This is a genomic window from Paenibacillus sp. H1-7, from assembly GCF_022354825.1.
Taxonomy (GTDB): Bacteria; Bacillota; Bacilli; order Paenibacillales; family NBRC-103111; genus Paenibacillus_S.
Map to the genome: position 1 here is coordinate 6,915,932 of NZ_CP031168.1, position 57,671 is coordinate 6,973,602.

The following is a 57,671-nucleotide window of genomic DNA, read 5'->3' on the forward strand; positions in this document are numbered from 1 at the left end:
GTATAATTACTATCTATTGAATCCCTCGAGCTCTTATTTCCGCACGTCTCGATTGGCACAGACAACAGAAATACCCGGGAGGTCACGCCATGCGATTCACACCCAAGAAAGGCTCTTTATACCGCAAATACCTGATAACCGTCTTATTGGCTGCTTGCGTACCGATTCTTTTAATGGGAACTCTCTTATACGCCATATTGACCAATCGAATGGTCAAAGAAATGAATTCTTCCCATAAAAAGCAGCTGAACCAAACGACACAGCGTTTCGATGATTATTTATCCCAGCTGGAGCTGTTTCTAGGTCGGCTGACGTTGGAGCCGGCACTGAATTATTCCCTCGAAAGCACGGACTTCGTTCAAAATTTCGAAAAAACGAAAGAAATCGACCGTTCCCTGTCTCTAATGCAAAACTCCAATCCGCTCATACAGGAAGTCGCCTTATACGTCCGCAGCTCCGGCACGCTGCTGAGCAGTGAAGCAGGCTTCCGTCAAGTCCAGTCGCCACAAGACCGGGAGCCGTTCGAGAAACTGCTGTCTCAAGACAAAGACATTTTCTGGAACGACGCGGTTCGCAGCACAACGGCTTCTCCCCCCAGACAGGCGATGATTGTCAAGCTAAAGCAAAGCATTTACGATGTACATGCCTATGGGGCTGTCATCGTTTATATCAACAACAAATTTTTGAATCAATTTCTGTACAACATGGCTGCCGAGGATGGCTTTGCCGTCTTATTGGACCCGACAGGCTCCGTAGTCGCCAGCTCGTCTATGATTCGCAGCGGTCAGCTTTCTCCGACCCTCATTAAGGAAGCGGTTACATCGAGACAGAAGCAAGTTAGCCAAACGTACAAGCTGAACGATCGCAGCTATTCCGTCTCCTATGGAACCATGTCGCGCTTAGGCAACCAATGGACGTATTTGTCCGCTACACCGGTATCCTCGATCATGAAGCCCGTCGATTTCATTTTTACGATGATTGCGGGAATTAGCTTGGCCGGTCTGATGACGGCGCTGCCTCTCTCTTGGTTCGCCTCGAAAAGCATGTACAAGCCGCTTCGACGGCTTATAGGGCTGTTCCACAAAGATTCGGAGATGGATGCAAGCGATGAGGCCGTCTATATCGAGCGGCAATGGACCATGCTGCTCAAGCAGCAGCAATCGCTGGAGACCAAAGTAAAGGAATCGATCCCTTCGCTTCGGGACAGCTTGCTCATGCAGTTTCTGATGGGGCATCTCTTTTATTTGAACGAGGAAGAGCTGCTGCACAAATTGAAGGTGCTTGATTGGGATGTGGAAAATCGCCGCTTCTCTTTTATCGTATTTCAATTAAGCGGCATGATCGGCAAGGAAAGTGTCTCCGAGGAAGACGAACCTATGATCTCCACCGCCCACCTGAACATTATTCAGGAGCTGTGCTCAGCCAAATTCGACAGGGTCTATGTCCAAAATTATCACGACGTCACCGTCGGAGCTATGATTGCCCTTCCATGGGATGTTACGGACGAGGATGCGCATAAGCAGCTCTTGGAACTGGCAGAGACGGCTTCCGCCACACTCTCCTCCGTCTTGAAGATGCAGGTGACCGTGGTCATCGGTAAAACGGCGGATACCTTGGTGGAGGCTCCGGATTACCTGGAGGAAACGAAGAATGCGTTGAAATACAGAGATTTAAATGTAAGCCATCAAATCCTGCTCGTCCATGAGCTGAACCCGGCAGGCGGAAGCTCCATCACCTATCCGTTTGAGATCGAAAAGAGCATCATCTTCGCCCTGCGAACCGGAAATGAAGAAGAAGCCTCCAACAGTCTGCAGTTGTTCATGAATACGGTCCAGGCTCAATCGGGCTCGCCGCTCCTTATTCAGCAGGCTTCGATGAAGCTGCTGGGCTCCGTTCACGAAGCCGTCTTGAAATCAGGAGTGAATATGATGGAGCTCTATGAGGGAGCCAATCTATATGAGGACATCATGCAGATGACGGAACCGTCCGAGGTCCTTGAGTGGTTCAAAAGCTGCGTGTTCGCCCCGTTCCTGACCGCGGTTCATTCGTCCCAGGAGCTGCAGGTGGCGAATATCGTGCAGCAGGTCATCCAGCACCTGGAGCAGCACTATATGGACGATCTGACGTTCGAAGCCATTGCCGATGCTTACGGGATCGGAATGTCCAAACTGAGCAGAGCGTTCAAGCAAGCTACGGGAGCCACTTATACGGATTATTTGATCCGGCTTCGGCTGGAGCGGTGTAAAGAGCTGCTCGTTACGACCGATTTGAAGATCCATGAGATCGCGGACATGCTGCGCTACCAGCCGGCTTACTTAATCCGCATCTTCAAGAAATTCGAGCAGATGACGCCCGGCCAATACCGGGAGCATCACACGGCTTGAGCCGCGTGCCGCTTGCAGTTCGGCGCGAGGAGCTCCCTGCCATTATGTATCCCAGTGAGCCTATCCGTTGGATGATCCGGTCGAACCGAGGCGCTTGCGGAAGTCGAGCGTTTCTCACCGTTATAATCGAGCACTTCACTCAGGAAGCTTCTAGTTGGTTTCCGAGGTCACAACCTCCATGGCTGCACATCCATATGATGCGGCCCTCTTCTCGCGCACTCAAGGGAATCCATGAATCGAAGCAGTCGCACCTATGAAAATCTGATGCATTTGAGCAAATTCTTGTCAGCTGGTTCATCACCATTCACATCTCCCGGCAAGCTTGGATGTACAACGCGCCATATTCTAAAGTATAAGCCATCTACTGTTTGGCATTTGGAGTAACCTTGCTCAATTTTTATAACATTCTTGCGCATTGCTATTATCCCCACCCTGTCGACCCGCAGGAGCTGCTATCAATTTGCTTTGGAGGCAGCCATGCCGCGACTATTTCGCAATGCCGGGTTGCGACAAGCAGCTGGTGCTGCAGGCAAGAAATGCCGAAGCGGTTCGGTCCATGCTCCGCGAGCTGTTCGACATGGTTCAGAGGCACCGGACGAGAAAAAAGACTGCCCGGTTTCCGGCAGTCCTGAATTGACGCTGCTATTTTTTGACGGCAGGCTCCTGATTCGTCTTGCCGCTTGTGCCGCCCTGAACCGCTCCATTACCGGAGGCGGGGGCTGAGCTGTTAAGCGATGGGATCGATAAATTCGGCGGTGGCGTCGTATTGCCCGTCGGATTCCCTTTTCCATCAAAGTAGTAGGTAGGCACATCGCCGACAACGAGCGCGTACGATATCGGCACCTCCGTCTCCACCACCTCGGGCTCGGAGTCGAAAGGAATGATGACGCTGACTTCCGCGATAATATGAATGTAGACCTCTACAAGAATCATATTGATGCCTGCGTTCTGATATCTGGTATTCAGCTCCACCTTCACATTTCCGGCTGGTACAAGCCTCACCGGGATCATGGGGCCGAAGGAAGCGAGCAAGGAGCTGTGCATCGCCTGCCCTAGCGGGATATGCTCCGGAATGTCCTGCAGGTCGGACAGCTGATTTTGAACGGTGGAGATCGTATCGGCGGTAATTCTCATATGCTCCGAGTAGTTCAGCATAAACCCGGTCGTCTTGCCGTTCTTGTCCGTCCGCCAATCAATGAGCTGGTCGAAGGTGGTGCCGCGCGCGATCCGGTCGGAAATGGCCGTATTGATCGCCTGCGTAGCAATTTGCTTGATCCGGACCTTGGCCAGATTGGTCAGCGGCGGCCACACATTTTTCTCGATGTATATGAACGACTGGATCGTGAACAGAATGACAATAATGAGCAGCAGCGCTATATTGCGTTTGATCTTCCTGACTCCGGTAGGGCTGCTTCTCCATCTTCTTCTTAGCACCCTCATAGAGACCTCCTCAGAGTTTTGCGCTTGTCTTGTCGTACGTGATACCCGGCATGTACTTTACAGCTTATGCTGAGCCATGCCAAAAAAGAAGAGCAAGCCCGTGCCTGGCCCTGTTTCCGCACAAAAAAGACCCGATCCATACCGGATCGAGTCTGCGTATACTCTCATTGAAGCTTGCTTATATATCCAATCGGCGCTGCAGAACAAAGTCGCGGGAGAACTTCATATGCTCGATATCTACGCCTTCCAATGTCATATGTACCATAGGTTTGTACTGCTTCACCAGCTCCATGAACATGCGGTAATCCAGCATGCCTCTGCCGGAGGACACGGTTTCGAGCTTTCCTCTCGCATCTACCTGAATGTCTTTGGCGTGAATGCTGACGACACGGTTTCCGAGTAGACGGAAAGCCTCCTGCATCACTTCGTGCTGACGCTCGTAATTGTTCTGGGTCATCAAATTACATGGATCCAGAACCACCCCGATATTCGACGATGGAAACTCTTCAATAAGCTCGGCCAGCTGTGGAGCAGTGCTTATCAAGTGGCGGTTTGCCGCTTCCAGCCCGATCAATACGCCCCACTTCTCCGCTTCCTCGACCAATTCCCCCACTGCCGATTTCAGACGCTTGGAATAGCGGTCGTGTTGATCCGTATCCGGCACACCGGTCTCTGTAGCTACAATCGCCGTACCGAAGTGACGGGCCATCCGAAGATGCTCCTTGAACCGGTCTACATTATGCCTGAATTTCTCGTCATCAAGCTCGATCAAGCTAACATAGCAGCCCAGTACAGGAATGCCCACGCCGTTTCTGTCGAACGCTTCGGCGATGCTGTTCGCAAGTCCCGGACTCAGCTTGCCCAGACTGCAGTCAACGTCCGATATCGCTTTGGATAATGCAAGCTGAACATAGTTAAACCGATAGGAGGCTACCCTGGCAGCCAATTCTGCATAAGGGAGCGTACCTACATTGTGAGCTAAAATACCGATTGACATCTTTCCACTCATCTCCTCTGGTTACTTCATCGTCTAATGTTCGTTTATCGTAACAGGACCATTATAGCTGTAAAGGGATAAAACGGTCCATCCGCATCTGCCAAGCTCCATCCCTTATTGTACTATCTTCCCTCATTTGGGATTCATGAGAGCATAGGCCTGCTCGTACTGCCTGATCATTTCGTCTCCCCCGGCCTTTCGCCATTTCTGAACCTCGGCCTCCCAGCCCGCATCGTCGATTTTCCCCATAATATACAGCGTCTGCGCATCCATGATCAACGTTTCGAGCTCCTTGCCCTTCTCCGTATAGACGGCGGAATCCAGATTCAATGCAGGGTTCGGGACGGCGGCGGACAAGCTATCATTGGTAATCCGGGTCGCTTTCTCCCCTAACGGCGTGTCCTTCAATGGCGCGACCTGATAGCCTTCTCTGTTAAACAGGCTGTCCCTGTAAGGCTTCACTTCCCTTTGAAAGGCCGTAAAATCTTTCATTTCGGTTTTCCCGTCCTGCGTCTTCACATAATGCTTGTTCTCTATTCCTCTCAGCTGGAGGGTGGACATCGGCTCATCCATCAGTTTATCCGCGAACTCCAGCACCTTCCTCAGCTGGTCTTCGGTTTTTACCGCCGCTTTGGGTATGACATACAGCCCGTTGTTACCGATCTCCCCGGCCACCCTGATTCCCGCAGGTCCCGTAAGCGGCATCACATCGTACTGCCCGGACGGATTGAGTTTGACAAGGCGGTCCTGCATGCTCTTCGCATTGGCGGCTACCGCGATTCGTATGCCCCCTAACCCCAGATCATACGCCTTCTCCGCTTCGCTCTCATCCAATATGGCAAAATCCGGATTGATCAGCTTCTCACTGTATGCCCTCCGGAACAGCTTCAGCATGTCCATAAACGGCTCCGTCATGAATTCCGGCATAAACTTGCCGTTATGAACCCCCCATTTGTTCGGAGCGCCGAAGCTGGTGGCCAGCCGCGTCGTCAAGGCCGACGAGCCGTCATTGTACCGGTTGGATAAAATTATGCCGTACGTATCCGCTTTGCCGTTGTGATCCGGATCTCCCGCGGCGATCGCTTTGAATGCCTGATACCACTCCTCCGGTGTGGTCGGAGGCTTGATACCGAGAGACTGAAGCCAGTCGGTGCGATAGATGACAGCCCCTCGCGCAATATCGCGGAAAATAGGGAGACCGTATAATTTGCCGTCCACCTTGATGTTATCGTAGAACGGAGCATCCTGCGCCGATAAATGCTTGTATTGGTTCAAGTAAGGGCCGAGCTCCCAAAAAACGCCGGATCTCATCGCGCTGATCGCAGTCGGGATATACTTGACCCGGAGCAGCATCGGCATATCGTTGGATGCGATCATGATGTTGACTTTATCGTCGTAGGCGGCATTCTGAATCCATTGGATATCCAGCTTGGTACCGGTATAGCTCTCTATCGCACGCACCACTTCATTGTCTTTCTCCGGTACGTCGCCGACTTGAGAAGTCCCGATCGTGATGGCGAATGACGGCTTCGGCGCTGTCCCCTGTTCAGAGCCTTCCGTAGGGCTGCCGGTACAACCCGAAACGACCGCTATCGCCAAGATCCCGGCTGACCAGCGAAAACCCGTCACGTTGCTTGCCATGTCTGCTGAAGCCCCCTGTCTTGTAGGCTGATATCTATCCCAACGGCCCCAAGTATGCTAGCGGACCCTTTCCCGCCGCTTTTCTTGGCCGGCCTGCGCTTACTGCTTGAGAAACTCATCGCGGTATTGACCGGGAGTCATGCCGACCAGTTTGCGGAACGTACGGATAAATGCCGTCGTATTCGTGTAGTTGAGCTTTTCTGCGATCTCGGATATTTTCAAGCTCGTCGTCTCCAGCCACGTCTTCGCCATGGACATCCGGTAATCCGTCAAATATTCGCTGAAGTTAATGCCCATTTCCTTCTTGAACACCCTGCTCAAATAAACAGGGTGAAAATTGAGGATCGATGCGCATCCTTCCAGTGAAATATCCTGATCGAACCGTTCGTGAACCAGCTTGACCATCTGATCGGCGATATTCACATATTGCGACTCGGCTTGCTCGTTCAAGTAACGGGTGATCGGCTCGAATAACTCGGCCTTGAACCAGCGGACAATGTTCTCGAGCGTGTTCAGCTTCAGGAAATAGTCCATCGTAGCCCGCGGCCCCAGCACTTTTTTGACCATCCCGCCCTGCTCCTGAATGAGTTGAAATGCCTTGGCGATCAGCTGCATCATGAGCACCGGATATTCGTTAACATGAATGCCTTTGTCCACAATAACGGCAATATACTTGTCGAACGACTGATGGACACGATCCATATCCCCGAGCTTGAGCGCCTGGATGAGCTGATCCTCGAGCAGCTTCAGCTGCGTATAGACCGTGATTTCCAGCTCTCTTCTGCCGGCATCGATGTCCTCGTAGTGAACGATAATCTCGTTGCCAAGGCTCATCCTGCTTTTTAAAGCCTCAAGACATTCGCGGTAGGCGCGAACCGCATAGACAGGCCGATCGAACGGACGGCTGATCCCTATGCTGATCGGAAGCTGCAAATAGCTGTGAATCGTCCGCTTGATCGTTTCGGCCATCCGGAAAAAGTACGCTTTACATTCCGTTTCGTCTTCAAAGCGGCATGCCAAGAGCGTAACCTGGGATTGCTCAAGCAGCACCGGACTGAACCGCTCCTGCTGGGATACAAGCTCTCCCACCATATTGTTGATCGCAAACAGCAGAAGCTCCTTGTCGTTCTCCTGAAAACGGCTCTCCTGCAGCGTATCGATCTGAACCGTGATGACGCCTAATTTCGCCCATCCGGCCGGAAAGCCAAACTGCTCCGAGCGATAGGCAAAATCGCTGTCTGATAGCTGTCCTGTAAACGGCTTCAGCATAAAAAATTCCTTAAGCTGCGTAAACTGCCCGACCACCTGCTGCTGCAGCTGCTTCTCGGTGCTGAACAGCGTACGGAACCTCTCCTCGATCCAGACGAATTCGTCGTTGTGCGACTTTCCCTCCACCTCGATGTCTTTGGTGACTTCAAACAGCCTCTTGATAGGTGAATACATGCGCCGGCTTGCATATAAGGCAAAGAGCGCCACGAGGATAAAAATGGCCGAGCACGCTATAAAAGTAACCCAGGCAATCTTCTTCGATTGCTTCGTAATTTCCTCTATCGATGCAGCCGACACATAAATCCATCCGTTATACGGAGACGAGCGGTACGATATGCCCAGCTCCTTGCCGTCAGCATACGCGTTGAAAAAGCCGGAATCCTCCCCGGATGCCCGCAGCTTATCCGTCACCAAGCCGTAAATGGCCTTGTTTCCGCCGGTCTCATGGTTGTCCCCGAGAAAATCGCTGCCTTCACGGTCGAGCACGTACACTTCGCCGAGCTTTTTATTTTTGGACAGCAGGTTGCTGATTTGCCGGTTTTCAATTTCAACGATCAACAGCCCTTTGGGCTGCGTGGTCATCGGGATCACAGGTATTTTGTACACAAGACGTATGACCTCGGGATGGGCTGCCGCCTCTCCGGCACTGTCCTCTGCATCGGATGAATCCCCGTTCGCCCCCCATTGACCGGTCACCCAGAACAAGCTGTTGGGCTGCTTCGCATAGGAGGCAATGATGTCATGGTCTGCAAACGTGCTGAATTTGCTGAACATGGAGAAGCTGACCATCCAGTCTTTATTCAGGTTGATCAGATAAGCCTCGCGGACGCTGGTGAACGTCTGCAGGTTGTACAGACCTTTGGACAAATCGCGCAGCTTGGCAAAATCGTTATAATCCAAATCCTCGTTCAAGGATGAAGCGACGGTCGGCGAATTGACGAACTGCAGCGAGGTCAGCTCCAGTGTCTTCAGCACCTGCTCCACGCCCATTTGGGTTTGCGTCAACACCTGCATATTGCCGTCCTTGACCTTGTCCTCGATATCGCCCGAGGCAATGAAATACGAGATGAGCCCTATAGAAATCACAGGAACCGCCGCGAGAATAAAGCTGTAGCCCAGCAGGCGCAATAAGTATTTCGGCAACAAGCGATTCCCTCCTGTAATCGGTATGGTACGAGGCTTGAACCGCTTTATGCGCAACGCGGGGAAGGAGGCAAGTCCCTTTCTCCCACGCTGCCCTTTGCATATAAACGTCAAAGCAGCCCAGTTTCGGCTACATTATACAGGAACGCTTATGTTCCTGCAAACGTTTTCCCGAGGACCGCGCCGCCTAACGTTATACTTACAGGCTTACTTATTATCTTGAAGTAGGATCCCGTTTCACGCTATAGTCCGAATTTAACTTTATTGCGATTGCGGTGGAAGCTGCGATTATTTGCAGCGAGAAAAATCAGATAGATTGGCATCAAGGCACAGGTGATGACATTGCTCACGTTCCGCTAAAGGATTGAAGCCTTCAGGCTCAGGCGCCCAGCTGTTCGCGGCGGTAAGTCGGAAAATCCGTCTTACAACCGAGGGTTTCACGTTTCTGCAATCTGTTAGAAGGAAAATCCGTCTTACAGATTACCTTCAGGCTCAAGCACCCGGCTGTTCGCAGCTGTAAGTCGGAAAAACCGTCTTAAAAACGGGGGGCTCGCGTTTGCGCATTCTGTAAGACGGAAAATCCGCCTTACAGATTGCTTCAGGCTCAGGCACCCGGCAGTTCACGGTTTTAGCAATTTTAAGACGGAACATCCAGCTTACTGATTACCTCCAGCCGCAGGCACCCGGCAGAAGCCGGCTGGCTCCTGCACTACGCGTTCTAGTGTGCGATCCCTCTAGCACTCCCCACAAAGAATTTGTGCTGCAGTCGAACAGACTCGCAGCACCATCAATCGATCACCCGCTCCCTTATCGGCAATGTCACCGACGCTACGCTGTCGGGCGACGGCTTTCTCCCGTGCATCAGCCGATACTCCCCCGGCGTCATGCCTTGGCGCTTCCGGAACGAGCGGATAAAATTTTGCGAATTGGTGTACTGCAGCTTGTACGCAATCTCTTTTACGGGCATGTCGGTTTCAACAAGCCATTGGCAAGCCATCTTCTGCCGGTGCCGGGCCAAGTATTCGCTGAACGTAATGCGCATCTCCTTATTGAACAAGCCGCTTAAATAGTTGGAGTTGTAATGCAGCCGCGCGGCCACAGACTCAAGAGTCAAAGCAGAATTATATTCATCATGCACGATCGCAATGATTTGGTTCAGTACCTTTCTTCTATACGACTTCGAGTTAGGCTGCCCGTCCTCATAATCCGCGGTAGGCTGCTCATCGAAGAAACAAGCGCGTGCAGCCTCCTCAGAATTGTCCCGGAACGGGGAAGTCTGCATACACTCGCGATAAGCAGTCGGGGTATCCGCGATATCGGAGTACAGACTGCTTACCCCCGTCGACGCCCGCAAGGATAAGCGGGTATAAACGGCAGCCTGAATGCTCATCGTCCATGCGGTTATACTTCTTTTGAAGAGATCTCTGTCCTCGCTTGAACTCGCAACCAAGATCATCAGCTTGCGGTCGATCCACACGGAACCGAGCCGGGAGCCTTTCGGTATCAGCTCTTCCGTCATATTGCAGACAGCGAACTCCAGCAGCTCCTTATCGCCAGCGTCACCTTCCTTCGCCTCAACCCGCAAGGCCATCACGGCGAGAAGCTTTGATTCCTCCAGCAGGTCTTTGCGCTCCGGCCATCGTCTGACGAGCTCGGATTGCGTGCACCCTTCACGGAACAGCCTTTGCAGGAAATAAGATTGAATTACGGTTGTCTGACTGTGCAGCTGATGCTCCAACCGCCATTTCATCACGTTCAAATACTCAAGCTGCGATTCCTTTTGCTGAAGCTGAAGGCTTTCATCTTGTACGGTGCACGAGTCCAAGGAGCCCTCGCCTTTCACAGGCCGCTGAACCTTCTGCACCTTTTGCACCCCGAACAGGACCAGGGACAGCAAGCCTATCGCACCGCACAAGTACACGTATCCTCTCCATGCAGCAGCCAAGCCAAAACCTAATAGGGCAACAACTGCTATACTGATTGCCGCACCTGTTATAACCTGATGCTTACCGGTATGTTTTACTCGCTGCAATGGACCAGCCTCCCGAAGAAATTGATTGTTATGGAAAAGTCCTACAACACCATGTATTGTACCTTTTATTTCCATTGCAAGCATCGTCCTGATTTAACTTGTAAGCATCGACGCTAGTCCTTGTCTCTACCCTGGCTGAACCGCGAGCCTCGTCGTAACGGACCCTAATGCCGCTGCAGCAGGCGTCCCCCTCGATGTTCAAGAAAGTGCAAACCGTTCAAGAAAGTGTAAGCCAACCGGATCGCAGGAACAAGAATATGCAATTGTTTGCCCTTCCCGTATTGGATATGATGTTATCAATGATGGATATGACTGCGCTAAAGCGTGGACAAACTTTAAATAGAACATAAACGGGCTGGAGAGATGAACATGACAAAAAGGTTATACCATGGCGCGGCTTTTTACCCTGAGCTCTGGAGCGAGGAAGTCGTTGAGCAAGATATTCGGATGATGAAGGAAGCAGGCATCAATGTTGCGCGAATCGGAGAATTCGCATGGTCAAGAATGGAGCCCGAGGAAGGGCAGATCGATATGAGCTTTTTTGTAAAAGTCATTGAGAAGCTGCATGATAACGGCATCCAGACGGTAATGTGCACACCGACGCCGACACCCCCGATCTGGTTTACACACGGTCACCCGGAGCGTATGTATGTCGACGAGCACGGAACCGTTATGGGGCACGGGTCGAGGCAGCATGCCTGCACGAACAACTCTTATTTCCGAGAGCGGGCTGCGATTATCACTAAGCATATAGCCGAGGCATTGGGCGGCTTGCCCGGTATCATCGGCTGGCAGCTCGACAATGAATTCAAGGCTCACGTGGCCGAATGCATGTGTGAGACGTGCAAAGGGCTGTGGCATCAATGGCTCGAGGGGCGTTACGGAACCGTTGAAAAGCTGAACGATGCCTGGGGCACCGACATTTGGAGCGAATATTATCACCGCTTCGACCAGGTACCGCAGCCGGGAGCGGCGCCGTTCCTGCACAACTCCTCGCTGCGGACGATGTATCAGCTATTTTCCTATGAGAAAATCGCGGAGTTTGCGGACGAGCAAGCGGCCATCATCCGGGAGTATTCCGATGCTCCGATTACCCATAACAGCAGTATCGCTTTTCACGTCGATAATGAACGCCTGTTCAAGCATTTGGACTTCGCTTCGTTCGATACGTACGCCAATTTCGACAATACTCCGGCTTACTTGATCAATTGCGATTTGTTCCGCAATTTCAAGCAGGGCAAGGATTTCTGGATCATGGAGACGAGCACGTCGTTCAGCGCGTCGCTGGAAAGCTATGCGAAGCCTCATCCGAACGGCTATTTGCGCTCCGAAGCGGTCGCCGCTTACGCATTGGGCGCGGAGGCGTTCTGCTACTGGCTGTGGCGCCAGCAAAGAGCGGGCTGCGAGCAGCCTCACGGCTCCGTGATCAGCGCCTGGGGCAAGCCGACCATCGGCTACCAAAGCGTGCTCGAGGTTGAGCAGGCTCGCCAAGCGATCGAATCGGCCATGGTATCGTCGAGACCGGCGCAAGCTGAAGTGGCCATGACGTATTCGGACCGGTCCAAGGCGTTTTTGAAAACCGAGCCGCACCGCAAGCTGAATCACCGGGGGCTCGTCACTTCGTTCTACGAGCGGATTTTGACTGCGGGCATTCATCGGGATTTGATACCTGAGGAAGCGCAGCTCGACGGGTACAAGCTGTTATTCACCCCGTTCCTTCATTATATATCGGCAGAATATCTGGAACGTGCCAAAGCCTTCGTGAGCAATGGCGGCGTTTGGGTTGTCGGGCCGCTAAGCGGAGGAAGAACCGAGCAGCATACGATTCATACCGATGCTGCGCTTGGTGCGGAGCTGGAGACACTTGCAGGAGTGGAGACGCTGTACACCTGCCCTATGGAAGGCACCGATACTGTAGGACGAGCATTCGGCATGACCGCTCCGCTAAGTCTCTGGAGCGCCGTATTCGAGCCGAAAGAAGCGACGGCGGTAGGCTTGCTCGAAGGCGGGTTGGCTCCCGGTAAAGCCTTCATAACCGAGAAGCAGCACGGAAAAGGCAAGATCGTCATGCTAGGCTCACTACCGGCCGGCGACGAAGGAAACGCCCTGCTGGATAAGCTCATCCGCCACTACGCCGCGGAAGCAGGCGTAACGCTTCAAACGGACGTTACGTCAGGCACTATCGTAGCACCTAGAGAAGCAGACGGCCACCGTCTGTGGGTTATCGTGAACATGGACGGCATCGGCGGCAGCGTCACCCTTCCGCAGGAAGGCACCGATGTATTGACGCAAGCTTCCGTCGCGGCCGGCAAGCTGGACATCGGCGCGTACGAATATCGTGTCATCCAATTTCCCGGAAAATAATCATTCGAGGGCGACACCTCCTCGATAAACAAAAAAAGAACCTCTTCCCACCACAATTTCCTTTGTGGAGATAGAGGTTCTTTTGCTATAAGAGCTTAGTGGCTTTCCTGTTCGTGCGCCGCCTCTCGCCTATTCGATAAGAACAAGTTCAGCAGAATCGCCGTCAACGACCCGGATACGATGCCGTTTTGCAGCAGCATTTTGGCAAAGTCCGGCAGCTGATCGAACATTTGCGGCAATGTGGCGGAGCCTAATCCAACGGCGATGCTGGTTGCTGCGATCAGCAAGTTGCTCTCCTTGCGCAGATCGACCTCGGACAAGATGGAAATGCCGGAGGCAGCGACGGAGCCGAACATAACGATCATCGCTCCGCCAAGCACCGCATTAGGAATAACGGTCGTCAATGCGGCCAGCTTCGGCAGAAGACCGAGAATGATCATAATGCCGCCGGCTGCGAAGATAACGTCGCGGGTTTTGACACGGGTTAACGTGATCAACCCTACGTTTTGCGAAAACGCCGTATAAGGGAATGCGTTAAAAATACCGCCCAGCATGATAGCAAGTCCCTCTGAACGCAAGCCATTGACGATCTGCTTGGACTCGACCTTCTGATCCGTAGCTTTGCCGACGGCAAAATATACGCCTGTGGACTCCACCATACTGACAATGTTCACGATGATCATAGTAATGATTGCCGTGATGCTGATCTGCGGAATACCGAAGTAGAACGGCTGAGCAACGCTGATCCAGGAAGCTTGTCCTACCGAGGAGAAGTTCACGATCCCCATCGCGTAACCGGCAACCGTCCCTGCAACCAAGCCTACTAGAACCGAAATCGAACGCAGAAATCCGGTCGCGAACCGGTTTACTAATAGAATGACAACGAGCGTGCCGATAGCAAGCAGCAGGTTATGACCTTGTCCGAAGTCCGGACTTCCTTGTCCGCCGGCCGCATTGTTCATGGCAACGGGAATGAGGGACAAACCGATAATCGTTACAACCGACCCGGTGACGATCGTAGGGAAAAACTTCAGCATTTTGCCGTACAGCGGCGCTGCCAGAACGACGAACAAGCCGGAAATAATAATGGCTCCGTAGGCGGTAGCCAAATTCGAGGTCGAGGCGATCGCAATAATCGGACCGACCGCAGTAAACGTACAGCCCAAGATAACCGGCAATCGGCTGCCGAAATATTTGGTGCCCATAACCTGCAAAATGGTCGCCAGACCGCAAGTGAACAAATCGGCCGCAATCAAGTAAGCCATTTGGGCAGGGCTCAGCTTAAGCGCACCGCCTACGATCAACGGCACGATAACGGCACCCGCATACATAGCAAGCACGTGCTGAAAGCCTAGCGTTACTACCTTTTGTTTGCTTAACATCCTACACTACACTCTCCTTGATCTTACGAATGGATGCTTCTTCTTCGACAAAGTTGACAACGCCCGGCGCCATGGAGGCAATTCGAGCCAGCGAGTGAACGCGAATTCCCTGCTCCTCCAGCAGGCTGCGCCCTTCCTGAAAGCTTTTCTCAATAACACAGCCGACGCCCACAAGCTCCGCTCCCGACTGCTTCACGATATCGACGAGTCCGACCAGCGCAGCGCCCGTAGCCAGGAAATCATCTACAATCAGCACTTTATCTCCCGGATTCAAGTATTTCTGAGATACGCTGACCTGATACGTCTCTTGACGCGTAAATGAATGAACCGGAGCAGCATATACTTGCTCGGTGAGCGTGACCGCTTTCTTTTTCTTTGCATATACAAAAGGAACTCCGAGAGCAATACCTGCCGCCATCGCAAATTGAATGCCGCTTGCTTCAATCGTAAGTACCTTCGTAACAGGCTGATCGGCAAAAATCCGCGCAAGCTCCCGGCCAATCTCCAACGCCAGCTGCGTGTCCACCTGATGATTCAGGAACGAATCGACCTTCAGCACCGTATCGGATAAAATTAACCCTTCTTGACGAATGCGCTCTTCCAGTAATTTCATGTTTAGTTTTCCGCCCCTTTGTTAACTTATCTGCGTGCCCTCACACGGTTAAAAACCCGCAATGCCCTCACCGTTCAAGCCATTCCATCCGAATGAACCCGCTTGTTAACAGCAATATTCGGCAACAAAAAAAGACAGGTTCCTTGAGCTGTTTCTCAAGTGAAGCCTGTCCCTCTGGGCTTTTATCCCTCATGGTGTAACACGAAAAGTGTCTGCATCGCTCGGACCAGCCTTTCCCCCAATCAGGAGGAAACGGAACCCTAGATGCGCTATCACTCATAGTCAGACAATTGCAATGGTTGTCCGGTAGAAACTTATGGGCCATATTCCCAAAATTATACGAGTCGTTTGAAGTTTTACTTGTCTATAGTACACACTCTTCCCCGCGGTTTCAAGAGGAAATTTTTCAAGGCTCCTCTCTCTTCGCGCGCTTGTCAGGGAAGGCTTTTCCATTGGAAAATATATCCGTAAATTGCGCGGCGTGATCGCGCTTGTTTCCCTACAGAGAATAAAAAAAGTCCGGCACCTGCACCGGACTACGCAGACAGATTTACATCGAGACAGAGCTTTCTTTGCTCCCTCCGGTTCTCAGGCCCGATACGAGCTGCGATTCCAGCGACAGCACCATATCCATGGACGCAATTTTTTCCAACGCGGAAATGACATGTTCCTGCTTTTTAATTTTGAGACTGAAATGCAAATGCATGGAAGGCAGCACCGCCGGACTGCCTCCCGCTTGCTCGTCATCCGGCATCATTTTCAAATTCGCGATCTGTACGTCGTGATCCCCGAATACTGAGGCTATTTTGCCGAGCGAGCCCGGCTTGTCAATAATTTGGATGTCCACCTCGTGGAAACGGCGGTTTCTCATCAGATGCTTCTCCCACTTATTAAGCAAAAACAAACTGACCAGCACAAGCAGCGTACAAACCATCGCTCCCGTATAAAAGCCCGCTCCGACGCTAAGCCCAATGGCTGCGACTACCCATACTGAGGCCGCCGTCGTCAATCCCTTAATCATGTTGCCGTTGCGCAAAATCGCTCCCGCTCCCAAGAAACCGATCCCGCTAATAACCTGGGCCGCCAATCGGGCAGGGTCCATCCGGACGTTGGCCTCATTGACAAATTGGGAAAAGCCGTAGGCGGATAAAAGCATAATCGTCGTCGATCCGAGACAAACGAGAATATGAGTCCGAAACCCCGCCGCATGATTGCTCCACTCCCGTTCGATACCGATCAGCCCGCCCAGAACGACGGCCAAAATCATCCGGAGCACCAGCTCCCAATGCGTTATTTCCCATACACTTGTACTAACCGTATCCACTGCACGATCTCTCCCAGCTTTCGTAAATTGATGAATTCCCATTCTATGCGAAGGTATTCGGTAAGTATGATTTCAGACGCAGTGAAAGCGTCTCCGTTTTGAATATTAAACCCTATTATATCCATGAATACTGCCTGGGGCAATGAGATTTAAGGCCTTTCCATAATTGATTCGCAATACCCTGCATAATCGGTGGAACCAGGGACACCTGCCTTTACATATGATGGAGCAAGGGAGGTTCGCTATGAAAATAAGAAGCGTTCTTAATGCACTCTTTGGCCTATGGTTTCTCTTCACACCCTGGCTTAGCGGTTATACGGATCCGCCGTCCGTCATTTGGATTTATGGAATTGTTGGGGCTGTTCAAGCTATCGCCGCTTCGGCTGCACTCTGCATGAAGAAAGGGGACTCGCCGCCAAACTTGCTTACACTGATCACGGGTATCGCGATGGCTGTCATTCCATTTACCGGATGGAGTTTACCGCTGCCTATTGGCGGGATCAGTATTATTTTGGGTATCGTCACCATGTTATTCAGCTTCGCAAATTTGGGTGCCAGAAAATAGCTTGGGTCTCTCCCTCGACACCATGCATCATTTTCCAGCCGACAGCAAATACTTAACAATAAAAAGAAGAGGTGTAGAGCATGTTCAGCAGCATCCTAGCGCTCCTGAAGGACTACTTTATTCCGAAGCAGAGCGACAATCCTTTCCATTATTATGACGAATACGGGCATTATTCGTACTTCCGGTTAGCGGAGTGGGAGTATGAATCGGTAAGTGACGATCCGGATTATAAGAAGTTCCCTTGAACATAATTTTCGCGACAGCCCATTCCATAATGAAAAAACGGCCCCTTCTATTAAGAAAGGGCCGTTCTATTTGGAGAAACCAATGAAAATTCGAAATATAATTGTATATTCCGGTGGGATATGCCTCTCCAGCCGCTGTTGTAACCTATGAATCTGATTAGAATTAGTGGTATTTTCACAGATTTCAAAGGCGGACGTAAACTCTTCCAAGGCATATCCCCACCTACGTACTACAATATTTCGAAGCAAAAGGTTTCTGGACATAGCGACGGCCCTTCCAAATAAGGAAAAGGCCGTTTTTTCTATGTTAGCTATAGCTTATAAAAGCGTACGCAAGTCGGTTGAGGAAGCGTAACGGAATGTCTGGTCGGTACCAGCTTCCCGCTATCGCGATCAACCTTGAATACATGAACGGAATCGGAATCCTTATTGGCCGCGAGCAAATATTGGCCGCTCGGCGTCAGGCTGAAATGTCTCGGATGCGATCCTCCGGTAGACATATGCTGTACCAGAGTCAGCTTGCCGCTCGCGGAATCGATGGCATATACTACGATGCTATCGTGTCCCCGGTTGGACCCGTACAGGTAAGAACCGTCAGGCGATACCTGCACTTCCGCGCAGCTGCTTGTGCCGTCGAAGTCTTCCGGCAGCGTGGATATCGTCTGAACGGCTTCGAGCTTGCCTGCCTGCTCGTCGAAGGCAAACACCGTCATGGTGGAGTCGAGCTCATTGATCACATAGGCATGCTTGCGGTCCGGATGGAAAGCGAAATGCCGAGGTCCAGCCCCCGGAGCCAGCTTAACTTCGTCGTGCGGCTCAAACTTGCCGTTTGCCCTATCCAAACGGTATACCATCACTTTGTCCATGCCCAGATCCGGAACGATTACGAATTGATCAGACGGATCCGTATAGATCGAGTGCGGATGCGCGCTATCCTGGCGCTTCGCGACAACGCTTGCGCCTTCGTGCCGTACTTTGTCGGCCAAGGCTCCCACTTCTCCGTTCTCCAGAACGGGAAACAGATTGATCGTACCTTCGGAGTAGCTGACCGTCATCGCGAAGCTCTCGCTGCCGTCGAGATTAATATGCGTAGCCGATTTGTCCAAAGAAGGCTGCTGGCCCGCCAGCGCCAGCCTTCCTGTTTCCGCATCGATGCGGAAAGTAAGGATGGCGCCGCTATCTTGCCCCTCATCCGCTTGAGTATATGTATACAGCAACCCTTTATCTTGGCTGATCGTCATGAACGTAGGATTCAGCATACCGGCCACCTGATCGATAAAGCTCAGCTCCCCGGATTGCTCGTCGAACCGGTATACATGAACACCGGGGGATTGCTTGTCCGAATACGATCCGAAATACGTTATATATTGGTTGGATTCCATTGTTCCATCTCCATTCATCTGATCAATAGTGAAGCATTGCCTATATTGTATCCGAATATTCCATGCGACGCCATTGCGTCTTAATCCAGCGCAACCTGGCTGCCGCCGGCGATTTCGACGATATTGCCATCGACGCTGATCCATACGGATTGGGCCGACGGGTTGTATACGAACTCGCTGGAAGCGGAAAATTGGAGCTGACGGAACGCTTTGATGTAATCGACGATTTCAATATTGGTCGCGTACCAGATATCGTCCCGTTTGCCGATATATTCGCAGAACCGTTCGATCAAATCCCAATTGTTGTCGTTATCGAACTCGTAGCTGTGTCCCCAAACGTACATCATGTACAAATATTGCTTTTTATGAAGCTCGACGAAAGCTTCGGCCAAGCCCATCAGGTTTTTGTTATGATGGCACGTAGGCTTCCACTCCATCAAATCGTCCGGCAGCCCGAAGCCTCCGGTAGCTTGCACCACTCTCGCATATTCTAGCCCAAGATGAGGCAGCAGCTCTTTGATTTGGCTGTTGAACGATCCGTTAGGATACGACATACCCCGTACGGTATAACCTACAAGGCGCTCCAATGCTTTGCGGTCTTCAAGCACCTCATGAATCAGCTGCTCCCGGGGTGATCTCGCTATCGTCGGATGGGTTACGGTGTGGGCCGAAACCTCATGTCCTTTGTACAGCTCGGCGATTTCGCCTTCCGCGATGCGGTCGCCCGTACCGAGCAGCCCGGAGTTCAGGTGGAACGCGCCCTTGATGCCGTATGTATTAAAAATGTCGACGAGACGGCGGTCCGCCGCTCTTCCGTCGTCGTAGCTCATGGTGAGCGCTTTAAATTTGCCTTCCGGATAAGTCATCAAAATTTTGCCCATGTGAACAAACGCCTCCTATAAATGGATGATCTAATGAATAGTGTACCATTGATGGGAAAATGTGAAAACAGATGGCGCGGATTCGGCGCGATGAGGGTTGCGGCAGCTCTGTAACGCGGTTTTTCCGCGTTAGGGCTGTTGCTTTTGCGTTATGCCGCACTGTAACGCGGTTTTTCATGCTTACAGCGCGCGGATTCAGCGCTGGGGGGCTTGCGGCAGCTCCGTAACGCGGTTTTTCCGCGTTAGGGCTGTCGCTTTTGCGTTACGCTGCGCTGTAACGCGGTTTTTCATGCTTACAGCGCGCGGATTCGGCGCGCCTGGCTTGCGGAAGCGCCCCCTTCATAGGGGCGCGATGCTCAAGTACCTTAGAGCTGCTAGATATCGCAGCTCTGTATAAGCAAACAAAGCCTTCCGAAATGACAACGGAAGGCTTTGTTGCTTCTATTTATAGCGGCGGATGAACTCGACCGCCTTGCGGATATCTGTCTCGGGCTGATCGCCCACTTCGCGCTCGATCGTCAAATAGCCTGTGTAGCCGATCTCCTGCAGCGCAGCAAAATAAGCGTCGAACGGCACTTTCCCTTCGCCGAGCGGAACCTCCTTGAAAATTTCGCCGGACGAGACCATCTGCGCAATTTTCCCGTGATCCATCGGCTCGAAGCCAAGCGCGCCGTACACTTCGCGAGGATCGACCTCGCGGTAGCGGATACCGTCCTTCACATGCGTGTGAACGATGTAGTCCTTCAGCAGGCGGACGCCCTCGACCGGATCATCGCCGGTTACCATGACCATGTTCGCCGGATCGAAGTTGACCGATACGCCGTTCGTACTGAGCGTATCGAGGAAATGCTTCAAATGAGCGGCACGCTCCGGTCCGGTTTCGATAGCGAAGTAAGCGTTCATGCTCTTCGCATACTGACCGAGCTCCTCACATGCGGACTGCATGCTGTGGAACACTTCGCTCTGCTCATCTTCCGGTACGATGCCGATATGCGTCGTCACGATATTGGTGCCGAGATCCATAGCGAGATCCAGAATGCGCTTGGACTTCTCGACTTTAGCCGCGTTCACGGTCTTATCCTGAAAGCCGTGGCCGCCCAGATCGCCGCACAAGGCGGATATTTCGAGACCGAGCGAGGCGATATACGCTTTGAGTTCCTTACGGGCATCGGCCGACAGCGCAGCCGGATCCATTTCGCCGCTAACCGCGTAAATTTGCACCCCGTCCGCTCCCACATCTTTGGCCTTTCTTAATCCTTCACGGACACCCAGGCCGAAGCTGTCGACGATAACGCCGATGCGGTTCGTCAATTTCATCCTCATTTCCTCCTTTAAACATCACATGTCAGGAACATCATGGTAATAATTCTAGAACGGGCGACCGATTCCTTTTCTCGCCGGATAATTCGTTCAGGAGCAAGCCGCTTACCCTTTTACCGCGCCAGCCGTCATTCCTTTCATAATCTGCTCCTGGAACAGCAGGAACACGGCAATCGTAGGCAGCACCGCAATCGAGAGAGCGGCCATCGTAAGCGCGTAATCCGTCGAATAGCCCGTGGCGAATACGGAGAGGCTGAGCGGCAGCGTTTTTAACGCAGGCTTACTTATAAATACAAGCGCAAACGCAAAGTCATTCCAAAACCGCAAAAAGGCTAGAATCGCTACTGTCGATAGAGCAGGAATGCTTAACGGCAGCATAATCCGGAAGAAAATCCCCCAATAGCCTGTGCCATCGATTAAAGCTGCCTCCTCGATTTCTTTGGGAACCGAAGTCAGATAAGCGGCGGCAACGAATATCGCAAGCGGCAGCTCGAACGCCGTGTATGGCAAGATCAGCGCCCCGTAGGAGTCGAGCAGACCGATTTTTTTCATAATAATGAACAGCGGCACCAAAGTGCTATGAATCGGAATGAGCATTCCGAGCAAAAACAACCCCATCATCAGCGGCTTCAGCTTAAACTCGAACCGAGCCAATACATAGGCGGCCAGCGCCCCCAAAATCAATGTCAGCACCAAAGAAACAATCGTCACAATGCTCGAATTGATAAGCGAAATTCCCATCCCGGATACTTTCCAGGCGCGCACGAAATTATCCCAATGCCATTCGGTAGGCTGAGCAAAAGGCCGCGAGTAAAACTCCTCGTTCGACTTGAACGCACTGATGAACAGCCAAATCAGCGGGTACAGCGTAACCAGGGCATAGAGCGTGAGCAGCACATTGATAAGGCCTCTGCTCCATTTCACCTTCTTTTGTCCCTGCGGGAGAGCGGCCGTCTTCACTTGATACACCTGTTCCATCCTAATCCCCTCCCGTTATTAGCGAACGTCCCGCTTCATTAAATATTGGCTTCCTACGATCAGCACCATGCTGAGAATAATGATTGCGGTCGATACCGCACTTCCGTAGCCGTAGCGGAATACGTTGAACGTATTATTGTACATGTACGAAGCGAGCAGCTCCGTGGAATGCGCGGGTCCGCCGCCGGTCATGACATAGATCAGGTCGAACGCCTTAAGGCTGCCGGAAATACACAGCACAACCGCTACCTTGATCGTATCCCAAATCATCGGCAGCGTAATGACGAACAGCTTGCGCACCGGTCCGACTCCGTCGATTTGCGAGGCGTCGTCGATTTCCGGAGAAATATTTTGCAGCGCCGCGATAAACATAATCATATACGGACCGATATAGTTCCAAATGATAGGCACCATGATCGCATACATCGAGATTTTCGGATCGGACAGCCATGCTTTTTTCCAGGATTCCAAGCCTACCGTCTCCAGCAGGAAGTTGAGGATCCCGATTTGCGGATGATAAATGTAGCCCCAAATAATACCGACAACGACCGAAGACAGCACCATCGGCATGAACACCGAAGCGCGGATCATTCTTTGAAACAGCGTGCTCTTCATAAGCAAAAGCGCGAGCACCAGAGCGATCGGCACTTGTCCGAAGACGGAGGCGGCTACGATCAGCATGTTATTTTTGAACGATTTCCAAAAAAGCGGATCCTTCACGACTTCCACATAGTTGTCGAAGCCGATATATTTGGCGGCGCCGATCCCTTTCCAATCGAAAAAACCGTAGTAAGCGGACCAGAACACCGGAATGATCACAAAAAAGGCGTACAGCAGAAAGGCCGGAAGAAGACCAACCGTTATGAATCCTCTTATACGTGCCGCTGTTGACATGGCTTCCCCTCCTAAGAGTTTCGCGAAGCGAAACTGACTTCGTAAGCAAATACTTAACTTTGCTTTAGCAAAGTTACTTCGTAAACGTAAACTGAGTTCCCCACAGGCTCTTGAAAAAGCAATTCCAGTCTCTTGTTCAAAGACTGGAACCGCTCCAAGCTTTAAGTTCGGTTACTTGACGCCGAGCGATTTGGCTTGCGCGTCCTGAATCTTCTTCGCGATATCCTCCGGCTTGCCGCCCATCAGCAGCTCTTGCAGGCCGTTGTTGACCACATCGCTGGCCGCGGAGCTGAGGACTCCGTCATATACCGGCGTTCTTTTCACTTTGCCGACCATTTCATACACTTGCGCGAACAAGGAAGACACTTTCGTTTTGTCGAGCTCCACTTTATAGCTGACGAGCTGGTTGCTCTCGAGCGTCGCCTTTTGAGCCGCAGGGCCGGACAGCGCATAGATCAGCTCATACGCCGCATCCTTAGCCGCGCCGCTTGTTTTCTTGCTCATGCCGAGACCGGTTCCGACTACGCCGGACAGCGAATTCGGATCGCCTTTGCCGTTAGGCACGGAAGGCAGCACCGTCACGCCGATGTTGTCCAGCACTTCCTTCGACGCATTGGCCGCAAGGTTCGTCAGCGCCCAGCCGCCGTCTATCATCATCGCCGCTTTGCCTTGCGCGAACATTTGCTCCATTTGCGTATTGTCGATGCTGTTGAAGCCCTCCTGGAACGCTCCCGCCTTGCCTAGCTGCTGCAGGTAAGTCAACGCTTGTACGAATTCAGGATCGGTAAACTTCGCTCCTTTTTGGTTCGCCGCGTTCAGGAACCATTCCGTGCCGGTCACACGGTCCGCCAAAGAGCTCAAAATACTCGATTGCGCCAGCCAAGCGGCCTTGTTTCCAAGCGCGATCGGCGTCATTTTGTCCTTCTTGAACGTTTCCACGAGACTCATCATTTCATCCCATGTTTTCGGAGGCTTCACGCCGTATTTATCGAAAATCGTTTTGTTATAATAAAGAATCGAAGTCGGGGACAAGCCCATCGGCGCGCTGTACGTTTTGCCGTCGATGGTGAAATCGTCGAACGAGTTCGGCAGGAAGCCGTTTTTCCAATCCGGTTTGCTGTCGAGCAGCTGGTTAATCGGCTGAAGCAAATCTCCGCCAACGAACTCCTTGGTCATAACGCCCGGCCACATCACGAACAGATCCGGCATTTCATTGGCTGCGGCAACCGTTTTCAAACGAGCTCGATAACCATCGGGCGGGATGCCCTGAATATCCAGCTCCACATTCGGGTGGTCTTTCTTGTACTGCTCCATGACGCTTCTCATCGTTTTGGCGCGAAGGTCGTCGCCTGTATAGTTATGCCATATGGAAAGCTTTACTTTTTGTTGAGCGTTATCTTTACCCCCGCCCTCGCCGGCAGCCTTGCTGTCGGTACTTGCGCCGGTACCGCAGGCGGACAGCAAAGTCGTTGCCATTACCGCGGTGAGCGCTATCGTCGTCGCTTTTTTCATCTTGTAGTACCCTCCTCGTTCATCTCTTCTCTTTACAAGCCTTAGTATAGGGGACAACGGTCGGACGCAAAACGGGAGAGACTTCGGAGGCAGGGGGGAAATTTTTCAGCCTTTTGGCGATTGGCGGAATTCCGACGGCGTTTGCCCGCTGAATTTTTTGAATTGCTGGCTAAAATATTTGATGTCCTCGTAGCCGACGCGATTGGCCACCTCGCTGATTTTGGCCTGTGAGCCCTGCAGCAGCTCGGCCGCTTGCCGCATCCGTTCCTTCGTTACGAACTCGATATAGTTGAGCCCCGTTTCCCGTTTGAACACCTCGCTGAAATGATTCGGGTTCAGATGAACGAACTTCGCTACCTGCTGGAGCGTTAGATTTTGATCCAGATTTTCTTTAATATAGGCAATCGATTTATGAATATACGAGAACTTGGTTTCCGCGATCGATTCATGAAAAACGGACATGACGGAAGACAGCAGCCGGAACAGCTCTTCCTCGGGCTGGCCTGCCAACTCCAGCGTGAACTCCCTCCGCTCGTTATCCGGACCCGTTCCTTCCTGAGAGGCTCCCGTACCGGACCCCGCCCGCTCCAGCCATCGATGCGCGGACAAAACAAGCGACTGCAAATAAGCCTGCAGCGATGCCGGTGTGACCGAAGCGTCCTCCATCTGCGTGCGAACCTTTTGATTCACCCAGTGCCGCAGCTCCGTCAAATTGTTGCTCAACAGGATAGCCGAGAGCTCCGCCTCCTCCTTCTGGGAGCATACGGTTCTTCCCCCTCGGCGGTCCTTTACGTCCTCCATGGCAAAAAGCCCTCTGGCCGCCACCAAGCCGCGGAAAGAAAATACGTGCTCCGCCTCGCGGAAGGAGACTGGAAGCTCGTCCCAGCCTGCGGCAATGGAGCCGAGAGCGGCATAAACGGTACATTTTAGCGTCTGCTCCACCCGGTCCAGGGCCGCCTCCAGCGATGCCTTGTCCGTGACGCCGGGCACGTAGCGGGCGACCAGCACAATCCGGTCCTTCTTCAGCAACGTAACGGCAGGAAGCAGCTCGAACAGCATATTATCGGCTGCGCCTAGCAGGAGACGGGCCAGCGGGTTATCGCCCCAGCCGGAAGCGGAAACCAGCAGCACTTGCATCGGGGAGAGCTCCGCTTCAGCGGCTTGCACCCCGTGCTTGCGAAACCAGATGTGCAGCTGTTCTTTGACCGAGGCAGGCTCCTGATCGAGCCCTTGGGTGACGAGCCGCTCCAGAAGCTGGCTGCGAAAAGCGGCCGTCTGGAAGTTTTCCTGCTTCAATGCCTCCCACTTCTCCAATATGCGCTGCTTCGCTTTCATCGCCGCTTTTATTATTTCGTCGGGACGGCTGGTCTTGAGCAAATAATCGGTCACGCCTTCCCGCAGCGCCTGCTGTGCATACGTAAAATCATCGTATCCCGTTAAAATGACGATCTCCGTGTCCGGCAGCAGCTCCTTCACCTTCTTCGCGAGCTCGATTCCGTCCATGCCGGACATGCGGATATCCGTCAAAATGATATGCGGCTTCTCCTCCGGCACACGCGCCAGCGCTTCTTCAGCCGATGCCGCAGGTGGAAGCAGCTCCATCCCCAGCTCCTTCCAATCGATAACCGTACACAGTCCGGTGCGAATGATCACTTCGTCGTCAACTATCAAAATTCTCATGTCGTTTCCTCCGTTAACGGAATGATGAATGATATCGCCGTTCCTTTGCCCGGCTCGCTCTCAATAACAAGACCGGATTCGTGCCCGTAATGAAGCTGCAGCCTCTGATGCACATTGCGCAGGCCGTAGCTGAACTTCGTTCCTTTGCCGCGAGACACCCCCTCATGCACGGTCAAGCTTCGACGGAGCTCACGCAGTCTGGCCGGCTCGATGCCGATTCCCGTATCCTCCACGATAAACTTCATCCCTGACGTCCCCTCCAATTCACCGTGGACATAGACATTGCCTTTTCCTTGCTTTTTCTGAATGCCGTGAATAATGCTGTTCTCGATCAAGGGCTGCAGCAGGAGCTTCAGCATCGGGAGCTGCATCATCGCCGGATCGATATAAAACTCCACCTCGAATTGTCCCGGGAACCGGATCGCTTGAATGTATACATAATTTTGCGCGTGCGCCACCTCCTGCTGGACAGGGCAAAATTCCTCCCCCTTGTTCAAGCTGAACCGCAAGAAATCGCTGAGCGCCCCCACCATTTCCGCAATCTGCTTATCCTTGTTCATCAAGGCGATCCAGTGTATCGAAGATAACGTGTTATATAAAAAGTGCGGATTGATTTGCGCCTGCAGCGCTTGAATATCGGCTTCCTTTTTCATCGCCTCGTTCTTCTGCACCTGCTCCTTCAGCCGCTGGATCCGGTCGCTCAGCTTATTGTAGCTGCGCAGCAGCAGACCGACCTCGTCCGTGCTCCTCACCTCGAAATGAGGAATCGGCTCGTCGGGATTAATGTCCTTCATGTTTTGCGTCAGCCGGGTCAGCGGCTTCGTCACCCATTGCACGAAATAAAGCACCAAGCCTGCCGCGAGCAGCAGCCCGAGACCTACCGCAAGCGCCGTGACCATCAGCACGTAGCCGCTTTGCGCCGTATAGATTTGCGTCGGAATGAAGCCGACCAGCTTCCATTGCAGACTCGGAACCGTGTGATACAGAATCGTTGTCTGCTCTTTGCCGGTCCCGTAATTCAGCATGCCGCTGTCTCCTTCGAGCTCCCCGAAGCCCGGAAAAATATCGCTCACCGTCTGATTCAGCCATTCCTGCCGGCCGCTGGACAAAACGCGGTTGTTCTGATCCAGCAGCAGGACGAACCCGGTCTTCTCCCAGCCGGCCCCGGTCAAATAACGGGAGATTTCGGCTTCATCGACGCTGATCGATACCATCCCGAGCGGCTTGAAATTGTTAATGCTGCGGACAGGCCGGACAAGCGAAACGACCCGCTTCAGCCCCTCCGTCGTCTGGTTCTCGTAGAGCGGCGACCACCACCTCGTGCTGCTGCGGTATGCCTGCTCGTTTGCCTTCAGCACCTCGGGCAAGCCGGACTTCAATACCGTCGTATTGGAAAGCGGCGGCTTTCCTTTATCATGCGTGATCGTAATGTTGGATATATATTTTTTGGAAAAAGCCAGGTTCGTCAAAAAGCCCACATTAAGCGTAAAGCGGACCACATCCTCCTGTTCGTCATCGAGATACGCCTGAATATCGCGCTGCCCGATTAAAAACAACGACATATTTTCCGCATCCTGAATAATGAATTCCAGCTTGTCAGCAATTTGGCGCAGCGTGTTCATGCCCGATTGCTTGGCCTTTTCCTCCGTTAAGGAAATGGCGATCTGGTAAGAGGCAACGCCGGTCAGCACAAGCGGCAGTAAAATAGCGAACAGCAGCAGCATGGACAGCTTTCGTTTTAACGATTTTCCGAACCAACGCTTCATTCTTAGGCTCCCCTGCATATAAAGTAAACGCTTCACATATACTAACATACTTTTTTTTATTCGAACAAACTTTTTGTTTGACAATCCGTTGGTTTATGTTACTATCGTTCTCATAACGACACCAACTTATCGCGGAAAGGGAGGGCCACTCGAACATGGAGAACATCCGGGACGAATCGGAGTTTCTGAACAGCCTGGTGAAAGGCATTGCCGCCCAGTTCGGCGACAACTGCGAGGTCGTGCTGCACGACTTGACCGGCTCTTACGAAAGCACGATTCGGGCTATCGAGAACGGTCACATTACAGGCAGAAAGGTAGGCGATCCGGGGACGAACCTTGGCTTGGAGCTGCTGCGGGGCAATCATGTGGACGGCAACAAATTCAACTATGTCACGCAAACGAAGGACGGCCGCATTCTCCGCTCTACTTCGATCTATATGAAAAATAGCGAGGGCAAAACGATCGGTGCCTTGTGCATCAACTTCGACATAACGGAGCTGATGGTCGCCGAGAAGACGCTTCACTCGCTTACATCCACGGGACTTCAGACAGAAGTGAAGGAATCGTTCGTCAGCAATGTGAGCGATCTGCTCGATGCGCTTATTCAGGAGGCTCAGGAGCAGGTAGGTAAGCCGGTCGCCGTCATGACCAAGGAGGACAAGATGCGGATGATTCAGCTGCTGGACCGCAAAGGCGCTTTCCTGATCAAGAAGGGCGGCGAGAAAATTTGCGGCTATTTGAATATATCCAAATACACCCTCTATAACTATTTGGAAGAAGGCAAAACATTATCCGAAGCCGAAGGGAATGAAGAGTAGATGAACAACGGTTCAGCACCGCTTTTCGTACCGGAAACTCCTTGTATTATCATCCATGAAGCCATCATGGAGCGCAACATCGAAGCGATGGCGGAAACCGCGCAGCGTAATCAGGTGCAGCTGCGGCCTCACGCCAAGACGCACAAGATGCCTCACGTCGCCAAGCGGCAGCTAGGAGCCGGAGCCTCGGGCATAACCGTGGCCAAAGTATCCGAGGCCGAAGTGATGGCGCAGCACGGCATCTCGAATATTTTCATTGCTTATCCGCTCGTGACTCCATCCAAAATCGAGCGGGCCATCGCGTTAAGCCGGCAGATCGACCTGATTCTCGCGGTCGACAGCGACGAAGGCGCGAGCCGCTTGTCGCAGCTGGCCGGCCAGCACGGCCACACGCTGAATGTGCGGCTCGAAATCGATACCGGGCTGCGGCGTACGGGGGTCCTGTACGACGACGCATTGGCCCTCGCATCGCGCATCCACGCGATGGAGCATCTGCGGCTGACCGGGATCTATACGTTCCGCGGCGCGCTGATGAACAAGAAGCCGACTCTCGATCTAGAGGCGGCGGGCATCGAAGAAGGCCGCATCATGGTGGAGCTGGCCGACCGGATGCGCGCGCTGGGGATTCCCATCGCGGACGTGAGCGTCGGCTCCACCCCAACGGGAGCATACGCCGCGACCGTGAAGGGCGTCACCGAAATCCGGCCGGGAACGTACGTGTTCCAGGACCGGATGCAGGCGAGGTTCGGCGTGTGCGGCCTGGGGGATTGCGCAGGCAGCGTTCTTGTAACCGTTGTCAGCCGCCCTGCGGCGGACTTGGCTGTTGTCGACGGCGGCAGCAAGACGTTCGCCACCGACGTGCAGCCGAACACAGAGCCGCTGCTGCTTCAGGGCTTTGGCCATGTCGTCGGCCTCGAGGACGCCGTGCTGGAGCGGCTGTCCGAGGAGCACGGCATGATGCGCCTCGGCCCTGAAGCGCAAGCCGCCAATTTGAAGGTAGGCGACCGGCTTTATATTATTCCGAATCATATTTGCAGCACGATCAATCTGCATAATCAGGTGCTGTTCCTGCGGGGCGAAGCCTTCGAGCCCGTACCGGTTCTGGGCCGGGGCAAGCTGGAATAAGAGCGGGCCGGAAGGCTGCGCCGTCAGCTTCGGCATCGGTACCGGTTTTGATCACGGTCTTGGCTCTGGCTCCGGCTTCGCCTTCCGTCCTGGTCCTGACTCTGACTCTGGCTTCGATCCTGCTTCAGCTCCGACTCTGACTCTGGCCGTGATCTCATTCTCATTTTTTCATTCTCAGTCACCACTTCGGCATCTTTTTTAACCAAGCCTAATCAACGTGCATTGATACTTAACCTCAAGGAGGGTTCCTACGTCATGCTCGATCTGCTATTGAAAAACGGGCGCATCGTCGACGGTACCGGCAATCCGTGGTTTATCGGCGATGTCGGCGTCAAGGACGGACACATTGCCGCCGTCGGCCAAATTCATCAGGAAGCCCGCGAAACGCTGGACGTCCATCATCAGGTCATTTCCCCCGGCTTTATCGACGGTCATTGTCATTCCGATCTGATGATCTTCGACCATCCGCTGAGCGAGATTAAACTGCGCCAAGGGGTCACCACCGAGGTGGTCGGCAACTGCGGCCTGGCTCCCGCGCCTTTTGTCAAAGAAAAAGCGGAGCTGCTGCAAAGCTACGTCCAGCCGGTGCTGGGCAAAACCTCGTGGGAATGGCCGTGGGAGACGGTGGAGCAGTATATGGACTCGCTCGCCAGCTCCCGCCCTTCAGAGAACATCGCCACTTATGTGGCCCACGGCGCGCTGCGCATCGCGGTCATGGGCTTCGCCAACCGTCCTGCGACGTCTCAGGAGCTGATCCGGATGAAGCATTTGCTCGAGCAAGGGCTCAAAGCCGGAGCGATCGGCTTCTCCATCGGTCTGCTGTACGCTCCGGGGAGCTACACTTCCAAGGAAGAGATCGCCGAGCTGTGCTCCGTGCTGCCCAAGTACAACGGGCTGTTCTCCACCCATATTCGCGGCGAGGGCAACAACCTGATCCCTTCCGTGAAGGAAGTGATCTGGATCGCCGAGAAAGCCGGCGTCTCGCTGCACATCAGCCACTTGAAGGCGGCGGGCAAAATCAACTGGGGCAAAGTGCTCGAGGCGATGGAGCTCATCGAGGAAGCCCGTTCGCGCGGACTCGATGTGACGTGCGACGTCTACCCGTACAACGCCGGGTCGACGACGCTGACAACAGTGCTGCCGCCATGGGCGCTGGAAGGCGGCATCGAAGCCGTGCTGGAGCGGTTCCGGGATGCAGGCTTACGCAAACGGATCCGCGAGGAGCTCGGGCAGGAGCAGAAGGATTGGGACAACCTCGTCTGCTCCACCGGCTGGCAGAGCGTCTACATTTCCGCCGTGCATAATGAAGCGAACCGCCATTTGGAAGGCAAGCATCTCGCCGAGATCAGCGAGGAGCGCGGTCAGCATCCGGCGGACTGCATGATGGACCTGCTTCTGGAGGAGCTGGGACGCATCTCCATCGTCTACTTCCATATGTCCGACGATGACGTGAAGCAGGTTGTCGGCTACGAGCGGTCGCTGATCGCATCCGACAGCCTGACGTGCGAAACCGGCAAGCCGCACCCGCGCTTGTACGGCACCTTCCCCCGCGTCTTCGCCAAATATGTGCGCGAAGACAAGGTGCTCACGCTGGAACAGGCCGTGCGCAAGCTGACCTCGTTCCCCGTGCAGCGGTTCAAGCTCGGCAAGCGCGGCCTGCTTGTGCCGGGGTATGCCGCGGATATTGCCGTGTTCGATCCGGATACGATCCAGGATCACGCCACCTTCGAGAACCCTCGGCAATATCCTTCCGGGATGCTGCATGTATGGGTCGGAGGCAAGTCGACCCTGGCCGGTGAACGCCATACGCAGGCGCGCGAAGGCAGCCTGATCCGCGCGCATCATTGCTGCAGCCACGGATAAGGCGCCAGGCTGGCACCTTGCAATGGTTCCGATCCGGCGGGTTGCCGCCAGCCGGGAATTGATCGATCGCCACGCAGCGTTCGCTTGGGATTCGCTCGCGTAGACGTGTGTAGTCACATCATTCGATCTATGCCTGCCCCTGCCGATGTTATCAAAATCAAGCATTGCCCTGCCATTGGAACGTCTTAACCGCCTGAACATTCGACCGTAAGCTTTTTTCGCAACATATACATTCACAAACCGCACGGCAGATTCGATCCTAACCTTAACCATTACTATAACCTTATCCCTGCTTAATCCTATATGTATACGGAGGTAATAAACCATGAGCAAAATCGAGCAAAGACTGCAGGAGCTGGGCATCGTCCTTCCCCCATCGCCGGAGCCGCGCTTCACTTATATTCCGTGCAACCGTACCGGCAATCTGATTTATTTGTCCGGCCAGGACTGCCGCATTAACGGAGAGCTTATGTACGAAGGCAAAGTAGGCAGCGACCTTACGATCGAGCAGGGACAAGAAGCCGCTCGGCAAGTCATTATTAACTGTCTGGCCGTCATGAAGGGATACTTGGGCGATCTGGACCGCGTGGTCAAAATCGTCAAGCTGCTCGGCTTCGTCAACAGCGCGCCGGGATTCGGCGACCAGCCTTACGTGATGAACGGCGCCTCCGACCTGCTTGTGCAGGTATTCGGCGAGAACGGCAAGCATGCCCGATCCGCCATCGGAACAAGCGACCTGCCGTTCCACACGCCGGTGGAAATCGAAATTATCGCTGAAATCCGCGATTAATCTATCCCCTGCGCCGCTGCATGCCTCAGCATGAGAACCGCCAAAAGGAATAGCTTCGATACGCTTATCTTTTCACTTTACAGATACCGTGGTTTAACTTACCTAATTGGCAAAAAAGCCCGGCCAGCCGTCTATTTAACGGCTAGCCGGGCTCTTCTTTTACTGCCCTTTGCTTATCCAGAACGTAACGCGTGAGCCTCTCTCGGCCGTCGCATTCGGCTGAAGATCCTGCTTGAACACCTTGCCCTGCGCCATCTCGTTCGGCTCCAAAACAAAGCTGTAGCGCAGCCCTGCCGCCAGCGCCGCTTTTTCCGCCTCGGCCTGCGTCATACCGATCAGGTTCGGAACCTGAGTCGGCCCCTGATCGGTGGCCGCTCCGTTATCCGGCTTCGGCGTTTCCTTCGGCTTATCCGGCACAGGCGTAGCACTCGGTGTCGGCTTGGCATCGGCAACTGGCGGACTGGTCTCCGTAGCCGGAGCGCTCGGAACATACCCTTTATCCGGCCTTAGCACCTCGAACAGCCCCATGAGAATGAGCACGGAGCATACCCCGATGACGACGACGGCACCGCCGATCAGCAGCAGCCTTTTCATCATGCCCCCGACCGTAAACCGTCTCGGCTCGTCTTCTTCCTCCTCATCCTCCTCGTCCGGCTCTGGCGGAGGCGGAGGCGCCGCCTGCTTCCTCGGCTGCACCGGTTCCTCCGAAAAGGAAGGAGCGGATTTCGTCATAGCGGAGACAGGCCTTCTCACCGCTTCCGGCTCCTGTGCCCGTACAGGCTCCCTCGTGCCCCGTACGATCACAATGCGTGCGAGCTGTGCGATAAACAATTTGAGCGGCACATCTTCTGCCGCTACTTGACGGATCAGGGAGACGAGCACATCTCTTTGCTCGCCTGGAATTTGCCGCAGCGCTTCCTGCGCGGCCGGATCGTCCATTGTTACTACCGGCCCCGTACTTTTACCGGCGATCAGCTGCAGCAGCAGGCCGACGAGCCCCTTTGTTCCGCGCTGCGCCGCTTGTCCTTGCTCCCAATAATTCATAATGACCGGATGCCCTTCCGGATCGATCCATATGTTGTCCGCGCTGATGGAGAATCCGACGATACCTTCCTCCAACGCCTTCTGCATCCCCAAAGCAAGCTTATAGACGATGGTCAGCTTCTCCTGGAAAGAGAGCATTCCGCCTGCTATGACCTCATATAACAGCGTGCCGTTGCACGGCTTCAACACAGCGACCAGCCGGTTCGACGAATGATTAAACCCCATGTCCAATATATGAATGAAGCTCCGGTCGGTGAACTGGGATGCCTCTCCCAGCATTTCCGTATACGCCTTAGTGAACGCGTCATCCTGGCTATCCACGGCGTACAGAATCACTTTGCGATTCAGCGACAAATCCTTCCCCATATAAACCATTCCGCTTGCCAGCGGCAAAATCGGTTTCTCCGGCAAATATCTCTGCTCCATACGGTCTTCCATCAAGCCTACCCCCTTGTATCTCTATCCCGAATGCTTTGCAATACCGGTCAAATCGAATCCATACCGATCGACACCGCGGCATTCAGGCCAACCCTAACCATTCTTACTCATATAGTTCGGACTTTAGTCCGGATTTTTGCTGATATAGGGTGAAATCATCCAAAAAATAATGCTCCGCCAGCCCGCTCTACCTGAATCACAACAAACCTTTCCAGCTTCGGATGCATCCCGTTAGGGGCTAGACTCAACAGTCGGCGGGGCTCCCGTTATCTCCTTTATTCCCCATTCCCCCCCTTTCAACACGCCCTTGCAAAGAAGGTCATCTTAAATATTTACCCTTATCATTATAATACGAAACGGCAAAAAAGCCGATTTTCGCGAAAAGCGACCATCGGCTTGCACTATTGAACTAATTTTACAGGTTCCAGAAACGGTCAACCATAGGCGCGTATTTCTCATACATTTTGCGCGATACGGCTGCGGCATCCCCTGAAGGGTCCAGGGAGAAATCCTCCGTTCCTTTCATCCAGCTGAACTCCCATTTGCGGATATCGCTGTCAAAATCCTTTTGGCTGAACGTATCCGGATTATCGATAGCGGCCTCCAGCTTGGCGGCGAATTGTCTCCACCGTTCCAGATAGTAGCTGGTCATGATGCCGGACCACTGCTTGTGCGCGTAATCGTCAAAAGTAACCTCCGGCCACCAGGTGGAGATGATCGTACGGGCGTTGAATTCATGCAGCGCCGTCTCCTCCTTATTGGTTCCCCACTTCTTCGCCCGGTTCACCCATGGCCCGGTAAGAAAATGAACGTTCGTCGCGAGCAGCTCCTCCATATCGATCATCAGCGCTTCGAATGCGCTCCAATACTCGTTGAACTGCTCGCGGTCGCCGGCGCGGAACGACTTGATCATGTTCAAGTGCAGCGGCCTCGAGATGTCGGACAGCACCTGACGGCCCACGTTTACCAGGTCGTACTGGTAATTTTTGGATTCTGCCAATTCATCTCCGCCTGCCAACAACCGCTCCCACGCACGAAGCAGCACCCGCACATCGTAAAAAGGGACTACCGTTCCGTTGCACGTCCGCCGGATTTCCAGCTTCGGTCTGGCGCACACAACGGTTTCATAGTTCGAATTTTTGGAGTAGACCGACCGCCGGAGCAGCTGCCACGCTTCCACTGCCGATTCACTGCCGTTTCCATAACGGCGCTGCAAATAGTCCTCCACCCACTCCTCCATGTCAGGTGCTTCCGTCCGCCATACCATTTCGCTCAACAAATCGTAAAATACCGGGTTTTCCTCGATCGCTTCGGGAGCAAATCCGATCCCTGCCATATCGCCCTTCCCCGGATCGTGAAGCGCCTGCGCCGGGCCTTGCGCCACCATCTCCAAATCGCCGAACATCCCGTTGCGGCCGCCGAAATTATGCAGCATGCACCATACCCACGGCTTGTCGTAGAAGGCATGGGTCTGCTTCCACTTGGCGTTATTCTCAGCATATAAGTCCAGCATCAGGAGATGCTCCCTAGGGAGCGAGGTCACAATCGGCTCGGACATCGACCAGCTCTGCATAACCCAGACCCCGTCCGGATCGTGGTTCAGCATCGATTGGCAGACTGCCTTTGCAGACTCCGTCACATATTCCGTCGAAGAGTCGGGAGAGCTGCCCTCATGGAACAGGTCCATCGCATATAAATGATCCGTGCCGTAGAGCTTTTCCTGCTCCTCGTAAAATATTGATGCAGCTTCGTCAAACAACGGATCGCGCGGATCGAGGAAATGGACGCCCCTCATGCCGAACCACGACTTCAGCTGCATAATGTTCGCTTCGGGACGCTTCTGCCGCAAGGCCGCCGGAACATGACCGTAGAACCCGGCGAGCACCGGCGTCATGCCGAATTCCCGCTCGCGTTCAAGAATCTGGAGCTGGAGCTCCTTCTGCCCGTCGATCCAGCTTTGCGGAAGCGGGCCTGCCATACCGTCTACGTTCCCCATATAATGCCAGGCCAAATAAGCAGGTCCTGTCAAATGCTTGAGCATTTCCTCATCCGACAGCCCCAGTCTGTTCCCGGCCGCCATCCAGACCGCTTCCTGTCCGGTTACGGCAAGAGGCATATTGATCCCGTGCAGAGCCAACCAGTCGATCTCGCGCTCCCACCGCTTCCAGTCCCACCAAGTCATCGAGTAATTAAATGTGCAAAAATTGTACATATAGCGGTGGCGGTAAGGCGTCGCTTTCCGAACCGCTTCCGCCTGCGGCAGCCGGTCAGGCAGCGACAACTGATCGCCTGACCACGATATGTGCGCGTTGCAGCTGTATTTCAAATACCAGTGGAGCGCGGAGGCAAGGCTGATGCCGTTAGAACCTCTAAGAACAATCCGCTTGCCCCTGTTCTCGATTTCAAACACATCGCGTCCTTGGTCCTGGCCGATCTCCTCCAAATCGAACTGCTCCCGGTACGCCGGCCCGAGCAGCCGGCTCACCAGTCCGCTTACAACCTCTTTATGGAAAGAATTCTTTGTTACAGCTTCCGTCATGAACGTTTCTCCTCCTGTTGGTTTGCATTAGAGCGATTAGACCGCAATACGATCAATAATCCTTGCTTCGGCTGCAGCGGTATCGCTTGCAGCGATTCAAGCGGCAATGACTCTTGAATATGTTGAATCGCCGGCGCTTCGAACGATACCAGCTCGCGGCTCCAGCCGAGCTGCTCCCAATCGATTTGCAGCGAGCATTCGACGGGCTCCTCCGCCCAGCTCGCCAGCGCGATTAGCATTTGCTCCGGCTTGCGGTATACCGTGGCCGCTACATCGTCCCGATCCGGGTGCACCGGATTGTCCGGATGCCAGTAGCCGAGCATTTGCGCTTCCGCAATCCCTAGCTGATCCCACAGCTTCCAGAGATACTCCGGACTTTGGCCGATCCAGCCGAGCCGGTTCGACATGCCGAATACCATACCGCGCCACGGATTGCCCTGACCGAGCATTTCTCCCATTAAGCCGAATGGAATGCCGCTGATTTCCACGAGCCAGTAATCGGGGCTAACCTCGTTGTATTTGAAGCCCTCTCCGATCCACAGGCTGTCGAGATATGGGAACAGCTCCATATACAAATTGGCGTTGTTGACAAAGCCCGCCCGTTCGTTCATATGGTTCCATGTGTGGAAATCGATAAGCGAGCCGGGCTTCGCCCGATCCAGCACTTTGCGGGCGCGGCGCATGGTGAAGCGGTCGTATGCGGTATCGTCGATGTATATACCGTCGATTCCGACATGCTCCGTCAGCCATTTGAGACCTTCCACGTAGTAATTGGCCAGCCGGGAAGTACCGTCCGTAAGAATAGCCGCATCGATGTTTCCGGCATGCTTTCCTACCTTAAATTCGTGCTTCCATGCGGGAATGACATCGTCGCCCAGATGCTTTCGAACCCATTCAGCGGCGTCGCCCTGCCATAAGGAAGTGGTCACATCCGGATTCGGGCGCGGGAACACTTCGTCGCTCAAGCTCCGGAGAGCCTTTAATTCGATCATATGATCGCTCATTTCCCGAACCGTGTAATACAGCTTGACCTTAAGCTCTTTATCGTGCGCTTCCTCAACGAAGCGGGTAAGGCTCTCCGTCTCCAGGAACGGATAATTAATGAACGGATGAGCATCCGCTCCATGATGAACGTTGATGATATTGGCTCCGCTCGCCAGCGCTTCCTCCTGCCAGGCGTTCATTAACGCCTTGCCCTCCAGCCGATGGTAATACCGGTTGCTCCAATGAGCGGACATATCGATCGGCTTCAGCGGCGTGATCATCAGGTCGAAGTGAAAGCGAAGCTCTACTCCCTTTCCGACCGTCCGGTCTCCGCTATACGCCCGGAATAGTACGGCGCCGTCTTGGCGGAGGAGCCTGACGCCCCCTTTGCCCTGGTTATGCCAGCTGTCCGGGACCGTGAGCGGGCGGTGCTTATAATAAATATTGACGAACGGCCTGCGCCCCTCATGATCGAGGAGGCGGCAGCGAAGTCCGGCATTGACGTCGCCGATCCACATGGCATGCTGATGCTTGGACGCGTCCCATTTCCAATCGAACGCTTCCGGAAGGAATCCGCCCTTGTGCCCCAATCCCATCCCGTAACGGGCAATATCCGGAGCGAAAGGGATATCGAGGCGAATATCACGGACACGAACGTCCTCTTTCGCCTTCAGGGTCACTTCAAAGCGGGCGAATCCGTCGAATTCGAGCTCGCCACGGCAGCTCATCTCCCACAACTCGCTGCCGCTTTGTGCAGCCCATCCGACACGGCTGTCCGTTTGCCGTTCGATTCGAAAATCATTGCCGATCCAGACGGCCTCCCCGTCATCGCTTTCGACTACGAGCCGGATCCGCTCCGCGAGAACCGGGCGCCCGGCTTCTACGAGCCCGTCTACAGCGCTGTTGAACCGGCTTACGATCGATTCGGGAAAGCCTTGCTCGTCAAGCGTCATTTCCCTGCCGAGACACCCTGCCGTCCGCCCTTCCCAAGTTACCGGGGTATACGGCGCCGTAACCTCCTCGTCTATCGCTGCATCCGAGTTCAGCCACCGCAGACGGGAATGTCTCCACATCTCGCTGTCCCCTGCATCGTCCAACGGCTCCCCTGCCACGGTGAGCGTAACGGTAAGCCGCTTGCTTATGCCGCCAGCCGTAAAAGTCCATTCTCCGGTGTATCGGTCCGCAGACGCATCAATCGGGAGAGTGATGCCGATCCACAATGACTGCACGCCGCCCTGCCCGACGGCAACCGTCTTCTTGAACGGCTGTCCGTAGGCATCTCTGCCTTCCAGCGCGTAGCATTCAACCCCCGAAGCGTCAATACGCGTTCCTTGTCCGGACACCAGGTCCGAAAAGTCGGCCTGTACGCAGTCCACGGAACAACGGGCCGCGTACAGCACCAGTTGCAGCGCGTAGCACTCGCCCGGCCGAGCAGTGGCGGCAAACTCTTTCCGGCCGGAACGCTCCATCCAATCCACCGGCATATCCTGGAGTGTCAGTACAGGCCGGTCGCGCTCCACCGCAACCCAATACAAATCGGCTTGTGCTTCTTGCCCGATAAGCTGCTGATCTCCTAAGCCGTTTTCCTTTTGTACCACTTGAATATTCACTCCTAACCTGAGTCATTCTTTGCAGCGCCATTTTATTTGGAGGCTGATTCGATAGCTTTGTTGGCCTCCTCCTCAGCCTTCCTCAATGCGGTATTAATGTCTTCGCTTTCGGACAGAACGCGCGTCAGAGCGTCATTCACCGGCTTACTTGCCAATCCTTCGTTAGCCGAAGGGGCGGGTCTTTGGGCAAAGCCGGTCTTGAAAATAGCTTCCAGATGCTTCCCTTTTACACTCTCGAAGCTTTCTCCGAAGTGCTGAAACACTTTATCGCTGCGCAAGACCGGCGCTCTGCCGATTTTGGCGAATTCGGATTGGACTTCCTCGGAAGAGGCGACATAGGACATAATTTGGTACACCAAATCCTTGTGCTCGCTCATGTCGGACATGACCATGACGTGAACATCCGGCATCGAATGAACACCCGGCTTATCAGTGAATACAGGCGATGTAACGAGATCCCAGTTCATCGGATTGCCCGCCTTATGCGCTTCCTCCAGCGGAATCAAGCCGTCCGTCGTCCAATAGTCGTACATGGCGAGCGATCGGTTTTTGAAAAAAGCATCCGAATTCGCCTTCGTCAAATCCATGCCCGGAATGGTCTGAATCTGCTTCAAAAATTGAAACAGCCGCTGGTACCCGTCGGAGTTCACCGCCGCTTTGTTCGTTTTCGGATCGACCTGCAGCAAGGATAATTGCCCTGCCAGATGTCCCAGCGATCCCGGCTGAAGCCCCATATACTGCACTCCGTCGTTAGAAACCGTCAGCTTGCGGGACAATTCCACCGCCTGCTCCCAAGTCATATCGTCCTTAGGGTAAGGAACGCCGAACCGGTCGAACACATCCTTGTTATAAAACAGCACCTTCGGGTTTTTGTACATCGGCAAACCGGCGAATTGGAGAGAAGGGAAGCTTTTGAACATATCCATAATCGGCTTATCGAATTTCATTTCATCGAACTTTTCCTTTTGCATCATGGGCCCGATATCGCCGACTACCTTCAGATCGATCAAGCTCGGGATGGAAGAGTAAGAGGTCACAATAAGATCCGGAACATATCCTGAGGTCAGCCGTTCCTGGTATTTTTTTTCGTTCAATCGTTCCAAGGTTACGTGAGGGAACTTCTTTTGGATCGGCTTGACGAAGATGTTGTCCCACTGCTCATCGGAAAACGTAATAACGCCTAGCACCTTCAAAGTGACGGGTTTAGGGGGGCTGTTCTCACCGGTGCTTTTCTCTGTATCCCCCTTGCCTCCTGTTGAAGTACATCCTGCAACCGTTAGTACAACCATAACCGCCATAATCATTAACAGCCTGAACGATCGAATCATGCTCCATCTCCCCTTTTAGTTCGAATTCCATCTCCTTGCAATCCCATTCTAAGGATTCTGTTGTATAATGGCTTTACATAAACTAAACAAAGTTCCCGCAAATTTCCCATTTTCTGGAGGGACTTATGAGTCTGATCCATCAAAACCGGCTTCTGAAACACTATTTGTCCAATATGCAAACGACGGTGACCTCCGCCAGTTTTGTGAAAGTTCCGCGCAGCTGGGGCAACATGAGCTTTGTTCCCGAGCTTCATAAATTTTATTTTATTTTGGATGGAGAAGGCTGGCTCAACATTAACGGTCACGAATTCAGCCCCAGACCCGGTCAATTATTTTTGATTCCTGCCGGTGTTCCTCAAGGTCATGGAACGATCAGCGATCATACGTATGTAAAATATTTTTGCCACTTCACGGCCTCCGTCGGCGATATGAGCCTGCTAGACATCCTCCAGACCCCTTATTTCATAGAAGTCCACGATGACATGGACCGTGTGAAAAAGCTGTTCCAGGACCTGATGAATTACTTTAAAAGTCCCGATCTCATCGCCGTCTGGAAAGTAAAGTCGATCCTGTTCGAGCTGCTGCATTATTTTATCGGACATGCGGGGATTGAGAAGGTGAATTTGACGGGGGCGCTGTCCCACGAGAAGATGGAGATTGTGGTGAAATATATCGAGGAGCATCTGTCCGAGCCTATAACGATGAAGGAGCTTGTATCGCTGGTTCACATGAACCCCCAATACTTCAGCCAATTGTTCAAGTCGATGCTCGGCTTGTCGCCGGTCCAGTACATTCACGAGCTCAGGATGCAGAAGGCCAAAAAACTGCTGACCACCACCTCCTTGTCGGTAACGGACATCGCTTCCGCCGTAGGGATCCAGCTTCACTATTTCAGCCGGCTGTTCAAAAACCAGTATGGCTTCTCTCCCCTGCAGTTTCGCATGATGTCCGGCACGCCGGCCAAGAAAGAGAACCTGACCTGAATCGGTCGGCTGCATAAAAAAGAGGGTATTCCTGAAGCCTCGAATACGGCTGCGGAATGCCCTCTTTGTAATGTAAAAGAAACCGTTCTTCGGTAAAGGGAGGAGGTATCACTCTGCCAAAACGGTTTGTTGATTATTCAAGATCTTATCGTTACTAAGAAGAAATGCGTTCAAATCGCGTAGTATCCCATACGACTCGTTAATCCCGATGATCCCTGGCATGTTCACGCGTTGGCCTGCCGATAACGATGCGATCGGACACAGGATCCGTTATTTTGGAAAAAACGCCCGAAATTTGCTGCTATCGGACACAGGATCCGTTATTGGTTATAAAATCCATGTTTTTCACTGATTTTGCACCCAATAACGGAACTACGGTCCGAAACACCTTGATTTTGGCTCTTTTTTGGTGTAATAACGGATCTACGGTCCGATCGATGGATTAACCGATCACTTCCCCAGCACCGGCCTGCTGCAGCAGTCGATAGTCCTTCTCGCAGCGCTTTCACTAATCGCTCCTTCTCCTTCGTGTCTATACAAATTGATCCCCTCCTCTCCCAACAGTTTCCTTGAGTCGAATCGCATCAGGTCTGGCAACCCCCTCGCTCTCTAAACCGTAGGGCTCAAGCTCGGCCGGCTGCCGTACAGAAGCTGCCCTTTGTAAAACACCGCTTCCCGCGGGGGGACGGAAGCCAGAGCATGCTGGATATTTTGCGCGTCGACCAGCATGAAGTCGGCGGATTGACCGGCCTGCGGGGTTAACGGCCGGTCCGTAATCAGCGAATACGTGCGCTGCAGCTGCCCGTCGGTAATCCAGCCGCACTTCTCCGCGAGACGGGAGGCCCGCTGGAGCATATCGCCGTTGCCGAACGGCGACCAGGAATCGCGAATGTTGTCCGTCCCCACCCGAAACGATACGCCTGCCGCAATCAGCTCGTCAGGGCGTGGCATCGGCCGGTCGATCGGAACGCTCGATATCATCGCCACTCCCGCTTCCCGCATGGCGGCCAGTGTATCGGCCGCTTCCCCGGCGGATACCATGCCGAGACAATACGCGTGGCTCACGGCAACGCGACCCTGCTTGTTCGACTGGCTCGTATAATCGGCTAACAGATCGATCGTATACAACCCGAGGTGACCCGGATCGTGCAGATGCAGATCGACCCCGGCGTCAAACTCCTCGCTCAGCTCGAACATCGCGTGGAGGCTGGCCTCTACCCGTTTATCGAGGCCTGCGGGATCGACTCCTCCGACCAGATCGGCACCGCTGCGCAACGCCTCCTTCATGATGCTGACGGAGCAGGATCGAAGCAGCCCTTGCTGCGGGAACGCGACGATTTCGATCTCCATCCGATCCCGCAGCTGCTCCCTCAGCCTAAGCACCGCCTCCAGATGGCTCAAGCCGATGTCGGGATCCACATCGACATGGGTCCGGATTTTGGTCGTTCCTTGTCTGCCCATCAGCTCAGCAAGCATCAGCCCTCTATCATGTACGGAGGTTTGCAGCGAGGCGAGCTGCTCCTTCTCGAACTTCAGCTGCCGGTCCAGTGTAACGAACGGCTGAAGCGGCTTCCACGGCTCTCCCAAAAAATGCTTGTCGAGATGGCAGTGCATATCGCTCAATGCAGGCAGATACAGTAAGCCTTCGGCATCCCAGACCGTATCTGCGCCTGTCGCTCGGGAGGCTCCTGCAGGAACTACTTCACGGATCGTCCCCTCCTCCAGCTGTAAATCAAACAGCTCATTGTTTATTTTGACGCGTTCCACGATACTCTTCACATCGATGTCCTCCGTTTCGTCTTCGTCCGATCAACCGCCCAAGTAGGCTTTGGCGATGTTGTCGTTAGCTTGCAGCTCCTGAGCGGGTCCGTGCATGACGAACGCCCCGTTCTCCAATACGTAAGCCCGGTCGGCAACCGCCAGCGCCTTACGGGCCAGCTGTTCCACCAGCACAATCGTCACGCCTTCTTCTTTCAACCCTTTTATCGTCTGAAAAATATCGTTCACTACAATGGGAGCCAAACCGAGTGAAGGCTCGTCGAGCAGCAGCAGCTTCGGCTTACGGATCAACGCCCGCGATATCGTCAGCATTTGCTGCTCGCCCCCGCTTAGCGTCCCTGCCGTCTGGTTCATTCGCTCCCGCAGACGGGGGAATCTCGCGAATATCGCTTCGAGCTCGCCGTTCCAGGTCGTTTTGGGGAATCGTTTGCGCTCCATGCTGAGCCCCATTTTGAGATTTTCGAGGACGGTGAGTGCTCCGAACACTTCCCTGCGCTCAGGTACCAGCGAGACACCTTCGGCAAACGTCCGGTAGGCCGGGAGGGAGGCGATGGATGCATCCCCCAGCATAATGCTGCCTGAAGAAGGCTTCACCATGCCGATGATCGCGTTCATCAGCGTCGTTTTTCCCGCCCCGTTGGAGCCTATGACGGCAACCGTCTCCCCCTGCCGCACTTCCATGCTGACTCCCCGGAGAGCGTGAACCGCATCGTAGCGCACATGCAAATCGGATATATTAAGCATCGTGATCCTCCTCGCCCAAATACGCCTGAATGACGCGCGGATTACGGCCGATTTCCTCCGGACTTCCTTCCGCAATAATGCTCCCGTAATCAAGCACCGTAACCTGGTCGGAGATTCGGGTGACGAAGTCCATATGATGCTCTATTAAAAGGATGGACAACCCGGCCGATTTTAATCTGCGGATGACGGCTTCCAGCTGGCCGATTTCCCCCGCCGTCATCCCGGCCGCAGGCTCATCGAGCAGCAGCACGCGCGGACGGACAGCCAAGGCGCGGGCGATTTCGATCATGCGCTGATGGCCGTACGGAAGCGAAGCGGCTTTCTCCGAGCGATCCCCTTCATAGCCGACCAGATCCAGATAAGCGTGGGCCCGTCGCCGGATTACGGCCTCCTTCTTCTTTGCTCCGCCGGTTTGCAGCAGAGAGGAGAAGAATCCCGGACTCGCCTCATTCGTCATCGCCACCATAATATTTTCCAGCACAGTCAGCTCACCGAACAGCCGCGTATGCTGAAACGTCCTGGAAATGCCGGCGCCAACCACTTGCGCCAGCGTCCGCCCGCTTACGGTATGGCCTTGAATTTGAACCGTGCCGGCATCTACAGGATAAAATCCCGAGATCATGTTCAGCACGGTTGTTTTTCCCGCGCCGTTAGGTCCTATCAGCGTATGCACCGTTCCTGCATAGACGTCGAAGCCGACGTCCCTGACTACATGCAGCCCTCCGAAATGCTTGTTCAGGCCTTTGACCTGCAGTACCGGTGCGGAGCCTGAAGCAGCGGAGCCTGCGGATGCATACGGCAGCAGCTCCTTCACCGACAGCGACGGTGCCGATACGGACGCGTCCCCGTTTCCGTCATCGGACGGTACGTCTGCTTTTGCCGGTACAAGACGGCGCAGCAGAGGAAGCAGCGTCCCGGCTATCCCTTTTGGCAGAAAATACAGCACCACGAACATGATGACACCGTACAAAGCGAGACGCAGCTTCTCGAGCTCCAGCACCTCCGGCAGCATCACGATAATAACTGAGCCGATGACCGGCCCGAGCAGCGTGCCCGCACCGCCAAGAATAACGACAAGCACCAGCTGGATCGACATATGGAAGCCGAAGGTGTCGGGGCTGATGAAGCTGTTGGCGTGAGCGTAGATGGCTCCGGCCAACCCGGCCAATACCGAGCTGAGCGCAAATCCCGCATACTGGATTCGGAAAGGACGGATTCCTACGGATAACGAAGCAATCTCATTCTCCTTGACCGCAATCATCGCCCTGCCCCAAGCGGAACGGCGCACGTTACGCAGCAGCATTACCGCACCGGCGGCAAGGAGAAGGACAAGCTCATACATCGAGGTTAGCGTGAAGGAATAATCGCCCAGCTGCGGCTTGGCTATGCCGGAGATCCCGAGCGGCCCGCCCGAGAAAGCACTCCATCGGACCAGCACCTCGTTGATGACGATACCGAACGCAATCGTAATCATCGACAGGAAGACGCCGCCGGCGCGCAGCGTCGGGATAGCGAACAAGCTTCCCAGCACTAGCGCCAGCGCCATGCCGAGGAGAGTCGTCAGCCAGAAGGACAATCCGAAATGCTGACTAAAATACGCCGAAACGTAAGCGCCTGTCGCCATAAGCCCGGCATGGCCTATGGACACGACGCCGCAATAACCGATCAGAATGTTCATTCCAACCGTGATGATGATATAAATGCCGATCATATACAGGATGTTGATATAATAGCTGCTTAAAAACAACGGAGCCGTCATGAGCAATGCCAGCAGAGGAACGAGCACTGCCAGTGCGGAAGGAAAGCGCACCGCCCTTGGCACGCTGCGGCGTTTGAGAGCTGCTTCTGTTTTCATTGTGTTCACTTCTCCTTCCCGCTACACCTTCACAACCGGTTTGGTGCCGAACCAGCCGGTCGGCTTCACATACAACACGAGGATGACAAACAAATAGATGATGATTTCCCGGAAATCCGAGGAAATGAACTGCGCGACCGCGACCTCGGCTAGCCCCAGCGCAAGGCCGGAAATGACGATACCCTTGGCGCTGTTGAGACCGGCCAATATCGCAACGGATATTGCCTTCAGCCCGAGCGACAGGCCGATGGAAGCGGACACCGCGAAGTTCGTCGCCATCATCGCGCCTCCGAGGCCGCCCAGAATCCCGCACAGCATGTAGGCTGTTGCGACCACTCTGTGGCTGTTGATGCCGACCAGCTCGACAGCGGTACGGTTATCTGCCGTCGCGCGGAGCCACAGACCCCAATGCGAATATTTGTAAAAATAAGCCAGTCCGGCAAAAAACAGCGCCGCCACCGGGATGAAGATCAGCTCCTTCCAATACACGCCGGCTCCGAACAGCCGGACGATCTCCTCCCCGGCCGGGGACGGAACGACCCGTTCGTCCGGTCCCCACAGAAATTGGGCGACGTCCTGAATGATGATGCCCGCTGCAATCGTGCTGAGCACCCATCCGACGGAGGAAGGGTCCGTGGCAAACTTGCGGACCGCCAGCCTTTCCATCACGATGCCCAGCACCCCAACGATAATGCCCGTCAGCAGCAGGGCGGGGATGAACGGGATGCCGCTTTTTACCGTAAAGCTGTACATCAGCATGCCGCCCAGCATGACGAGCTGCCCCTGCGACATGTTCAAAGTGCCGTTAACGACGTACGTCAAGCTGTAGCCTAGAGCGATGAGCGCATACAGGCTGCCGATGGCGACTCCGCTCAGCAATATTTGTACCAGAGTAGACATGAGGGGTCACTTCCTTCTATTGTTTGGCGGAAGGAATGAGCACGCCGTCCTTCCACACATTCATCAAGTACGAATTCACGTCCACAGCATCGTGGTTTTCCTTGGTAAATACTTTATCCCAATCCCGAATGACGCCTTTGTACGGACCTGTGTTCGTTTCCAGCGTATTTTTCAGCGCCTCGCGGTCTTTGGCCAGATCTCCCTTCAGCTCGGTTTTCTTGATCGCATCGAACAAAATCATGGCTCCGTCGAACCCTTGTGCTGCGGATGCGAACGTCGTCGGAATGTGCCCGAACTTCGTCTTGAACGCATCGAGAAACTTCTTGGCCTGCTCCCTTGTCTGCTCCCCGGAGAAATTAGCCGTCTGAATGGCATACGTTCCGTTCGTCAAAGCCCCGCCTACCTCGTAAATGCCTTTGGACACCATGCCGTTCTCGCCGATCACCGGCACATTCCAGCCCGCCTTCTCCATCGCCTTCAGCACGTACCCGTTGGATGCGCCCATCCCGAACAAGTAGATTACTTCCGCTCCCGCCGCCTTCGCTTTGGCGACCTGAGCCGTCATGTCCTGATCCTTCAGGTTGAACGACTCGACCGCGACCGGCTTCGCTCCTTCCGCAGCCAAAGCCTTCGTCATCGCGGACAACGCCCCGTTTCCATAACCACCACTCTCATGGAGAATAGCGATTTTCGTCGTGTTAAAATGCTTCTTGATGAAGCCGAGCGCGTATTTGGCGGTAATATCCGCGTTCATCCGCACGCCGAACGTCCACGGCATCCCGTTCAGCACCGATTCCGGCACGTTGGATGTCAGCACCAGGAATGGCAGCTTCTCTTCCTTAACAATCGGCGATTGAGCCAGCATGACAGTGCTGTTGAAGCCGCCGAGCGCCGCCAGCACCTTCTCCTTCTGGGCAAAATCGCGGACGATGCTGACCCCTCTCGTCGGGTTTTCTTCCGTATCCCTCACGACAAGCTCGACCTGACGGCCGTTGATGCCGCCGTCCTTGTTGACGAAATCTACGGCGATCTGCGCGCCTTTATAAATGTTTTCCGCCGTTTCCGCGTTGCCGCCCGTCGCTTCGGTGGACATCCCGATACGAATCGGCGCCGCACCGCCTTGACCGCCGCTCGTGCTTGATGCCGACTCGCTGCTGCCGCAGCCGGCCAAAGCCGACGCCGCTAACGTTACTGCCGTTATGAGACCGTATATTTTTTTCATTGTTATCACCGCTCCTGTGCTATATATTTTAGTTCTTTTGTTTAGTTTTCAGTTTAGTTCGTGCCTATATCTGCTCTTGTTTCCCTCTTTCCGTGTGCGAATGGTGATCCGCTGCATCAGACGACGGATTCCATACAGTTGGCTCGTTAACCAGGAAGAGTGCCGCAACCGCTTCTTGTTTCTTTACTATTGCCGCCATCTATTCTCGGCATGATCATTCACCACGAACCGGACCGCAGCTGCATCCTGCTGGATTGCGCCGTTACCATCCCCCTCTTCCATACCATCCTCCGCTCGGGTCTGCTCAACACCGTTTCGGCTGCGCAATCGACGGGCAGCAGCACCAGATCGGCAGGACAGCCGAGCTGTATGCCGTAATCCGCAATCCCCAGCGCAGCTGCTGCGCGATAGGTCGTCATCCGAAGCAGCTCGCCAAGCTCCTCATCGCTGCCCATGTAGGCAGTGTGGGCGAGCAGCCACGCCATATCGAGAGGATCTCCAGTGCCGAAAGGCGTAAAGGCGTTGCGAATGTTGTTGGTTCCATACAAAACGCTAGCCCCCCGCTCCATAAGCAGTTTGATCGGTGTCAGCCCTCGTCTCGTTTTTTCCGTATCCCCTCTGCCGTTCAAATACAAATCCGTAGCAGGCAGCGATATGATGTGAATACCCGCTTCCGCAATATGCTCAGCAATGGCCGCCGCCCGGTCGTACGGAACGGAACCGAGGGAGGTTACATGTCCTGCCGCAACCATCCCCTGCAGGCCTCTCTCTATCGTCATGGCCGCAATTCGCTCGATGTTCAGCTCCTCTGGGTTATCGGAGAAGTCTGCATGGAAGTCGACCGGCTTGCCGTACTTCTCCGCCAGGTCGAACACGAACGCCAGATGCTCCTCCACATCGCGGTCGTTATAAGGAATGCCTCCGACGGCATCCGCTCCCATCACAATTGCCTCCTCTATCCACTCCGCCGTACCTGGCTGTTGAAAGATCCCTTCCTGCGGAAACGCCACGATCTGGATATCCAGCACCTGCCTCAGCTGCTCCTTCAGCTCCAGCACAACCTCCATCGCATCCAGCTTCAAAATCGGATCGATCTCCACATGGCACCGCAAATGCGTAACCCCATGAAGTACGGCCTGCCTCAGCACCTGCAGCGAGCGTTCGCGGATATCTTCGCGGGTGAACATTTTTTTCATCGCCGCCGTCAGCCGGATAGCTTCCTGCAGCGAGGACGGCTTCCGGTCCATTCGCGAAAGCAAATGAGCCTTCTCCAAATGAATATGGCTCTCGACCAATCCCGGAATGAGCAAGCCTCCTTCCGCATCCACCGTCTGCTCCGCCGATCCGGTCCAAGTGCCGGAAGGAACGAGCCGGACGATTTTTCCATCGGCAATCCCTATATCCATCGCCGACTCATAGCCCTCGATCGAACAATTGATGATTCGCCATTGCAGTCTGCTGGAGACCTCCACTGCCATTTGCCCGCCCCCTTTAATCTAATGTTAGATAAAGTAACATCATCTTCTCTTCATGTTGCTATAATATCCGCTAGCCTTTCGAAAGTCATTGGTCGATCCATCTAAAAACAAAGGGTTACCGCTAGATCATTCGTACAAATCATTTACAGACGGCATTTTCAATGTTAATTTTAATTACATAACGAACTAAAAGGTGGTAAGAACATGCTGTTACAGGAGCTCTTAACCATTCCTATCTATAACCGCGCGCATATTATGGCAGGGCACAGCGGGCTGTCCCGTACCGTACAGTCGGTCAATATTATGGATGCACCGGACATCATTACCTTCCTGAAGCCGGGCGATCTGCTGCTGACGAACGGCTATTTCATGAAAGATTCCCCAGATAAGCTCATCGAGCTGATACGCAGCATGGACAAAATAGGCTGTACCGGTCTTGGGGTCAAAACCAAACGGTTTGCTCTCGAAATTACCGAGGAAGCCTTTCAGGAAGCGGAACGGCTGCAATTTCCGATCATCGAGCTTTCATCCGTCGACCACTCTCTTGGGGAAATATTTCAGCAATCGACCAGCTTTCTTTTGGAAAATACGAACCACGAGCTTCATTATGCGCTAACGATCCACAAGCAATTTTCCTCCATGATCATGCACGGAAAAGGCATTCCGGATATTATCGAAACATTGACCGGACTGCTCGGCTCTCCTGTTTTGCTAGCTAGCCTAAAGCTTCAAATCAGCGGACAATCCCGCCACTTCCAGAGCTCCGGCATGAAAAGGACGCTTGGCTGCATAATCGACGCTCTGGGTACACTGCCTGCCATCGATTCACCGGTCTCCTTGTGCCTGACTCATCCCGAAGTCTCGGATTACCGCTTTATTCAGCTGTACCCGATCTACACGTACCGGCATGAAGGGTATTTAATTGCACTGCGGAGCAGCCCTTCCGACAGCAAAATGGCCGCCTTGGCGCTGGAGCAGGCAGCGAATGTGATCGGCTTGGAGTTTACGAAGAAGCAGGCGGTGAAGGAGCGGTCGCGCAGGTATAAGAACGAATTTTTCTCTGATTTGATCGAAGGCTTTCTTACATCGGAGCAGGAGGTGGTCCATCGGGGTAAAAAGTACGGCTTGAAAGCAAAAGGAACGTCGCTCATGATCGTCGCCAAAAAGGACGAATGGACCGACTCCGGTTCAACCAATACCGTATCTCTGCAGGAAGAAAAGCTCATTTCCGAGCGGGACGTTCATTATGAATGGATCAAGCGGCTCATTTCGCAGATGGACATTCCTTTTGTCATGTTCACCAAAAACGACGTGTTCGGACTGCTGCTGTTCATCCGTCAGCCGGATTCGGAGGAATCGGGGCTGATCGGGCAGCTGGAGCAGGTAGTCGAGCAATTGTACCGGGAATCTCAGCTTAGTATGTCGTTCGGCGTCGGCCATCGGGTTACCGGTGTGCTGGATATCGGGCTGTCGTTCAAGGAGGCTCATAAAGCGCTGCAAATCGGGTATCAGATGAAAAAAACGAGGTTTGTCCGGTCGCATCAGGCCAACGACTTCAGCCACCTGTTTCGGATGGTTCCGCTCGACGAGCTGAAGCAGTATTATGACGAAACGTTTAAAAGCTTGCTGGCTAACGACGAAGGAGAGCAAAACGAGCTGCTGAAGACGCTGCACGCTTATTACGAGAATCACTGCCAGCTTGTAGAGACGGCGAAGCAGCTGTTCGTACATCGCAACACAGTCATCTACCGGCTGGAAAAATGCGAAAAGCTGACCGGACGCAAGCTGAAGGATCCGACGGAAAGCCTGCGCTTTCGCATCGCGTTCGCTATCGAGCAGCTTCTTAATATAAAATGATTTTTTGGGGGACGGCATTCCTGCCGGCTGACCTGGGAGAAACTCATGCAATAATGATAAGACGCTGATAATCCCACGGCTGTCCGTAACCTTCCTCGGTACACCATGTCTATATGGTATGAATTGCTATATGTGGAAAAGGGGTGCCGTGTTGCCATCATTCGTTAACAAGCCGATTTTCATGTTTTACCTTGTTGGAATCAGCAGCTTCCTTATAGGCTGCCTGTACTATCCGGTGTTCCCCTGGTACATACTCGGTGATGTGAAGGAATCGGAAATCGGGAGCTGGGGGGTCCTATCCATGGTCGGCGGAGCGGCATCCATTGTCGGAGCCACTGCCATTAACTTGGCCTCTGTCCGAGTGCAAAAAGCTTTGCTCCTCTTGTCCTTTGTCGGCTTGGCTCTATTGATTTTAGCGCAGGTACCCGCATTGTTTAGTTGGCTCTTTTACGGGGGAGTATTCACCCGCCACTGGATACCTTGGCCAGTGCTTGGCACGGTCATAGGCATGGCGCTGCATGTTTGGCTTGGCCTTGCCGCACTCATCACAATGGTATCTGCCGGTAAGGCACTTCGCGGTGGGATAGAGCCGGGATTTAAGCTAAGCCGCAGAGGATGGTTATCCTTTGCCAGCGTGCTGCTGCTGGTGCTCGGAGCACTATGGGGCTGGGAGGAGTATCAAAACCGCCACTGGATCGCTTCGATAAGCCCTGCTGACGGGGCGGTGAATGTGCCTCTCAACGCAGTGGTGTCTGTGACATGGAAAGGAAGCTATGACAGCATGGGTATGAAAATAGATTATGCGGACGATCCGCATCTCCCCACCCCGGGCACAACCGCCGGCTCGCAATACGGCATTAGCTTCACGCCAGAACAGCCTTATTTGCCGGGGCGCAAAGTAGTCGTTACGGTTGAAGCGGGCAGGCGCTCCCATACGTTCGCCTTTACGACAGCGCAGCAGTGACGGGTGTAAAGGATGTGAACGGGAAAAACAAAGCGGCTGCCGATCTTATACGACAGCCGCGGATTCATTAATTATTTAGTTGGATTTTAGTTATTTCTAAAGTCAAACTTATCATAAGGAACATTTAATCTATGCCCGTTTATGACAACTGTATCGTTATCTATCCATTCAATATCAGCAGTTGCCTCACGATAATTCCAATAGATATTTTTCATCTTATTTTTTTGGTTATTGAAAACTAGTTCACCTCGTATAGAATACGAAGTCGTAGCTCCTCCATTTGAAACATATGCTTTTACAGTATAGGCTCCGTCTGTGGATACTTCTTCTGTAAGATAATCTCCTCTTGGCAATCTGCTCATATCAAAGAATGCCCAATATACGCAATATCCAATTATACAAAGGAATAACAAACTGATGCTGATAAGAATTCTATTTAGTTTGTTTCTTCTATTCATATGTCTCCTAAGTTAATAATTCAGCATTTGCATGTAGATCTAGAATTTCAATTACTTCTGCAATCGCTACTTTTCGTGATCCTTCCATCAAATAACCGATAACGCCTTTTTTAATCCGATTCACGTGTACTTGTTTCCTCATCGCTGGGAAAAGAATCCACATCCTTGCAGTTCCTTCAACTTGAACAGGATTAACATCATCTAAAAGAACATTCCCATATACGTCCTCAAACTCTGGATGTATTATATAGATTCCTTCTGCTATGTCATCCCCATCATAAAAAAAGTCGGATCGATATCCTTGAAAAACAGGTTTCTTTCTCCCGTCCTCTTCTGGAGAGTAAAACCTATACTTTACTCTAAAATCAGCTTTATGCTTTAATCTTTCATCATAAGGTATCCACATTTATCTCCCTCCTATGGTGATAATCCACTAAAGGTCTCCAGATTTTAAAATTACTTTTCATTCTCATCGCTTTCAAAATGAAAGTGCTCATGGTAGACATTATCCATACCAACCAATTTCCCACTTTTTTTGTGATAATAAGCGAAATTACGGTTCAGGGGAAGTTTAAGTAATTGATAATTCGTATCTTTTGGCAATGAATAAATATCTTCTAACGCCTCATCACGAGTAGTGTATAGAGCTATTGGAAAAAAATTTGGAAATCGACCCGTATTATCAGCAACAAAAATTCCCCATATAAACTCACCACGCACGATCTGCCACACTCCATCTCATACTCGACTGAAAATTTATTAAAGTTTAGTCAAGCTATTTTATCTCTAACACCTTATCCTTTAAGTTCAACATGTCCCAAAAGTCTACCTCATCTAGGTCGGAACATCCGATGATCATTTCGTATTGTTCGTTTACTTTTATTATTTCAGTAATTACTCCCGAGACCTGCAGGTGTTGATTTAAATACACATGAATCTCCATACCTTCAACCATCTGACCGTTTATCAATTCACCTTGGATCATAAAAGCAGTTTCTGTCTTCCGCGTTTGCCGTATTTTAAATTCCGCGATCTGCCCCTCCATAAAGCTCACAAGCTCGATAAATCATAACTAAATATTCGTTTACTGGTTAAATTATCCTGCCTAATAAATCAACGAATTCCAGACATCATACCATAAGCAAATGACTATATAATATTGTTCTCCCGTTGATAGGGAAGGTACAATGGGACTCAGAACCATAAAGACTGATGCAGATAGAGAGGACTAATACGATGAATCGATTCGCATTTGTGACCGGAGCCGATCACGGTTTGGGCTACGCCTTCGCGGAAGGGCTGCTGGAGCGTGGCTATTCCGTTTTTGCCGGGCAATATTTGGCTGACAAGGGGGATCTTGACCAATTAGGTGAAAAGTATCCCGATCAGTTGACTCTTGTTCCTCTGGATATTTCGAGCAGTGACAGTGTCACGACGGCGGTTGAGAAGGCTCGTGAATTGACGGACCGCTTGGATTTGCTGATCAACAATGCTGCAATCCTGGGGGATATTCGAGCCAAGGTGACGGAGCCGCTGGATATCGAGGAGATCCAGGAAGTGTTTAATGTTAACACTCTCGGTACGCTTCGAGTAACGAATGCCTTAACTCCCTTGATACTTCAGAGCGAGACGAAGCTGATCGTCAATATCTCATCGGAAGCCGGAAGTATCGCCACCTGCTGGAGGGAAAGCTGGTTCGCTTATTGCATGTCCAAGGCTGCCCTCAACATGCAGTCGGCGTTAATCCACAACGAACTGAAGAAGCTGGGCGGTCAAGTGATGGTGGTCCATCCCGGCCATGTACGAAGCTATATGCAAGGGGTTCTTGATGAGAAAGGCAGCTTGACACCTGCTGAATCTGCCGGCCAAATTTTGGGCTTGGTGGGTAGACATAAGGAATTTATGGGGGATCGTCCTGCTTTTCTGAACTATAAAGGGGAAGCGATGGAATGGTAATTCGTCGCTTACATAAAAACGAGACTGCCGCTGGCAGCCTCGTTTTTTTCAATAATAAGGAGCAGTATAGCTACTTGCGTTTTTCCTGTTCGATGGCCTTATTCGCCTCTTCTTCTGCCATCCGCAGTGCGGTATTGATATCGATTTTGCCCAGGGAAAGATCAACCTGCGGCTTGGTATACGATTTCTCTGCGATACCGTCGTATTTGCTCTTCGGCGAAATAGGCGCCAGCTTGTTGTAAAATATCGCTTTCAGGTTCTTGTCCTTGAACTCCGCGCTTTCCCCAATCGCATTTTGTACCGACGTGCTCTTCAACACGGGTATGGTCGATTTCTTCGCCGCCAAGGTTTGGTATTCTTCCGAAACCAAGTATTTCAACACTTCCATTGCGGCATCTTTGTTAACCGCTTGATTAGTGATGCTCATGAGGGTCGGATACGCCTGCGAACCGATGCCGGGCAGCTCCTTAAACGTCGGCATGGAGACGATATCCCAATCAAGGGTTGACATTTCTTTGGATAAAATCGATTGCAGATCCGACAAATATACGAACATCGCCAGATTCTGATCCTTCAGAAAGTCGTCCTTATACGGCAGCTTGTTATTTAGTGCGACTATCCGTTCTTTGTAGCCCTGATCTTGTGCGGGGATCGTATAGTAGGTTTCATACATCTTCTTCCAAACATCGCTGTTAATCGTAGACGTCTGCGCCTTCACATCCACATAGGGCTGAGAAAACTGATTCAATCGGAGCACGTGGGTCGGCGACACAACGAGACCGAGATATTGCTTCCCTGCGTCGTTACGGGTCATTTTTCGAGCAAGCTCGTGCATCTCGTCCCAGGTCATACCGTCTTTCGGAAGGGCAACCCCGAATTTTTGGAACAAAGCCTTATTATAATACGTCACCATAATGTTGTTAAAGACAGGCAAGCCGTACAGCTTTCCGTCCGATATCATTTTCGCAGCGTCGATCAGTGTCGGTTCAATGCTGGACAGGTCAACGTTGTGCTTCTTGGCCAATTCCGTAATATCTAATTGAAGCCCGACTTGGGTAAACTCGGGGTACGCCCCGATGGAGCCGTAATAAAAATCAATGCGCTGTCCCGCCGTTACCAGCTGCTGCAGCCGGTTATTCGGGTCAACCGCGATGTACTTAATATCGTAGTTCGGAAACTTTTTGCGGAGCGCGTCCCCGAATCTTGCATCGAATGCCTCCGTAGTATCCCCGCCACCCGAGTAAAAAAACAGCTCCGTACGCTCAATGTTAACCTCCACCGTACCTCCGGTCCCGCTTGACTGCTGCTGACTGCAGCCCGCCAGTAACGAGACGATTGCCGCTGCACTTGCAATGGCTGACCATGCTTTCATTTTCATTGACATCGACACTCCCCTTATGCATTTGAATTTGATCCGGTCCGGATATGGATGGATGCTCCTAGTAAAACAGGTCGCAGGGCTTCAAGGTGCAGGGTTCTGGCTGTGTGCAACTTGCAGTTAGCTTTTCATAACACGAAAATACAGAACAGTACGCGCGTTCAATTATTCCAAGCCGTGTGAATGATACTAAAATTTCCGAGAAATTTAACTAAAACACTTTACTCGCGTTTCTAAAGTAATCGCTTTCATATCCCTTTACATCACCATATTATAATGGCATGATTTGACTGTCAACCTAAAGTTTAGTTAAAATAACTATAAAAATAACTAAAACAGTCAATTTATTTTACTTTACCGACAGCGAATCTCTTTTTGAAGGCAGCTCTCATTAAAAAACGCGGCTGCCGAATGAAGAAGGGCAGTCGCGTTCCTTTTACCTACCATAAGAGGAGGATCAGCCAATAAATTGCGTTAGCAGATGATTAAACTTGTCACGTTCTTCCCAGTAAGATCCATGACCGCTGTAATGGAACGGAACCAGCTGTGAATTCCGGATTTGCCGGTTCATTTCCTGTGCTTGTGCAAAGGGGATCACCTTGTCATGAATGCCGTGAACGATTAAGGTCGGTACCCCTATTTTGGGCAAATCGGCATCCAGCCTCTCATCTCTTAGCGTGACGATGATCGCTGAGGTGGACCAGCCCGCCGCCTCGAGTCCCGTTTGCATGAACCAGTCCGCGAAGGGGCCGGAAATGTATTGAAAGAAAAACGTATCCATGACTTCCCTCATCATCTTGGGCCGATCGTTCTGCGCCACGGTTAGAAAATGCTCCGCCGTTTCTTTAGTAAAACCGGTAGGAGCCGCAGCATCAATAAGGACAAGCTTGGATACTCCGTATCCGTTATGCCTGGTCATGTAGCGAATAGCGATGGCTCCGCCAGTGGAATGCCCTGCAAGAGTGACATTGTTTAGCTGCAGCGCCCCAATGACAGCTCGGATATCGTCGGCCAAACGGTCGAAATTGTAACCATGAAACGGCTTATCCGACTTTCCGAAGCCTCTCCAATCAATTCCTATAACCCGGTATCCCATTGCGGGAAGCACATTAAACTGGTACTCAAACTGTTTACTGCTCAGCGGCCAGCCGTGCAAAAACACAATCGTCTTGCTGCCCTTGGGATTTATATCTTCAACGTATAAATTTACGCCAGGTTCTACGCTAACAAAGTATCCCACATCATTTCCCCCTTTTATAAAGTCTTCAGCAATAAGATATTCACTTAAGCAAACATGGGTGAATACCTATAGATCAGGTATGGAGTTTCGGCTTCAGATGCCAATGAAAGTTCTCCAGAAAGTGGTCTAGGAACTTAAAAATAGTGCAGATGGGAGTAGACAATAGGGATTTTTTGAGTTACATTTGTGTAAAGCAAATGATTCATTCACTTCGTTTGACTAATTGGGACAAAAAATGTCTCATAGGGACTATATTAGTCCCATTAACACAAACCTACTACCATACATCTAAGTTATAAAACAGAACCATGCTTCATGTCGTTGTGGGACATTTTTTGCATCTATTGGACATTAAATGTCCCGATTTATTGTTTTCTCGGTAAATCACCTGCATTTGCCTTGAAATAAAATAAAAAAAGTGGAGGTAATCTTATGACAATCAAAGTAGGTATTAATGGTTTTGGCCGTATTGGACGTAATGTGTTTCGAGCAGTGTTAAATCATCC

General features: G+C 52.8%; 44 protein-coding genes, 1 pseudogene and 1 riboswitch (1 of these 46 cut by a window edge). Of the genes and pseudogenes, 14 read left to right on the forward strand and 31 right to left on the reverse strand.

The window, feature by feature from the left end; all coding sequences use genetic code 11:
• The first annotated feature begins 89 nt into the window (after positions 1–89).
• On the forward strand, positions 90–2,384 hold the full coding sequence (locus DVH26_RS30455; RefSeq protein ID WP_239628856.1) for a helix-turn-helix domain-containing protein: 2,295 nt from the start codon (positions 90–92) through the stop codon (positions 2,382–2,384).
• Positions 2,385–2,844: 460 nt separating this feature from the next.
• Positions 2,845–3,021: a hypothetical protein gene (locus tag DVH26_RS30460; protein WP_239628857.1), complete on the forward strand. Its 177-nt coding sequence runs from the start codon at positions 2,845–2,847 to the stop codon at positions 3,019–3,021.
• A 5-nt stretch (positions 3,022–3,026) separates the two neighbouring features.
• Here DVH26_RS30460 and yunB read toward each other — a convergent pair whose 3' ends face one another.
• The 5 genes and pseudogenes from yunB to DVH26_RS37405 all read right to left on the reverse strand — a co-directional run.
• Positions 3,027–3,824, reverse strand: a complete 798-nt coding sequence (gene yunB / locus DVH26_RS30465) for a sporulation protein YunB (protein ID WP_481857558.1) — start codon at positions 3,822–3,824, stop codon at positions 3,027–3,029.
• 178 nt (positions 3,825–4,002) lie between these two features.
• Complete coding sequence (locus DVH26_RS30470) at positions 4,003–4,821, reverse strand: sugar phosphate isomerase/epimerase family protein (RefSeq protein ID WP_239628859.1); 819 nt, start codon at positions 4,819–4,821, stop codon at positions 4,003–4,005.
• A 132-nt stretch (positions 4,822–4,953) separates the two neighbouring features.
• The gene (locus tag DVH26_RS30475) at positions 4,954–6,462 is read right to left on the reverse strand and encodes an extracellular solute-binding protein (protein ID WP_239628861.1); all 1,509 of its coding nucleotides are present in this window, start codon (positions 6,460–6,462) and stop codon (positions 4,954–4,956) included.
• A gap of 99 nt (positions 6,463–6,561) precedes the next feature.
• Positions 6,562–8,874, reverse strand: coding sequence for a helix-turn-helix domain-containing protein (locus DVH26_RS30480; protein WP_239628863.1), 2,313 nt, complete (start codon positions 8,872–8,874; stop codon positions 6,562–6,564).
• A gap of 787 nt (positions 8,875–9,661) precedes the next feature.
• Positions 9,662–10,024 (reverse strand): annotated as a pseudogene (locus tag DVH26_RS37405) (helix-turn-helix transcriptional regulator); the annotation flags it as partial.
• Between the two features lie 1,251 nt (positions 10,025–11,275).
• On the opposite strand from DVH26_RS37405, the gene DVH26_RS30490 reads away from it, so the two are divergent.
• The gene (locus DVH26_RS30490; protein ID WP_239628867.1) at positions 11,276–13,270 is read left to right on the forward strand and encodes a beta-galactosidase; all 1,995 of its coding nucleotides are present in this window, start codon (positions 11,276–11,278) and stop codon (positions 13,268–13,270) included.
• A 95-nt stretch (positions 13,271–13,365) separates the two neighbouring features.
• Here the strand turns inward: DVH26_RS30490 and DVH26_RS30495 are convergent, their stop codons facing one another.
• The 3 genes from DVH26_RS30495 to DVH26_RS30505 all read right to left on the reverse strand — a co-directional run bounded on the left by DVH26_RS30495 (position 13,366) and on the right by DVH26_RS30505 (position 16,589).
• Positions 13,366–14,652 carry a nucleobase:cation symporter-2 family protein gene (locus tag DVH26_RS30495; protein WP_239628869.1) on the reverse strand — a complete coding sequence of 429 codons (1,287 nt, stop codon included), beginning with the start codon at positions 14,650–14,652 and terminating at the stop codon, positions 13,366–13,368.
• Position 14,653: 1 nt separating this feature from the next.
• Complete coding sequence (locus DVH26_RS30500; protein WP_239628871.1) at positions 14,654–15,265, reverse strand: xanthine phosphoribosyltransferase; 612 nt, start codon at positions 15,263–15,265, stop codon at positions 14,654–14,656.
• 259 nt (positions 15,266–15,524) lie between these two features.
• A riboswitch (purine riboswitch) is annotated at positions 15,525–15,628 on the reverse strand.
• Between the two features lie 187 nt (positions 15,629–15,815).
• Positions 15,816–16,589 carry an MgtC/SapB family protein gene (locus tag DVH26_RS30505; RefSeq protein ID WP_379458560.1) on the reverse strand — a complete coding sequence of 258 codons (774 nt, stop codon included), beginning with the start codon at positions 16,587–16,589 and terminating at the stop codon, positions 15,816–15,818.
• 244 nt (positions 16,590–16,833) lie between these two features.
• Here DVH26_RS30505 and DVH26_RS30510 point away from each other — a divergent pair, with 244 nt between their 5' ends.
• Positions 16,834–17,154 (forward strand): SPW repeat domain-containing protein, encoded by a 321-nt coding sequence (locus tag DVH26_RS30510; RefSeq protein ID WP_239628873.1) that lies wholly within the window; start codon positions 16,834–16,836, stop codon positions 17,152–17,154.
• 80 nt (positions 17,155–17,234) lie between these two features.
• On the forward strand, positions 17,235–17,399 hold the full coding sequence (locus DVH26_RS30515; RefSeq protein WP_239628876.1) for a hypothetical protein: 165 nt from the start codon (positions 17,235–17,237) through the stop codon (positions 17,397–17,399).
• 311 nt (positions 17,400–17,710) lie between these two features.
• Here the strand turns inward: DVH26_RS30515 and DVH26_RS30520 are convergent, their stop codons facing one another.
• From DVH26_RS30520 to DVH26_RS30555, 8 genes are all read right to left on the reverse strand, one after another.
• Positions 17,711–18,781 carry a lactonase family protein gene (locus tag DVH26_RS30520; protein WP_239628877.1) on the reverse strand — a complete coding sequence of 357 codons (1,071 nt, stop codon included), beginning with the start codon at positions 18,779–18,781 and terminating at the stop codon, positions 17,711–17,713.
• Positions 18,782–18,861: 80 nt separating this feature from the next.
• Entirely contained in the window at positions 18,862–19,662 is an 801-nt protein-coding gene (locus DVH26_RS30525; protein WP_239628879.1) for a polysaccharide deacetylase family protein, read from the reverse strand.
• Between the two features lie 441 nt (positions 19,663–20,103).
• Positions 20,104–20,979 (reverse strand): sugar phosphate isomerase/epimerase family protein, encoded by an 876-nt coding sequence (locus DVH26_RS30530; protein WP_239628882.1) that lies wholly within the window; start codon positions 20,977–20,979, stop codon positions 20,104–20,106.
• 108 nt (positions 20,980–21,087) lie between these two features.
• Positions 21,088–21,960, reverse strand: a complete 873-nt coding sequence (locus tag DVH26_RS30535; RefSeq protein ID WP_239628884.1) for a carbohydrate ABC transporter permease — start codon at positions 21,958–21,960, stop codon at positions 21,088–21,090.
• An 18-nt stretch (positions 21,961–21,978) separates the two neighbouring features.
• On the reverse strand, positions 21,979–22,854 hold the full coding sequence (locus DVH26_RS30540; protein WP_239628886.1) for a carbohydrate ABC transporter permease: 876 nt from the start codon (positions 22,852–22,854) through the stop codon (positions 21,979–21,981).
• A 171-nt stretch (positions 22,855–23,025) separates the two neighbouring features.
• Positions 23,026–24,366 (reverse strand): extracellular solute-binding protein, encoded by a 1,341-nt coding sequence (locus DVH26_RS30545; protein ID WP_239628888.1) that lies wholly within the window; start codon positions 24,364–24,366, stop codon positions 23,026–23,028.
• 105 nt (positions 24,367–24,471) lie between these two features.
• Entirely contained in the window at positions 24,472–26,046 is a 1,575-nt protein-coding gene (locus DVH26_RS30550) for a response regulator (protein ID WP_239628890.1), read from the reverse strand.
• Positions 26,043–27,812, reverse strand: a complete 1,770-nt coding sequence (locus DVH26_RS30555; RefSeq protein ID WP_239628892.1) for a cache domain-containing sensor histidine kinase — start codon at positions 27,810–27,812, stop codon at positions 26,043–26,045. The genes DVH26_RS30550 and DVH26_RS30555 overlap by 4 nt, the downstream gene beginning before the upstream one ends.
• Before the next feature lie 155 nt (positions 27,813–27,967).
• Here DVH26_RS30555 and DVH26_RS30560 point away from each other — a divergent pair, with 155 nt between their 5' ends.
• The 4 genes from DVH26_RS30560 to DVH26_RS30575 all read left to right on the forward strand — a co-directional run bounded on the left by DVH26_RS30560 (position 27,968) and on the right by DVH26_RS30575 (position 32,408).
• Complete coding sequence (locus tag DVH26_RS30560; protein ID WP_239628894.1) at positions 27,968–28,630, forward strand: helix-turn-helix transcriptional regulator; 663 nt, start codon at positions 27,968–27,970, stop codon at positions 28,628–28,630.
• Complete coding sequence (locus tag DVH26_RS30565; protein ID WP_239628896.1) at positions 28,631–29,755, forward strand: alanine racemase; 1,125 nt, start codon at positions 28,631–28,633, stop codon at positions 29,753–29,755. It abuts the gene before it with no gap.
• A gap of 255 nt (positions 29,756–30,010) precedes the next feature.
• Positions 30,011–31,618, forward strand: a complete 1,608-nt coding sequence (locus DVH26_RS30570) for an N-acyl-D-amino-acid deacylase family protein (RefSeq protein ID WP_239628898.1) — start codon at positions 30,011–30,013, stop codon at positions 31,616–31,618.
• A 325-nt stretch (positions 31,619–31,943) separates the two neighbouring features.
• Positions 31,944–32,408 carry a RidA family protein gene (locus DVH26_RS30575; protein ID WP_239628900.1) on the forward strand — a complete coding sequence of 155 codons (465 nt, stop codon included), beginning with the start codon at positions 31,944–31,946 and terminating at the stop codon, positions 32,406–32,408.
• Positions 32,409–32,567: 159 nt separating this feature from the next.
• On the opposite strand, the gene DVH26_RS30580 is transcribed toward DVH26_RS30575, so the two are convergent.
• From DVH26_RS30580 to DVH26_RS30595, 4 genes are all read right to left on the reverse strand, one after another.
• Positions 32,568–33,890, reverse strand: coding sequence for a PASTA domain-containing protein (locus tag DVH26_RS30580; protein ID WP_239628902.1), 1,323 nt, complete (start codon positions 33,888–33,890; stop codon positions 32,568–32,570).
• 415 nt (positions 33,891–34,305) lie between these two features.
• Positions 34,306–36,429, reverse strand: coding sequence for an alpha-N-acetylglucosaminidase (locus tag DVH26_RS30585; protein ID WP_239628904.1), 2,124 nt, complete (start codon positions 36,427–36,429; stop codon positions 34,306–34,308).
• On the reverse strand, positions 36,426–39,011 hold the full coding sequence (locus tag DVH26_RS30590) for a glycoside hydrolase domain-containing protein (RefSeq protein ID WP_239628906.1): 2,586 nt from the start codon (positions 39,009–39,011) through the stop codon (positions 36,426–36,428). The genes DVH26_RS30585 and DVH26_RS30590 overlap by 4 nt, the downstream gene beginning before the upstream one ends.
• A 44-nt stretch (positions 39,012–39,055) precedes the next feature.
• Complete coding sequence (locus tag DVH26_RS30595; protein WP_239628908.1) at positions 39,056–40,351, reverse strand: ABC transporter substrate-binding protein; 1,296 nt, start codon at positions 40,349–40,351, stop codon at positions 39,056–39,058.
• Between the two features lie 125 nt (positions 40,352–40,476).
• Between DVH26_RS30595 and DVH26_RS30600 the strand changes: the two genes are divergently transcribed.
• A complete protein-coding gene (locus tag DVH26_RS30600) occupies positions 40,477–41,334 on the forward strand; it encodes a helix-turn-helix transcriptional regulator (protein WP_239628910.1) in 858 nt (285 codons plus the stop codon).
• A gap of 609 nt (positions 41,335–41,943) precedes the next feature.
• Here the strand turns inward: DVH26_RS30600 and DVH26_RS30605 are convergent.
• The 6 genes from DVH26_RS30605 to DVH26_RS30630 form a co-directional block, all read right to left on the reverse strand.
• Entirely contained in the window at positions 41,944–43,113 is a 1,170-nt protein-coding gene (locus DVH26_RS30605; protein WP_239628912.1) for an amidohydrolase family protein, read from the reverse strand.
• Positions 43,114–43,143: 30 nt separating this feature from the next.
• Positions 43,144–43,857 carry an ABC transporter ATP-binding protein gene (locus tag DVH26_RS30610; RefSeq protein WP_239628914.1) on the reverse strand — a complete coding sequence of 238 codons (714 nt, stop codon included), beginning with the start codon at positions 43,855–43,857 and terminating at the stop codon, positions 43,144–43,146.
• Positions 43,850–45,712, reverse strand: coding sequence for a branched-chain amino acid ABC transporter ATP-binding protein/permease (locus DVH26_RS30615; RefSeq protein ID WP_239628916.1), 1,863 nt, complete (start codon positions 45,710–45,712; stop codon positions 43,850–43,852). Before DVH26_RS30615 ends, DVH26_RS30610 begins: the two co-directional genes overlap by 8 nt.
• Positions 45,713–45,733: 21 nt before the next feature.
• Complete coding sequence (locus DVH26_RS30620) at positions 45,734–46,612, reverse strand: branched-chain amino acid ABC transporter permease (protein ID WP_239628918.1); 879 nt, start codon at positions 46,610–46,612, stop codon at positions 45,734–45,736.
• A gap of 16 nt (positions 46,613–46,628) precedes the next feature.
• Positions 46,629–47,834, reverse strand: coding sequence for an ABC transporter substrate-binding protein (locus DVH26_RS30625; RefSeq protein WP_239628920.1), 1,206 nt, complete (start codon positions 47,832–47,834; stop codon positions 46,629–46,631).
• A gap of 218 nt (positions 47,835–48,052) precedes the next feature.
• A complete protein-coding gene (locus DVH26_RS30630; RefSeq protein WP_239628921.1) occupies positions 48,053–49,312 on the reverse strand; it encodes an amidohydrolase family protein in 1,260 nt (419 codons plus the stop codon).
• Between the two features lie 204 nt (positions 49,313–49,516).
• Here DVH26_RS30630 and DVH26_RS30635 point away from each other — a divergent pair, with 204 nt between their 5' ends.
• Complete coding sequence (locus tag DVH26_RS30635; RefSeq protein WP_239628922.1) at positions 49,517–51,169, forward strand: PucR family transcriptional regulator; 1,653 nt, start codon at positions 49,517–49,519, stop codon at positions 51,167–51,169.
• 151 nt (positions 51,170–51,320) lie between these two features.
• A complete protein-coding gene (locus DVH26_RS30640) occupies positions 51,321–52,133 on the forward strand; it encodes an Ig-like domain-containing domain (RefSeq protein WP_239628923.1) in 813 nt (270 codons plus the stop codon).
• Positions 52,134–52,219: 86 nt separating this feature from the next.
• On the opposite strand, the gene DVH26_RS30645 is transcribed toward DVH26_RS30640, so the two are convergent.
• From DVH26_RS30645 to DVH26_RS30655, 3 genes are read right to left on the reverse strand one after another with little or no spacing between them, the layout of a single operon-like run.
• Positions 52,220–52,591 carry a DUF5412 domain-containing protein gene (locus tag DVH26_RS30645; RefSeq protein WP_239628924.1) on the reverse strand — a complete coding sequence of 124 codons (372 nt, stop codon included), beginning with the start codon at positions 52,589–52,591 and terminating at the stop codon, positions 52,220–52,222.
• Between the two features lie 7 nt (positions 52,592–52,598).
• The gene (locus tag DVH26_RS30650) at positions 52,599–52,997 is read right to left on the reverse strand and encodes a hypothetical protein (protein ID WP_239628925.1); all 399 of its coding nucleotides are present in this window, start codon (positions 52,995–52,997) and stop codon (positions 52,599–52,601) included.
• A gap of 50 nt (positions 52,998–53,047) precedes the next feature.
• The gene (locus tag DVH26_RS30655; RefSeq protein WP_239628926.1) at positions 53,048–53,311 is read right to left on the reverse strand and encodes a hypothetical protein; all 264 of its coding nucleotides are present in this window, start codon (positions 53,309–53,311) and stop codon (positions 53,048–53,050) included.
• Between the two features lie 516 nt (positions 53,312–53,827).
• On the opposite strand from DVH26_RS30655, the gene DVH26_RS30660 reads away from it, so the two are divergent.
• Positions 53,828–54,547, forward strand: a complete 720-nt coding sequence (locus DVH26_RS30660) for an SDR family NAD(P)-dependent oxidoreductase (RefSeq protein WP_239628928.1) — start codon at positions 53,828–53,830, stop codon at positions 54,545–54,547.
• A gap of 70 nt (positions 54,548–54,617) precedes the next feature.
• Here the strand turns inward: DVH26_RS30660 and DVH26_RS30665 are convergent, their stop codons facing one another.
• The gene (locus DVH26_RS30665) at positions 54,618–55,925 is read right to left on the reverse strand and encodes an ABC transporter substrate-binding protein (RefSeq protein WP_239628930.1); all 1,308 of its coding nucleotides are present in this window, start codon (positions 55,923–55,925) and stop codon (positions 54,618–54,620) included.
• A 457-nt stretch (positions 55,926–56,382) separates the two neighbouring features.
• Positions 56,383–57,165, reverse strand: a complete 783-nt coding sequence (locus DVH26_RS30670) for an alpha/beta fold hydrolase (RefSeq protein ID WP_239628936.1) — start codon at positions 57,163–57,165, stop codon at positions 56,383–56,385.
• Positions 57,166–57,597: 432 nt separating this feature from the next.
• Here DVH26_RS30670 and gap point away from each other — a divergent pair, with 432 nt between their 5' ends.
• On the forward strand, positions 57,598–57,671 hold the 5' end (the start) of the coding sequence (gene gap, locus DVH26_RS30675; protein WP_239628939.1) for a type I glyceraldehyde-3-phosphate dehydrogenase. Its footprint extends 937 nt past the window's final position; the window shows 74 of its 1,011 coding nt (coding positions 1–74); the start codon lies at positions 57,598–57,600; the stop codon falls past the right edge of the window.

What these genes read in the sequence shown, in the direction of transcription:
- DVH26_RS30455 (WP_239628856.1), top strand. Translation starts at nt 90, where the DNA reads ATGCGATTCACACCCAAGAAAGGCTCTTTATACCGCAAATACCTGATA.
- yunB (WP_481857558.1), bottom strand. Translation starts at nt 3,824, where the DNA reads ATGAGGGTGCTAAGAAGAAGATGGAGAAGCAGCCCTACCGGAGTCAGG.
- DVH26_RS30470 (WP_239628859.1), bottom strand. Translation starts at nt 4,821, where the DNA reads ATGTCAATCGGTATTTTAGCTCACAATGTAGGTACGCTCCCTTATGCA.
- DVH26_RS30475 (WP_239628861.1), bottom strand. Translation starts at nt 6,462, where the DNA reads ATGGCAAGCAACGTGACGGGTTTTCGCTGGTCAGCCGGGATCTTGGCG.
- DVH26_RS30490 (WP_239628867.1), top strand. Translation starts at nt 11,276, where the DNA reads ATGACAAAAAGGTTATACCATGGCGCGGCTTTTTACCCTGAGCTCTGG.
- DVH26_RS30495 (WP_239628869.1), bottom strand. Translation starts at nt 14,652, where the DNA reads ATGTTAAGCAAACAAAAGGTAGTAACGCTAGGCTTTCAGCACGTGCTT.
- DVH26_RS30500 (WP_239628871.1), bottom strand. Translation starts at nt 15,265, where the DNA reads ATGAAATTACTGGAAGAGCGCATTCGTCAAGAAGGGTTAATTTTATCC.
- DVH26_RS30510 (WP_239628873.1), top strand. Translation starts at nt 16,834, where the DNA reads ATGAAAATAAGAAGCGTTCTTAATGCACTCTTTGGCCTATGGTTTCTC.
- DVH26_RS30515 (WP_239628876.1), top strand. Translation starts at nt 17,235, where the DNA reads ATGTTCAGCAGCATCCTAGCGCTCCTGAAGGACTACTTTATTCCGAAG.
- DVH26_RS30520 (WP_239628877.1), bottom strand. Translation starts at nt 18,781, where the DNA reads ATGGAATCCAACCAATATATAACGTATTTCGGATCGTATTCGGACAAG.
- DVH26_RS30525 (WP_239628879.1), bottom strand. Translation starts at nt 19,662, where the DNA reads ATGGGCAAAATTTTGATGACTTATCCGGAAGGCAAATTTAAAGCGCTC.
- DVH26_RS30530 (WP_239628882.1), bottom strand. Translation starts at nt 20,979, where the DNA reads ATGAAATTGACGAACCGCATCGGCGTTATCGTCGACAGCTTCGGCCTG.
- DVH26_RS30535 (WP_239628884.1), bottom strand. Translation starts at nt 21,960, where the DNA reads ATGGAACAGGTGTATCAAGTGAAGACGGCCGCTCTCCCGCAGGGACAA.
- DVH26_RS30540 (WP_239628886.1), bottom strand. Translation starts at nt 22,854, where the DNA reads ATGTCAACAGCGGCACGTATAAGAGGATTCATAACGGTTGGTCTTCTT.
- DVH26_RS30545 (WP_239628888.1), bottom strand. Translation starts at nt 24,366, where the DNA reads ATGAAAAAAGCGACGACGATAGCGCTCACCGCGGTAATGGCAACGACT.
- DVH26_RS30550 (WP_239628890.1), bottom strand. Translation starts at nt 26,046, where the DNA reads ATGAGAATTTTGATAGTTGACGACGAAGTGATCATTCGCACCGGACTG.
- DVH26_RS30555 (WP_239628892.1), bottom strand. Translation starts at nt 27,812, where the DNA reads ATGAAGCGTTGGTTCGGAAAATCGTTAAAACGAAAGCTGTCCATGCTG.
- DVH26_RS30560 (WP_239628894.1), top strand. Translation starts at nt 27,968, where the DNA reads ATGGAGAACATCCGGGACGAATCGGAGTTTCTGAACAGCCTGGTGAAA.
- DVH26_RS30565 (WP_239628896.1), top strand. Translation starts at nt 28,631, where the DNA reads ATGAACAACGGTTCAGCACCGCTTTTCGTACCGGAAACTCCTTGTATT.
- DVH26_RS30570 (WP_239628898.1), top strand. Translation starts at nt 30,011, where the DNA reads ATGCTCGATCTGCTATTGAAAAACGGGCGCATCGTCGACGGTACCGGC.
- DVH26_RS30575 (WP_239628900.1), top strand. Translation starts at nt 31,944, where the DNA reads ATGAGCAAAATCGAGCAAAGACTGCAGGAGCTGGGCATCGTCCTTCCC.
- DVH26_RS30580 (WP_239628902.1), bottom strand. Translation starts at nt 33,890, where the DNA reads ATGGAAGACCGTATGGAGCAGAGATATTTGCCGGAGAAACCGATTTTG.
- DVH26_RS30585 (WP_239628904.1), bottom strand. Translation starts at nt 36,429, where the DNA reads ATGACGGAAGCTGTAACAAAGAATTCTTTCCATAAAGAGGTTGTAAGC.
- DVH26_RS30595 (WP_239628908.1), bottom strand. Translation starts at nt 40,351, where the DNA reads ATGATTCGATCGTTCAGGCTGTTAATGATTATGGCGGTTATGGTTGTA.
- DVH26_RS30600 (WP_239628910.1), top strand. Translation starts at nt 40,477, where the DNA reads ATGAGTCTGATCCATCAAAACCGGCTTCTGAAACACTATTTGTCCAAT.
- DVH26_RS30610 (WP_239628914.1), bottom strand. Translation starts at nt 43,857, where the DNA reads ATGCTTAATATATCCGATTTGCATGTGCGCTACGATGCGGTTCACGCT.
- DVH26_RS30615 (WP_239628916.1), bottom strand. Translation starts at nt 45,712, where the DNA reads ATGAAAACAGAAGCAGCTCTCAAACGCCGCAGCGTGCCAAGGGCGGTG.
- DVH26_RS30620 (WP_239628918.1), bottom strand. Translation starts at nt 46,612, where the DNA reads ATGTCTACTCTGGTACAAATATTGCTGAGCGGAGTCGCCATCGGCAGC.
- DVH26_RS30625 (WP_239628920.1), bottom strand. Translation starts at nt 47,834, where the DNA reads ATGAAAAAAATATACGGTCTCATAACGGCAGTAACGTTAGCGGCGTCG.
- DVH26_RS30630 (WP_239628921.1), bottom strand. Translation starts at nt 49,312, where the DNA reads ATGGCAGTGGAGGTCTCCAGCAGACTGCAATGGCGAATCATCAATTGT.
- DVH26_RS30635 (WP_239628922.1), top strand. Translation starts at nt 49,517, where the DNA reads ATGCTGTTACAGGAGCTCTTAACCATTCCTATCTATAACCGCGCGCAT.
- DVH26_RS30645 (WP_239628924.1), bottom strand. Translation starts at nt 52,591, where the DNA reads ATGAATAGAAGAAACAAACTAAATAGAATTCTTATCAGCATCAGTTTG.
- DVH26_RS30650 (WP_239628925.1), bottom strand. Translation starts at nt 52,997, where the DNA reads ATGTGGATACCTTATGATGAAAGATTAAAGCATAAAGCTGATTTTAGA.
- DVH26_RS30660 (WP_239628928.1), top strand. Translation starts at nt 53,828, where the DNA reads ATGAATCGATTCGCATTTGTGACCGGAGCCGATCACGGTTTGGGCTAC.
- DVH26_RS30665 (WP_239628930.1), bottom strand. Translation starts at nt 55,925, where the DNA reads ATGAAAATGAAAGCATGGTCAGCCATTGCAAGTGCAGCGGCAATCGTC.